This is a genomic window from Stenotrophomonas sp. TWI1151, from assembly GCF_039673135.1.
Classification (GTDB): domain Bacteria; phylum Pseudomonadota; class Gammaproteobacteria; order Xanthomonadales; family Xanthomonadaceae; genus Stenotrophomonas.
In genome coordinates, this window is sequence record NZ_JBDJLA010000004.1 from 113,934 (window position 1) to 170,873 (window position 56,940).

The window sequence follows — 56,940 nt, forward strand, 5'->3', positions numbered from 1 at the left end:
CCGCACCGTCGCCATGGTCGATCACCTCCACGTTGAACCCGGGCAGGTTCGCACGCAGGTAATCGAAGATGCCGCCGGTGGTGATCGCCCGCGGCGGATTGCGCGTGTCGAAGGACACGAGCTGCTGCAGATGATCGAGTGTCTGTTCCAACATGTGTCTGAGTATCCGTAGGGTTCAAAATCGGTAGTGCCGGCCGCTGGCCGGCTCTGCAATGATCCGGCCGTTCCAGGAGCCGGCCAGCGGCCGGCACTCCCCCTCCATCGGCTTTGCGAGGCGCCGGCCAGCGGCCGGCACCCCGGTGAATCGCCTTAGCGGTTGACCTGCGCGTACAAGGTCGAGCTCATACCAAACAGCTTGATGAAGCCTTCGGCCTCTTCCACGCCCCAGTCGGCCGACTGTGCATAGGTGGCGCCCTTGGCATTGAGCAGGTGCGGCGACTTCACGGCCACGGCATCGACACGGCCACCGCGGGTTTCCAGCACCACTTCACCGTTGACCTTGGCCTGCGAGGACTTCAGGAAGGCTTCGATGTCGGTCTTGAGCGGGTCGTGGTAGAAGCCTTCGTACACCAGCTCCACCCACTTGCGCGCCACGTCCGGCTTGAAGCGGTTCTGCTGCTTGGTCAGCACGGCGTCTTCCAGCGCGCGGTGCGCGGCCAGCAGCGAGACCAGGCCCGGCGCTTCGAACACGATGCGACCCTTCAGGCCGATCACGGTATCACCGGTGTAGACGCCACGGCCCACGCCGTACGGGGCGAACAGCTTGTTGAGCTTGGCCAGGATCTGCTCACCCGGCAGCGCCTTGCCGTCCAGCTCGACGGCTTCGCCCTCGACGAACTTCAAGGTAACCGTCAGTGCCTGTTCCGGCCATTCGCTGCGCGGTGCGCACCAGCCACGGGCACCCTCGCCCGGGGCTTCCCAACGGTCGATCTCGCCGCCGGACATGGTCAGGCCCAGCAGGTTCTCGTTGATGGTGTAGGCCTGCTGCTTGGCGCGCACGCCGAAGCCGCGCTCTTCCAGGTACTTCTGCTCGTAGGCGCGGGTCTGGGTGTGTTCCTTCTGGATTTCGCGGATCGGCGCGACGATCTGGTAGTCGCCCAGCGCCTTCACGGCCAGGTCGAAGCGGACCTGGTCATTGCCCATGCCGGTGCAGCCGTGGGCGATGATGTTGGTACCCAGCTCGGCGGCGCGCTTGAGCGCGGCATCCACGATCAGGTAACGGTCGGACACCAGCAGCGGGTACTGGCCCTGGTAGCCCTCACCGGCCCACACGAACGGCTTGACGAAGCCGCTCCAGATCGCCGGGCCACCATCGACGGTGACGTGGCTGGTGACGCCCAGTTCGGCCGCACGCTTCTCGATGAAATCGCGCTCTTCGTCATCCACGCCGCCGGTGTCGGCGAACACGGTATGCACGTTGTAGCCGCGCTCCTGCAGGTACGGCACGCAGAAGCTGGTGTCGAGTCCACCGGAGAAGGCCAGGACGATGTCTTTGTTGCTCATGGGGGTCAGGTCCAATAGGGAAAAAAGTTGGGTAGAGCCGACCGTTGGTCGGCTGCAATGTTCGATACCCGTTGATGGCGTTACCGGCCGATCAACGCCGACATGATCGCCTTCTGCACATGCAGGCGGTTTTCAGCTTCGTCGATCGCGATGCACTGCGCCGAGTCCATGACGCCGTCGGTGGCCTTCACGTTGCGGCGCAGCGGCAGGCAGTGGCTGAAGACGCCGTTGTTGGTCAGCGCCATCTTGGCTTCGTCCACGATGAAGTGCTTGTACTGGTCGCGGATCGGCTTTTCCGGTTCCCAGTTGCCGAAGAACGGCAGCGCGCCCCAGCTCTTGGCGTACACCACGTCCGCGCCGGCGTAGGCGCTGGCGATGTCATGGCTGACCTGCAGCGAACCGCCGCTCTCGGCCACGTTCTGCTCGGCCCAGCCCATGTAGCGCTCATCCAGGATGTAATCCGGGGTCGGGCACAGCAGGGTCACGTCCATGCCCATGCGGGTGGCGATGGTCAGCGCCGAGTTGGCCACCGCGGTGTTCAGCGGCTTGGGGTGATAGGTCCAGGTCAGCACGTACTTCTTGCCGCGCAGGTCCTGGGTACCGAAGTGTTCCTGCAGCGCCATCACGTGGGCCAGTTCCTGGCACGGGTGGGTGATGGTTTCCATGTTGATCACCGGCACCGGCGAGTACTTGGCGAAGCTCTTGAGCACTTCGTCTTCGCGATCCTTGGTCCAGTCGATGAACTTCGGGAAGGCACGCACGCCAATCAGGTCGACATAGCGGCCGAGCACTTTGGCCACTTCGGCGATGTGCTCCTCGGTGTCCCCGTCCATCACCGAGCCCAGGTTGAACTCGATCGGCCAGGCGTCCTTGCCCGGCTGCAGCACGATCGCGTGCCCGCCCAGCTGGAACGCACCCAGCTCGAAGCTGGTGCGGGTACGCATGGAGGGGTTGAAGAACACCAGGGCAATCGACTTGCCCTTGAGCTCGTCACCCAGTTTGTTGCGCTTGAACAACGCGGCCTGGGTCAACAGGGCATCCAGGTCGGTGCGGCTCCAATCCTGGGTGTTCAGGAAGTGCTTCAGGGACATCGATCGATCCTTTGCGGCTGGTTTTCCACCGTCACCGGCGGAGGTTGGGGGCGCCGGGGCGCGTTCATGGCTCAACAAAACGTATACAGATGAAACTTTTCAGATCGTAGAAACGAAAAAACCCAGCGCGGGGGCTGGGTTTTCCAAACAGGCAGCACGAAGCTCCGGTTACCCAGCGAAAATGTGGGGTTCCGGTCGGCGGGCACGCGACGTCATGCCCGTAGCCATACGGGCGGCGCTGGTGTCGTGCTGGAAGTCGGTGAGTTTCATGGCCGCCCATCTTTGCATGCACCCGGAGTGCGTGCAAGGCCTGAATGACAATTCAGGTTGAAGGCATCCACGCCCGGGGCGATGCCGGGGGTCACGGGTTGGCGCCACCGGCCTGATCGTTGCCCACCCAGGGGGTGATCGAGACCCGGATCTTGAGGCGGTTGCCCGGGTCTTCCGGCAGGCGGGAACGGTACTTGGTGCCCTTGTAGACGTAGTCCACGTCGTAGGCGATCGGGCGGCGGAACTCACGGCCGACCGGGATGATCTTGCAGTCCCGGGTCAACAACGGCCCGGTGTTGGCCGGCGTGGCCTCGACCACCACCGTCTCGGCGTAGCCGCTTTCGTCGGTGCTGCCGTCTTCCCGGCGGAAGATCGAGCGTACCGAATCCATGAAGCGGCCGAAGCGGCCTTTGTCTTCCTGCGGCTCCTCGCCGGTGACATTGACCGGCGCGAGCGTGCGGGTGGAGACCGGCTCGCAGTGCTCTTCGGTGCGGGTGGCGCGCAGGGTCTGGAAGACCGGCTCGACGTTGAGCACCTGGGCGTAGTCGAACTTGACGTTCTCCACGATCACCACCCGGTTGCGCACCTCACCCTCCTGGGCGCACGCCCCGAAGGCGGCACTTCCGAGCAGGCAGACCAGCGTCAACAACGAAGCGGATTTCATTGGCAACAGGGAAAAGGACAAGAGGGATAGTTTAGGCAGTGGCAAGCACAAGGGGCTGAACATTACCCTTCCGTGACGTTTCTGCCCATAGGCCGACCCCACCCGCGGGGCCGGAAGCCCGCCACGACGGGCCGGAACGCCTGAAGCCTTCAGCCACACCGCCAGCGGCCGAGGCCGCCGGCCTGCCGTGCCCCACATCCCCCCAAAGCCCCCGACACGTTCTAAAATCGACCGCTTACCCCCGCTCCCGACCCCCATGACCCTGCGCCTGCACAACAACCTGACACGCCAGCTCGAACCGTTCACCCCGCTCGATCCGACCTGTCCGACCCTGTATGTGTGTGGCCCCACGGTCTACAACTACGTCCACATCGGCAATGCCCGTGGGCCGGTGGTGTTCGGCGTACTGGCCGACCTGCTGCGTCGCCGCTTCGGCGGCCTGCGCTATGCGCGCAACATCACCGACGTGGATGACAAGATCAACACGGCCGCGCGCGAGCAGAACGTGCCGATCAGCACCATTACCGACCGTTTCGCCGCCGCCTACCGCGAGGACATGGCCGCACTGGGCGTGGTGCCGCCGGATATCGAGCCGGAAGCCACCGCGCATATCCCCCAGATCGTGACCATGATCGAGCAGCTGATCGCCAACGGGCATGCCTATGCGGCCGAAGGCCACGTGCTGTTCTCGGTGAGCTCCTACACCGACTACGGCAAGCTCTCGCGCCGCGACCCGGACGAGATGCTGGCCGGTGCCCGCGTGGATGTCGCCCCGTACAAGCGCGACCCGGGCGATTTCGTGCTGTGGAAGCCCTCCAGCGACGACCTGCCGGGCTGGGCATCGCCGTGGGGCCGTGGCCGCCCGGGCTGGCACATCGAGTGCTCGGCGATGGCCGCCGCGCACCTGGGGCCGACCATCGATATCCATGCCGGCGGCGTGGACCTGCAGTTCCCGCACCACGAGAACGAGATCGCCCAGAGCGAGTGCGCGCACGGCGGGCAGACCTTCGCCCGGTTCTGGCTGCACAACGGCATGCTCAACTTCGGCGGCGCCAAGATGAGCAAGTCGATCGGCAACATCGAGCGCGTGCACGATCTGGTCCGCCAGCATGCCCCCGAGGCGCTGCGCTATGCGCTGCTGTCGGCCCACTACCGGCAGCCGCTGGACTGGTCCGATGCGCTGATCGAGCAGTCGGTGCGCACCCTGGACCGCCTGTACGGCACGCTGCGCGATCTGGTCGAGGTGGACGCCGCTGCGGTGATTCCGACCGAGATCGAGGCCGCACTGGATGACGACCTCAATACGCCGCAGGCGCTGGCCGAGCTGGCCCGTATCGCCGGTGAGGCACGCAAGGCTGCCGACGCCGACAAGGCGCACTGGAAGTCCGCGCTGCTCGGTGCCGGCCTGGCGCTGGGCCTGCTGCAGCAGGATCCCGCGGCCTGGTTTGGCACCGCAGGCGGCAACGACGACGATGCGGCCATCCAGGCCCTGATCGATGAACGCGCCGCGGCCAAGCAGGCCCGCGACTTCGCCCGCGCCGATGCGATCCGCGACCAGTTGGCCGCCGAGGGCATCGTGCTGGAAGACACCGCCCAGGGCGTGCGCTGGTCGCGCAAGCGCTGAAAGACCGCCCGGCTGACCGTCGGGCGCTACCGGACACCGCCCGATCCACTGGGCACTGCCATGACATCGCCCCGGCCACGGACGGCCGGGCTGCCTCCCCCCGCAACTGCACGGTCACCCACGGACGGCGAACACCGACCCGGAGCCCCCATGACCCCCACCTCCCCGTTCCCGCTCGAACCCACCGCTGCTGAAGCCCAGGCCGCCATCGCCGAGGAATTCGCCTTCTTCGGCGACTGGTCCGAGCGTTACCAGTACCTGATCGACCTCGGCCGCAAACTGCCCACCTTCCCGGAAGCGTGGAAGACCGAGGAGCATCGTCTGCTTGGCTGCCAGTCCATGGTCTGGATCGTGCCGGAGGGCAATGCCGAGGCGCTGCGCTTCCACGCCATCAGTGATTCGGCGATCGTCTCCGGGCTGATCTACCTGGCCCTGCGCGTCTATTCGGGCCGTTCGGCGGCCGAGATTCTGGCCACCGAGCCGAGCTACATCCAGGACATCGGGCTGTCGCGCCACCTGTCCCCGACCCGTAGCAACGGCGTGGCGGCAATGCTGGCCTTCATCCGCGACACTGCCCAAGCGCAGTCGTGACGCTCTCCGCCGATCCGCAGGAGCCGGACAGCGCCCTGCAGCTGCTGGCCCGCCCGGGCTTTTCGCTGGTGCTGGCCTACCGCATCTTCGCGATGCTCTCCTACCAGATCGTCGCGGTGACGGTCGGCTGGCATATCTACGAAGTCACCCGCAATCCGTTCTCGCTGGGCCTGGTCGGCCTGGCCGAAGTGCTCCCGTTCTTCTGCGTGGCGCCGTTTGCCGGCTATCTGGTCGACCACCTTCCCCGCCGCCGACTGGGCATGGTCGCCTGCAGCGGGCTGGTGATGACCGCACTGGTGCTGACCGCGGTCGCCCAGGGCTGGCTGCCGTTCCACGGGGTGTGGCCGATCTATGCGGCGATCGCACTGACCGGCATGGTCCGCGCGTTCCTCTCGCCGATCTACAACGCACTGTTCGCCCGCGTGCTGGAGCGCACGCAGTACGCGCGTGGCGCGGGACTGGGCGCGGTGGTGTTCCAGACCGGCATGGTGGTCGGCCCGGCACTGGGCGGCGCCCTGGTGGCGTGGGGCGGCAAGGGCGTCGCCTATGGCGTGGCGGTCGGCGTGTCGCTGATCGCGCTGGGCTGCCTGGCGGCGCTGCGCGTCTCCGAGCCGGTGCATACGGGCCCGGCGGCGCCGATCTTCAAGAGCATCGCCGAGGGCGGCCGTTTCGTGCTCGGCAACAGGATCATGGTCGGGGCGATGGCGCTGGACATGTTCTCGGTGCTGCTCGGCGGCGTGGTGGCGATGCTGCCGGCGTTCCTGCACGAAATCCTGCACCACGGGCCGGAGGGGCTGGGCGTGCTGCGGGCGGCGCCGGCGCTGGGCTCGGTGTGCGTGGGGCTGTGGCTGGCGCGTCGGCCGTTGCAGCGCAATGCGGGGCGTGTGCTGTTGTTCGCGGTGGCCAGCTTTGGTCTGTGCGTGATCGGGTTCGGCCTGTCATCGAATTTCTGGCTGTCGGCGGCGATTCTGTTGTTCTACGGTGCGTTCGACGGTGTGTCGGTAGTGGTGCGTTCGACGATTCTGCAGTTGGCGACGCCGGAGGAGATGCGTGGTCGGGTGTCGTCGATCAATGGCATTTTCATCAGTTCGTCCAATGAGTTGGGCGCGTTCTATGCGGGCACGATGGCGAAGCTGTTGGGGCTGGTCCCGGCGGTGGTGCTGGGGGGCTTTGCGGTGTTGAGCGTGGCGGGCATTACGGCCTGGAAGAATCCGACGCTGCGGCGGTTGAATCTGCGCGATCTGCATTGAGGATTTGGCCGACTGGCCGCTTGGGGCTCCCCAGCTGGACACCGGGCCGGTTGGCTCGCGCTGCGCGGCTGGGGCTGCCGGGGCCGCGGGTTCGGCGCCTGCTTGTTCCTGCGGTTGGGCGGCCGGGCAGCGCAGTGCAGGACCCGGACCGGGCTGCCCGACCCACTCGAGCACCAGACAGCAAGGCGCCAACGCCCTTCGCGACCAACGCGAACCCACCCGAACCAAAAACAGCCAGCCAAAAAAAACCCGGCCGAAGCCGGGGTTTTTCGTAGAACAGCATAACCAACAGCGCGATCAGTCGCCCTGCTGCTTCTGCAGATGCTCCCAACGCTCCTGCGCATCGATCGTGCGCTCAGCAGTCAGGCGGGCTTCCAGACGATCCAGGCCAATCTCTTCGCCCGTATCCACACAGAAACCGTAATCGCCATCTTCCAGACGCTTCAGCGTGCTGTTGATCTTGCCGATCAGCTTGCGATAACGATCGCGGGTACGCAGTTCCAGCGAGTTCTCGGTCTCGCGGGTGGCGCGCTCGGCCTCATCGCCGATATCACGCACTTCTTCCTGCAGGTTCGCGATGGTCTGCTTGGATTCCTCCACCAGATCATTGCGCCAGTGCTGCAGGCGCTGGCGGAAGTACTCCAGCTGCAGCGGGCTCATGTATTCCTCTTCCGCGCTCGGCTTGTAACCGTCGGGCAGGATCGGACGACCGGTGGCTTCGTCAGTCTTGTATTCCACCACCTTCACCTTGGTGCGAGGGGCCGGGGCGGCCGAACGCGCTGCCACGGCAACGGCGACCTTGCCGACCGGACGGGACACGGGCTTGGGGGCGGACTCGGACTTGGCGGGGGTTTTTGCAGGCGATTTCGAAACGGGCACGGGATTCTTGTTTTGCGGGGCCTTGGAGGCGGCGACAGGGGCGACCGGCGCCGGCGTGGACGCCGGAGAAGGTGCCGCCTTGGCCGGGCTCTTGGCCGGGACAGACTTGGCCGGCGCCGGCGATGCCGGCTTCGGTGCGGACTTCACTACGGGTGCTGCAACCGGCTTGGTGGCCGGCTTGGATGCCACGGGCTTGCTGGCGGTCTTGCTGGCCTTCACCGGCGTGGCCGGTGCCTGCTTGACTGCGGTCTTCTTCGCCGGTGCCGGCTTGGACGCCGGTTTGGCGACAGCAGGCGTCACGGTCTTCTTGGCTGCCGTCTTGCTGGCAGCGGCTTTCTTGACGGGCGCCTTGCTCACCGGCTTGCCTGCCGCGCGCTTGGCGGGCTTGGCAACCGGCTTGGCGACCGTCGACTTCTTGGCAACGACCTTCTTGGCGACGGTCTTCTTGGCCACCACCGTCTTGGCAGCAGGCTTCTTGGCGACAGCCTTCTTGACGGTCTTGGCCGGCGACGTGCTGGTCGCCTTTTTAACGGGTGCCGTCCTGGCCGCCGGTTGTTTGGATGCAGGCTTGCCAGCCGGCTTGGCGGCCGGCTTCTTGGCAACGGACTTGGCCGCCAACTTCTTTACAACAGGCTTGGCGGTTTTCTTGGCGGCCTTGACGGCCTTCTTTGCAGTTTTTTTAGCAGCCACGAAACGCTCTTCCTTGGATTCCCCGGGGCCCGGGAAAGCGGGCCTTTATAGCCTACCCGACCAGCAGCAGCAACCACACCGCCTACTCCGTTCAGCCCCGGAGTCGCAAGGCGTGCGACCGGCCCGCCTGGCAGGCGGGCCAACGTGCGCAGTTCGGTACCTGACCCGGCAACACCGCCGGGGCGGCCCGTCGCGCGCGTGGGTGCGGACGGGTCCAACGCCCCATCCTGCGACAAATGCGCCCTTCATGCCAACTGGAATAAGATTGGGGGGTGATCTCACGCCTGCTCATCGCCCTGCTGCGCTTCTACAAGCGCTTCATCAGCCCGCTGCTGGGGCCGCGTTGCCGCTTCATGCCCAGCTGTTCTGAATACGCCATGCAAGCCATCGCCACCCATGGCCCCGCGCGCGGCAGCTGGCTGGCCGCGCGCCGGCTGGGCCGCTGCCATCCCTTCCATCCCGGTGGCATCGACGAGGTGCCCCCGCGCGCCGCGCACGACGCCACCTGCCGCTGCACAGGAAAACACTGAATGTCCTCCACGCTCATCGTCAACGCCCGCCTGGTCAACGAAGGCACCGTCACCCAGAGTGACCTGCGCATCGAAGATGGCCGCATCGCGCAGATCGGCCCCGGCCTGGACGCCCGTCCCGGCGAAACCGTGGTCGACGCCGCCGGCCGCTGGCTGCTGCCGGGCATGATCGACGACCAGGTCCATTTCCGTGAGCCCGGCCTGACCCACAAGGGCGACATCGCGACCGAATCGGCCGCGGCCGTCGCCGGGGGCCTGACCAGCTTCATGGACATGCCCAACACCAACCCGCCCACGCTCAACGCCGAGATCCTGCAGGCCAAGTACGATGCCGCCGCCGGCCGCGCGCGCGCCAACTACGGCTTCTACATGGGCGCCAGCAACGACAACCTGGCCCACATCCAGTCGCTGGATCCCAAGACCGCGCCGGGCATCAAGGTGTTCATGGGCGCGTCCACCGGCAACATGCTGGTGGACAACCCGGAAACGCTCGATGCGATCTTCCGCGACGCGCCCACACCGATCATCACGCACTGCGAAGACACGCCGATGATCGATGCCAAGGCCAAGGAGTACGCCGAGAAATATGGCGATGCACTGAGTGCCGAGCAGCACCCGGACATCCGTTCGCGCGAGGCCTGTTTGAAGTCCTCCGAGCTGGCCGTGTCGCTGGCCAAAAAGCATGGCACCCGCCTGCACGTGCTGCATATCTCCACCGCCGATGAGCTGGCCCTGTTCGAACGCGGCCCGCTGATCCGCGCCGATGGCAGCCGCAAGCAGATCACCGCCGAAACCTGCATCCACTTCCTGCGTTTCGACCGCAGCGATTACGCGCGGCTGGGCAACCTGATCAAGTGCAACCCGGCGATCAAGGAAGCCAGCGACCGCGAAGCGCTGACCCGCGCCGTGGCCGATGACGTGATCGACGTGCTCGCCACCGATCATGCGCCGCACACCTGGGAAGAAAAGCAGAAGCCCTATGCACAGGCGCCGTCCGGCCTGCCGCTGGTGCAGTACGCACTGGTCGCCGCGCTGGAACTGGTGCACGAAGGCAAGCTGGAGATCACCCAGGTCGTGCAGAAGTTCGCGCACGCACCGGCGCAGCTGTTCGACGTGAGCCAGCGCGGCTACCTGCGCGAAGGCTACTTCGCCGATCTGGTGCTGGTCGAAGATGTGCCCTTCACCGTCAAGCGCGAAGACGTGCTGTCCAAGTGCGGCTGGTCGCCGTTTGAGGGCACCACCTTCCGTTCGCGCATCGCCTCGACCTGGGTCAACGGGCAGCTGGCGTGGGATGGCGAGAAACTGGTGGGTTCGCCGAACGGCCAGCGCATGAGCTTCGACCGCTGATGCGGGCACGGGTGTTGAGCGCGGCCCTGGCGGCCGCAGGCGTCGTAGCGATGGGCAGTCTGCTGCCCTCGCCCGCCGTGGCCCAGGCCGATGCGCGTGTGGTGTTTCCGGCCAGCGCCTCGCAGGGCGCGATGGTGATCGGCAAGGTGCCGGCCGGCAGCGTCGTGCAATACGGCGGCCGCACCCTGCGCGTGAGCGGGTACGGCAGCGTGGTGTTCGGCATCGGCCGCGATGAGAAAGGTCCGCTGCAGGTGCAGGTGACGCGCCCGGACGGCGGCAGCGAAACGGCCAGCATCGCGGTCACCCCGCGTGACTGGCCGACCGAGCGCGTCAACGGCGTGCCCCCCAAGACGGTCAATCCGCCGCCGGCGATTGCCGAGCGGATCAAGCGTGAGCAGGCGCAGGTCACCGCCGCGCGTGCCCGCGATGACAATCGCGCCGACTTCGCACAGGCCTTCATCTGGCCGGTGCAGGGCCGCATCAGCGGCCGCTTCGGCAATGCGCGCGTCTATAACGGCCAACCCGGTTCGGGCCACTCCGGCATGGACATCGCGGTGCCGACCGGCACCCCGGTGAAGGCACCGGCCGCAGGCGTGGTCACCTTTGCTGGCCCGGACCTGTACCTGACCGGCGGCACGCTGCTGCTGGATCACGGCTTCGGGATCAGTTCGAATTTCCTGCACCTGTCGCGCATCGACGTGAACGTCGGCGACCGCGTCGAGCAGGGTCAGGTGATCGCCGCCGTCGGTGCGACCGGTCGCGCGACCGGCCCGCATCTGCATTGGGGCATGAACTGGTTCGATACCCGCATCGACCCGCTGCTGGTGCTGGAACGCGGGAAATAACGAAGTGCCGGCTGCTGGCCGGCACGCACGCTCAGCCGCGCGCCGCCCACCAGGTCAGCCACAGCGTCCGCATCGGCGTGGCCTGGTACTGGCGGTCCTGCGCCCAGGTCTGCTGGCGGGCACGGGCCAACGCGGCGTACAGCCGGCGGGGCCGCGGGCCGGCAACCCGCGCCGGCCACTTCGCGAGCAGCTGCTGCGCCCACTTGCGCGGTGCCGCGGTGTCATCCTCGGCCAGCAGCGAACGCGGAATGGCGGCGACGCCACTCTCGTGCAGCCGCTGGGCCAGGGTCTGCACCAGCACCGGGGTGGCGACATCGCCACGCGCCGGGGTATCGAACATCACCGCCTCGACCGCGGCCACAGCGGCCGCATACGCCTGCAGCGAGCGCAGCGCCTGCGCCGGATCGACCGGCACCGCACGCGCGTCGATCAGATCCGGCAGGGTCTCGGCCAGCTGCGCCCACGGCGCGCGCACCGGCTCGAGCACGCGGCCCAGCGGATGGCGCGAGCGCTGTGCGGACCAGCTGCGCAGCTCTTCGCCCCACCACGCCAGTTTGGCGTCGGACGGCATCGGGTCGCCGGCGGTATTGAGGATGTCGTCGAACTCCTGCAGCAGCGAGAACCACGCCACCACCAGGGTGCGCTGGTTCTCGGGCACGAAGCGTTCGGCCACCTGCCACTCGGGCCAGCGGGTCCGCCACTTGTCCAGGAAACTGTCCAGGGCGCTTGGAGTACTCACGGTGTATTCCTTGAAAGGCTAGAGCGTGCGCGGAAGCGGCCACGCCTTGGCATGTTGCAGGTGTTCGGGAAGTGCGATCAGCGTATCGGCGCCCCAGGCCACCGGATCGTCGGCGTCGAGCCGGTAACCCCACAGCGCGGCGACCGAGGCCATGCCGGCGGCGTTGGCGGCGACGATGTCGCGCTCGTCATCGCCCACGTAGATGCAGGTGCCCGGGGCGATGCCCATGCGCTCGGCGGCGGCCAACAGCGGCAGTGGATGCGGCTTGCGCTGGGCCAGGGTGTCGCCGCCGATCAGCACCTTGCAGCGCTGTTGCCAGCCCAGCTGCGGCACGATCAGCCGGGCCAGATACTCGGGCTTGTTGGTCACGATGCCCCACGCGCAGCCGGCCGCATCGAGCGCGTCGAGCATGCCGGCGATGCCATCGAACAGCACGGCATGCTGGCCGATCAGGCCTTCGTAGCGCGCCAGGAACTCCGGCACCAGCGCATCACGCTCGGCCTGCCCCAGCTCGGGAAAGGCCACCGATACCATCGCGCGCGAGCCCTTGGAGACCACCGGGCGCAACGCCCCCAGGGTGATCGGCGCGCGCCCGCGAGCGGCCAGCATCGCGTTGGCGGTGGCCAGCATGTCCGGTGCGCTGTCCAGCAGGGTGCCGTCCAGATCGAACAGCACCGCCGGCGGGAAACCGAACTCAGACACGTGCCGCGTCGTCCGGCTTGACCGCGTGGGCCAGGTAATTGATGTCGGTGCGCGTGCTCAGGCGGGCACGGTTGCGCCACGGCTCGTAGGCCATGCCACTGACATCGCGCAGGTTGAAATCGGCCTCACGCAGCCACTTGCCCAGCTCGGCCGGCTTGATGAAATCCTGGTAGTGGTGCGTGCCCTTGGGCAGCAGCCGTGCCACGTACTCGGCACCGACGATCGCCACGGCGAACGCGGCCGGCGTGCGGTTCACGGTGGACAGGAACAGCTGCCCGCCCGGCTTGAGCAGACGGTGGCAGGCGGCGATGATCGCGCCCGGGTCCGGCACGTGCTCGAGCATTTCCATGCAGGTGACCACATCGAAGCTGCCCGGCTGTTCGGCGGCCAGGTCTTCAGCGGCCTGCACGCGGTAGTCGACCGTGACGCCCGACTCCAGCCCGTGCAGGCGGGCGACCTTGACCAGTTCCGGGGCCAGATCGATCGCGGTGACGTCCGCGCCTTCCTTGGCCAGCGCTTCGCTGAGCAGGCCGCCACCGCAGCCGATATCGAGCACGCGGGCGCCGCGCAGGGTGACGCGCTGGGCGACGTACTGCAGGCGCACCGGGTTCAACGCGTGCAGCGGCTTCTGCGGGCCATCGACGTCCCACCAGCGGTTGGCGAGCGCGGCGAACTTGTCCAGTTCGGCCTGATCGAAATTGGTGGAAGCATGGGGGGTGTTCATGGGGATCCTTGATGCATCAAGCACGGATGTGTCGGATACGCTCGCGCCACTGGCGGGCGTTGGCGACGATCGCGGCGGTGTCCATGCCGACCAGTTCGCGCTGGACCAGCTTGGGCTGGCCGGCGATCCAGACATCGCTGACCTGGTGGCGGCCGGCGGCGTAGACAAGCTGCGAAAGCACATGGTGCAGCGGTTGGGTTTCCAGCGCAGAGAGATCCACGCAGACCAGGTCGGCCTGCTTGCCGACCTCGATCGAGCCGATGCGGTCGCCGAAGCCCAGCGCGCGTGCGCCGCCCAGGGTGGCCGCACGCAGCGTGGTGGCCGCGTCCAGCGCGGTGGCGTCATTGGCCACGGCCTTGGCCAGGATCGCCGCGGTGCGGTTCTCGCTGAACATGTCCAGGTCATTGTTGCTGGCGCAGCCGTCGGTGCCGATCGCCAGGTTCACACCGGCGCGCTGCAGCGCGCAGGCCGGGCAGAACCCGGAGGCCAGCTTGAGGTTGGATTCCGGGCAGTGCACCACGCTGACGCCGCGCTCGGCGCACAGGTGGATTTCGGCCTCGGTCAGCTGGGTCATGTGCACCGCGATCAGGCGGTCGTTGACCAGGCCGAGCCGGTCCAGACGCGCCAGCGGACGCTGGCCATGCAGCTTGATCGAGTCGCTGATCTCCTGCGCGGTTTCATGCGTGTGCAGGTGCACCTGCATGTCCAGCTGGTCGGACAGCATGCGCACGCGTTCGAAGTTCGCGTCGTTGACGGTGTACGGCGCGTGCGGGGCGAACGAGGTGCCGATCAGCGGATCGTTGCGCCACTGGTCGTGCAGCTCGCCGGCCTTGGCGAAGTACTCGTCGTCGGTCTTGGCCCAGGCGGTCGGGAAATCGATGATCACCGCACCGACCAGCGCACGGAACCCGTGCTGCTTGTAGACGGCGGCCTGGACGTCGGAGAAGAAGTAGTTTTCGTTGGCGCAGGTGGTACCGCCGCGCAGCATTTCGGCGATCGCCAGGGTGGTGCCGTCGGCCACGAACTCCGGGCCGATCACCGCCGCTTCCACCGGCCAGATGTGCTGCTGCAGCCAGACCATCAGCGGCAGGTCGTCGGCGACGCCCCGCAGCAGGGTCATGGGATTGTGGGTATGCGCATTGACCAGGCCCGGCATCAGCGCCGCCTCCGGGCGCGAGACGGTCTGCTTGGGTGCAAAGCGCTCGCGCGCTTCGGCACGCGGCAGGATCGCGACGATCTCGCCGCCACGCACGGCCACGGCATGGTCTTCCAGCACCACCGCATGCGGCTCGATCGGGACCACGTAACCGGCTTCGATCAACAGGTCACAGGCTTCGGGAATGCGGGCGGTGTCGGTCATGCGGGCTCACTTGTCTGGGCGGACGACCCGAGGGTGTGGGCGACCGGGACGCTTGGAGGTGGAGCCGACCGTTGGTCGGCTCTACCGGGTGCGGTGTCGGCCGGTGCTGCAGCCGACCAACGGTCGGCTCTACCGGGTGCGGTGTCGGCCGGTGCTGCAGCCGACCAACGGTCGGCTCTACCGGGTGCGGTGTCGGCCGGTGCCGCAGCCGACCAACGGTCGGCTCTACCGTAATCCGGCTTTGCCGGATTACTTGCCTGCGCGTGCGGAGTATTCGCCCGAGCGGGTGTCGACCTTGATGATTTCATCCTGGTTGACGAACAGCGGCACGCGGACCACGGCGCCGGTTTCCAGGGTGGCCGGCTTGCCGCCGCCGCCCGAGGTGTCGCCACGGACGCCCGGATCGGTTTCGGTGATCTTCAGTTCCACGAAGTTCGGCGGCTGGACGAAGATCGGCTCGCCGTTCCACAGGGTGACGATGCAGGACTCTTCGCCCTTCAGCCACTTCTCGGCGCCGCCCATGCCGGCCTTGGTGGCCTGGACCTGCTCGAAGGATTCGGGGTCCATGAAGTGCCAGAACTCGCCGTCGCTGTACATGAAGTCCATGTTGGTATCCACAACGTCGGCCTTCTCCACGTCATCGGTGGCCTTCATGGTCATTTCGACCACGCGGCCCGACTTGATGAAGCGGTACTTCATGCGGGTGAAGGCCTGGCCCTTGCCCGGCTTGACGTATTCGGTCTCGGTGATGACCGCTGGTTCATTGTTGACCAGGATCTTCATCCCGTTCTTGACGTCGTTCATGCCAACAGTGGCCATGCTGAAACTCCTGAATGGGCAAACGCCGCGCAGGCGCGGCGAGCCGGATAGAATGGGAAATCCCACCGACACCGGTGGGGTGACTCGATATTTCTGACCCACATGATAACCGCAGGCCCCCATTCCATGCAGCTTTCCGCCACGCCCCTGGCCGCCCCCGTCCGCTGGCAGCAACGGTGGCGCGAGGCGATCCGCGACCCGCGCGAGCTGCTGCGCCAGTTGGGGCTGGATCCGGCGGAACTGGGCGTTTCGGACGAGGCGGCCGGCCAGTTCGCGGTGCGTGTGCCGCAAGGCTTTGCAGCCCGGATGCGTCATGGCGACCGGCATGACCCCCTGCTCCGCCAGGTCCTGCCGATCACCGACGAACTGAAGGTCGTGCCCGGCTTCAGCCTGGATGCGGTGGGCGACGGGGCGGCCAAGAAGGCCACCGGGGTCATCCAGAAGTACCGCGGCCGCGCCCTGCTGGTCACCACCGGCAGCTGCGCGATCAACTGCCGGTACTGTTTCCGCCGCCATTTCGACTACGGCACCGAGAACGCGGCCCGCGAGGGCTGGCGCGATGCCGTGGATGCGATCGCGCAGGACCCGGACATCGACGAGGTGATCCTGTCCGGCGGCGACCCGCTCTCGCTGGCCACCCACAAGCTGGTGGAGCTGACCCAGGCCCTGACGCAGATTCCGCACCTGCGCCGCCTGCGCATCCACAGCCGCCTGCCGGTGGTGCTGCCCGAGCGCGTGGACGACGCGCTGGTGCAGTGGATCGGCTCGCTGCCGTGGCCGGTGGCGTTCGTGATCCATGCCAACCACGCCAATGAATTCGACGCATCGGTGGACGCCGCGATGGCGCGCCTGCGTGAGGCCGGTGCCACCCTGCTCAACCAGGCGGTGCTCCTGCGCGGGGTCAACGATTCGATCGAGGCGCTGCAGGCGCTGAGCGAGCGCAGTTTCGCGGCGGGCGTGCTGCCCTATTACCTGTATCAGGTGGACCGGGTCGAAGGCGTGGCCCATTTCGAAGTGGCCGACGACACCGCCAAGGACCTGCATGCGCAGCTGACCGCGCGCCTGTCCGGCTACCTGGTTCCCAAGCTGGTCCGCGAGATCTCCGGCGACAGCAGCAAGCGCCCGGTCTGATCAGCTGCCGGCCTCGAGCAGCTGCACCACGTCCGTGGCACTGACCGGGTGGCTCAACCAGTAGCCCTGGGCCAGGTCGCAGCCGCGCTGGGCCAGCAGATCGAACTGCACTTCCTGCTCGATGCCTTCGGCCACCACGGTGATCCCCAGTGCATGGGCCATGGCGATGATCGCCGTGGTCAACGCCAGATCGTCCGGGTCACGCTGCATGTCGGCCACGAAGCTCTTGTCGATCTTGACCCCGTCCACCGGCACCTGGCGCAGGTGGCTCAGGCCGGAGAAGCCGGTGCCGAAGTCGTCCAGCCAGACTTTGACGCCCGTCCGGTGCAGCTTGTCCAGCAGCGCGGCAGCCAGCATTTCATCGCCGATCACGGCGGTTTCGGTCAGCTCCAGGTGCAGGCGCGAGGCCGGAAGGCCGGTGTCGCGCAGGCAGTCGGCGACCAGCGTCGGCAGCTCGCCACCGCGCAGCTGGCGCGGTGACACGTTGACCGAGACGAACAGGCCTTCGCCATCGGCACCCGGCGGCCACTGCACCGCCTCGGTACAGGCCGCGCGCAGCACCTTGGGGCCGATCACTTCGATCAGGCCACTCTGCTCGGCCACTTCGATGAACACCGAGGGCGGAATCGTGCCCAGGGTGGGGTGTTGCCAGCGCAGCAGCACCTCCACGCCGACCATGCGGCGGTCGCGGGTCCGGTAGATCGGCTGATAGGCCAGCCGCAGCTCGCCGCGCTCCCAGGCGCCGCGCAGCTCCTGTTCCATGTGCACGCGGCGCTCGACCGCGTGATCCATGGCCCGGCTGTAGTACCGGTAGCAGTTCTTGCCCGCCATCTTGGCCTGGTACATGGCGATGTCGCCGTTCTTGAGCAGCGTGGTGGCATCGGCGGCATCATCGGGAAACAGGGTCACGCCGATCGAGGTGCCCAGGAACAGCTCGCGGCCCTGCACCACCAGCGGCTTGCCCAGCTCACGCACGAGAATCTCGGCCAGCTCACGGGCGCCGGCAGGAACATCGCCGTCACCGATCAGGATCACGAACTCATCGCCACCGAAGCGCGCCAGCAGCGCTTCATCCCCACCGGCCTGGGCCACCGCCGCGCTGATCCGCTGCGCGAACTGCAGCAAGGCCTCGTCACCGGCCTCGTGGCCCAGCGTGTCGTTGACGCGCTTGAAATCGTCCATGTCAGCGAACAACAGCCCCAGCCGATGCCCGGAGGCCCGTGCCGCCATCAAGCGATGATCCAGCGCCTCGCGGAAGGCCAGCCGGTTGGTCAGCCCGGTCAGGGCGTCGGTATAGGCCATGTGCCGCACCTCACGGTCGTGCCGGGCAATCGCCTGGCTCATGCGACCGAACGCGCGCATCAGCTCCCCCACCTCATCCTGGCGCCGGATCTCCGGCATCTGCAGGGTGTAATCGCCGGCCTCGATCTGGCGGGCGGCGCCGGCCAGCCAGCGGATCGGCGTGACCAGGGTGCGCTGCACGTAGATGATCACCACGGAGCCGATTCCGACCAGCAGGCCGAGCATCAGCAGCAGCCAGCCCAGGTGCCGCTTGCCGACCTGCTGCAGGCGGTCGCCCAGGGTCTGGTTGGCCTGCTGCTCCATGGCCTGCACATCGTCCAGCGCCATGCCCACGCGCACGCCGCCGATCCGCTGGTTGCCGATCATGATCGGCATCGCGTTGTCGAGCACCTTGGGCGACTGCTGCACCACCAGCCCGCGCGCGCCGGCCGCGCCCGCCGCGAGCGGATCGGTCATCGGCTGGCCAAACTCGAGCACGTCCAGCGTGCCGTCGTGGATCAGCCTGCCGTTGTCATCGAACACCAGCACATAGCGCACCACCTGCTGCCGCGAGGTATTGCGCACCAGCGCACCGACCTGCTCCAGGTCGTTGTAATAGAGCGGATTGGCCAGCGCATCGGACAGCTCCCGCGCCAGCGCTTCGCCCCGGCTGCGCACACTGCGGTCGAACAGGTCATGGATGACCGTCCCGCTGAGGTGCTGCACCTCCCCCTGCATCGTCGCCTGGCGCCCCAGCACCACGGCCACGATCGCCACCACGACCAGCATCGCGCCGCCCATCGCCAGCACGAAGCGGGCCTGCATTCCCGAACCCAAGCGACTCATTCCACTTCCATCCGCACGCGCGTCAAGCCTTGTTTCAATTCATCCAGCCGGTGCTGCATCTGCGCATCCACCCGGTGGAACCCGGACGTACCAAAAAATGTTTTCAATGCCGGCTGCGCCTGCGGATCCGATGCGGCATCCAGCAGAACCTGCTGCAACCGGTCGCGCACCTTCGGATCCAGGTCGTCACGCACCATTTCGACCGCACGCGGATACGGTTCGGTGCGATGGATGATGCGGAAATCGCGCAGGAAATTGGCCGGAATGCGTTTGGCATCGGACCAGTCCACGCTGCTCACCGCACCGGCATCGACCAGCCCCTTGTGGACGAACGTGGCGATGTTCGATTCCGACCGCGCGAACACGTAACCCACCGTATCCGGTGCGGCGACATCGCCGATCGAGGCCAGGATTTCCGGCGTCTCGCCGTGCTGCAGCAGGGTCATCACCGGCACCAGATACGCGCTGGTGGAGGCTACGTTCTGCAACGCCAGGGTATGCCCACGCAGGTCTTCCAGCGTCTGGATGGGGCTGTCGCGGCGCACGAAAAACACGGTGTGGTAGTCGCGAACGCCGCTGCGCTCGGTCAGCAGCAGCGGCCTGGCGCCGCTGCGCAACCCCAGCGCGACGGCAGTACCGGAGGTCTCGGTAACCCAGTCGACACGGCCGCGGCGCAGGTAACTGCCCATCTGCTGGGTGTCGCGCGCCATCAGGATGCGGCCTTCGGTGATACCAACATCGTGCATGCGCGGAATCACGTAATCGAGCAGGGGCTGCAGTTGCGCATAGTGTGACCTGGGGTCGTCGCTGATCCGGCCCAGCACCAGCACCTGCGCCGGGCCGGCCCACACCGGGCCGGTCATCGCGGCGATGGCCAGACACAGCACTACGCTCTGCAGCAGCCTTCGCAGTCCCGACAAGCCCATCACTCCCCCCAAGGAATCGAGACAGACTACCCGAAAAAATGAGAACTGCGTCAGCTTACAGGGGCTTATTCGTCGCCAATCGCGCCATGCGCTGTGCGTCGGAGAGGATGCCGCGCAGCAGGCGCACTTCCTGTTCGCTCAATTCGGTGCGCAGGAACAGACGGCGCAGCTTGCGCATCGCCGATTCGGGGGCACGGCCCTTGTGGAAATCGATCTCATCCAAGGTGTCACCCAGCTGGCCGAACAGGCCTTCCACCTGGGCATGACTGGCCGGCGCTTCGCCGAAGCCGGGGTCGGCCGGGACGGCGACCGGGGCATCGGCCGCGCCGAGAATGGCCATGCGCACTTCATAGGCCAGCACCTGGACAGCGGCGGCCAGGTTCAATGAACTGAAGTCCGGGTTGGACGGAATATGCACGGCGGCGTGGCAGAGCTGCAGCTCTTCGTTGGTCAGGCCGGTGCGTTCACGGCCGAACACGAAGGCCACTTCGGCCGGCTCGGCGGCCTTGGCCAGGACGCGCTGGGCAGCCACGGCCGGCAGCAGCTCTTCCAGCTGGACCCGGCGCGAGCGGGCGGTACAGCCCAGCACGAAGCGGCAGTCGGCCACGGCCTCGGCCAGGGTCGCCACCACCGGCGCGTCGCCCAGGACGTCTTCGGCACCGGCCGAGCGGCGGAAGGCCTCTTCATCCAGCGGTTTTTCAGGGGCGACCAGGACCAGGCGGCCCAGGCCCATGGTTTTCATGGCGCGTGCGGCCGCCCCCATGTTTCCGGGGTGCTGGGTGCCGACCAGGACGAAGCGGATGCGGGCGGGAGCGGTTTCTACGGACATGAACAGGCCAAATGCGAGCAGGACAGCGACAAATGGTAAACTGTGCGACCGGCCTCTGCGCCGGGACCGCTCTTTTCCCCCGCCAAACCCCTACTCTGCCTTTACGGGAGCTTTTCGCCATGCAGAAACCCGCCGTCACCGTCATGGTCAAGGCCGCCCGCCTCGCCGGCAACGTCCTGTTGCGCAACATCAACAAGCTCGAGGCGTTGAACGTCGTGCAGAAGGGCCGCATGGACTATGCCAGTGAAGTCGATGCAGATGCGGAAAAGGTCATCGTCAAGGAACTCAAGCGCGCCTATCCCGAGTACGGGATCATGGGTGAAGAAGGTGGCGTGCAGTCGGTCAACCGTTACATGTGGGTCATCGATCCGCTGGACGGCACCAGCAACTACCTGCGCGGCTTCCCCCATTACTGCGTGTCCATCGCCCTGGTCGAGAACGGTGAGCCGATCGACGCGGTGATCTTCGATCCGCTTCGCAATGAGCTGTTCACCGCCAGCCGTGGTGCGGGCGCGGTGTTCAATGACCGCCGTATCCGGATTGCCGAGCGCAAGGATCTGGGCGGCGCGATGATCCATACCGGTTTTGCCCCGCGTGAGCGTCAGCGCACGAGCGCGCAGCTGAAGGCGGTGGACGCGCTGCTGGTGCAGGCCGAAGACGTGCGCCGCACCGGTTCGGCGGCACTGGACCTGGCCTATGTGGCCTGTGGCCGTGCCGATGCGTACTTCGAGGCCGGTGTGAAGGCCTGGGACATCGCCGCCGGTGTGCTGCTGGTCCGCGAGGCCGGTGGCCGCGTCTGCGATTTCAAGGGCGCGACCCCGGCCCGTATGGACAGCCGTGGTCCGGAGACGCAGCAGATCGTGGCTGGCAATGTGAAGATCAGCGATGCGCTGCAGAAGGTGCTGGTCAATACGGGCTACGCGGCGGAGTTCGACGCGAAGTTCTGATCGGGCTGGATCTGATCTGCATGATGACGGCGCCTTCGGGCGCCGTTGTTGTTTGTGGGCGGTCATCGTGCGCCCTGCTTGACACGTCGTCGTGCACCCTGCTCGGAGTGCCACGGTAGTGCCGACCGCTGGTCGGCTGCTGTTGAATTGCTGCCAACGGCAATGGCAGCGGCAACGGCAGCGGCAGCGGCAGCGCTTCCATTGCTGAGGGCGAGAGGCCGGTGGGTAGCCTGGGCCAAGACGCGCCGTAAACCCATCCCTGGGGGCTCGTGGGCGCCCTCCATGGCGCCCTGACGGTCTTGGCCCAGGCTACCCACCGGCCTCTCGACAGATCTTGATGTGGCGGATGGAAGCGCTCGTGCTGCTGAGTCCACTCGGGGCACCTGCTCGCCCAACAAAAACGCCCGGCGGAAGCCGGGCGTTCTGGTCAGCGCACTGCGGTGGGTTACACCACGGTGTTGTTGGCGGCGCGCAGGGCGGCGATGCGCTCGTCCAGCGGGGGGTGGCTCATGAACAGCTTCTTGGCAGCGCCGCCGGCGATGCCGAAGGCGGCGATCTGGGTCGGCAGGGTGCTCTGGCCGTGGTTGACCTTGAGGCGTTCCAGGGCGGCGATCATTTTCTGGCGGCCAGCCAGGTGGGCGCCACCGGCGTCGGCGCGGAATTCGCGGTGACGGGAGAACCACATGGAGATCATGGTGGCGAACAGGCCGAACACCATTTCCAGGACGAACACGATGATGTAGTACGCAAAGCCGCGGCCGCCGCCTTCGCGGTTGCCGGACAGGGCGCTGTCGATGAAGCCGCCGACGATGCGGGCCAGGACGATCACGAAGGTGTTGAGTACGCCCTGCAGTAGGGCCATGGTGATCATGTCACCGTTGGCGACGTGGGCGATTTCATGGCCGAGCACGGCTTCGGCTTCGTCTTCGCTCATGTTGTGCAGCAGGCCGGTGGACACCGCGACCAGGGCCTTGTTGCGGTTGGCGCCGGTGGCGAAGGCGTTGATCTCCGGGCCTTCGTACACGGCCACTTCGGGCATGCCGATGCCGGCTTCACGGGCCTGGCGCTCCACGGTGGCCAGCAGCCAGCGCTCGGTCGGGTTGCGCGGCTCGGTGATCACGACGGCGCCGGTGGAGCGCTTGGCCATGAACTTGGAGAGCAGCAGGGAAATGAACGAGCCGCCGAAACCAAAGATGGCCGCGAAGACCAGCAGGCCGCTCATCTTGTTGGGATCGACGCCCACTACCGACATCACGATGCCGGCCAGGATCAGCACCGCAAAGTTGGTCAGCAGGAAGAGAGCAATGCGACTGAACATGGGAAAAGGACGCTCATGGGAGGTTGATGAGTGCAAATCTGCGGGGACTTCAGCTTGAATTCAAGTCGCAAACTGACCGACGATTCATAGTCCATGTCTGATTCCTCCTATTACGGGCGCTTTGCGCCCTCCCCTACCGGCCCCCTGCACCCCGGCTCGCTGCTGGCGGCGCTCGGCAGCTGGCTGCTCGCCCGCCACGCCGGCGGCCAGTGGCTGGTGCGGGTGGAGGACGTCGATCCTCCTCGAACGGTGCCTGGCGCGGTGAGCGGCCAACTGGCCGCACTGGCCGCCTTCGGGTTGCGCAGTGACGGGCCGATCGTCCATCAGAGCCAGCGCGATGCGCTGTACCAGGGCGCGCTGGACCGCCTGCTGCGCGAGGGCAAGGCATTTGCCTGCCATTGCAGCCGCAGCGAGCTGGCTGCGCAGGGAGGCATCCATCACCACTGCGTGGCCCGCGCCGCGCGTGCGCAACCGGCGGTGCGGCTGCGGGTAGCGCCGGGCAGCGTGGTGCGATTCGACGACGGCTTGCAGGGCCGGATCGTGCAGGACGTGCACGCCGAGGTCGGCGACTTCGTGCTGCGCCGGGCCGACGGTTACTGGGCGTATCAGCTGGCAGTGGTGGTCGACGATGGCGCGCAGCATGTGACCGACGTAGTGCGCGGGGCGGACCTGCTCGATTCCACGCCGCGCCAGATCCTGCTGCAGCAGGCCCTGGATTTGCCGACACCGCGCTACCTGCATCTGCCGCTGCTGCTCGGTCCGGAGGGGCGCAAGCTCTCCAAGTCCGAGGCGGCGCTGCCGGTGGATCCCGCCCAGCCGCTGCCAGCGCTGCGGCGGGCATGGGCGCAGCTGGGCCAGGATCCGGCGATCGGTGCAGGGGCCGATGAGGTGGGCGGGTGGCTTCAGCAGGCGGCCGATGGCTTCGATCCGGCGCGATTGCCACCGGGCGACATTCCGCTGCCGCACGGTGCCGGCGCGGGCGCCCCTTTTGCCCGCTGATGTTGCAGAATCCTGTTCCCCCTTGTTCGCCCTGCCTTTCGGAGTAGCTGCTCATGACATCTCGCGTCGCACTGGTCACCGGTGGTACCGGCGGTATCGGTACTGCCATCTGCCAACGCCTGGCCGACCAGGGCCATCGGGTCGCCACCAACTACCGTGACGAAGCCAAAGCCAAGGCCTGGCGCGAGAAGATGCTGGCGCGCGGCTGCGATGTGGCGATCTTCCCGGGCGATGTGTCCGACCCCGGCACCGCCGAAAGCATGGTGCAGGCTGTCGAAGCGGCGCTGGGCCCGGTCGAGATCCTGATCAACAACGCCGGCATCACCCGCGACACCACCTTCCACCGCATGCGTGCGGACCAGTGGCACGACGTGATCAACACCAACCTCAATTCGGTGTTCAACGTCACCCGCCCGGTCATCGAGGGCATGCGCCGCCGCGGCTGGGGGCGGGTCATCCAGATCAGCTCGATCAACGGCCTGAAGGGCCAGTACGGCCAGGCCAACTACGCCGCCGCCAAGGCCGGCATGCACGGCTTCACCATTTCGCTGGCCCGTGAGAATGCCGGCTTCGGCATCACCGTGAACACGATTTCGCCGGGCTATGTGGCCACCGACATGGTGATGGCCGTGCCGGACGAAGTGCGCGCCAAGATCATCGCCGACATCCCCACCGGCCGCCTCGGCAAGCCGGAAGAGATCGCCTACGCAGTGGCCTTCCTGGTCAACGAGGAAGCGTCCTGGATCACCGGCTCCAACCTGGACATCAACGGCGGCCACCACATGGGGTGGTAAGCGCCGAAAATGCTGCACTCCATGTTGCGCAACATAAATGCGGCCCCTTGCTACCTATGGCGGTTGCATAGGCTGCTGCACTGCGCCATGCTGCGCGCCTACTGTGATGAGTGACTGCTTCATGGCTGCGACCCGCATTATCAAGAAGTACCCGAACCGCCGGCTCTACGACACGGAAATCTCCAGCTACATCACCATAGAGGATGTCCGCCAGCTGATCCTGGACGGTGAGGACTTCGAGGTGCGTGACGCCAAGAGCGGCGATGACCTGACCCGCTCGGTGCTGCTGCAGATCATCGCCGACCAGGAGCAGGACGGCGAACCGATGCTGTCCACCCAGCTGCTCAGCCAGCTGATCCGCTTCTATGGCGACTCGCTGCAGGGCTTCATGGGCAACTATCTGGAGCGCAGCATGCAGGTCTTCCTGGACCAGCAGCAGCAGTTCCGCCAGCAGATGGGCAATCTGCTCGGCCAGACCCCCTGGGCGATGATGAACCAGCTGACCGAGCGCAACATGGAGATGTGGCAGGACTTCCAGCGCAACATGGGCGCCGGCTTCGGCGGCCGCCCGGGTGGCACCGGGACGGGTACCGGCACGGGCACGGGTACCGGCAAGAAGCCGGAAACGCCGCCACCGGGCGCAGGCAAGACCCGCCGCTGAGCCCACGCTCGGCGCAATAAAGAAAAAGGCGCTGCCCTCGGGCCGCGCCTTTTCTCGTTCCAGGGTCCGGCGACGTCATCGACGCCATGCGGTCGGCCCTATCGCCGTCCAGCCGCGCGCGTCAGCGCTTGGGCTTGGCGCAGCCGGTGCAGACGCGCTCCACCTTGTAGCCCTTGGCGCGCAGCTTTTCGACCACACCGTCGTTGCCGAGCAGGTGCAACGTGCCCACCACCACCATCGTGCCGCCCTGCCCGGCCTGCAGATGCTGCTGCAGCTTGGGCACCCAGGCATCGTTGCGGTCGGTGTTGATGCGCTTGTACAGCTGCGGGTACTGGCCGCGCATTTCGGTGGCCATCGAGGTCCACAGCAGCTTGTCGTCGCCGCGGCGCCAGGCGTCATGCAGCTTGCGCCCCATCTCGTCGCCCTTGCCGGCCTGCTCCAGCGCTTCGGCCACCATCTGCTGCTGCTCCTTGGCCGACATCCCCGACAGCACCGCGATCTGGGTATCGATGTCTTCCAGCCCGGCGGTCGCCTTGCCGGCACTCGCGGCGCGGGTCATGAAATGTCGATCCAGGCCGAGCGCGGGGTCCAGCCCCATTTTGGTGAACTGACTCAGGGTGATCGTCAGGCCGACGAACCACGGCTTCATGCCCTGCAGCTGGGCCAGCGGCAGCTTGTTCTCCTGCGCATAGGCCTGCAGCCTGGTCCAGGTCGCGGCGTCCAGATCGCGTTTCAGCTCCGAGCCATCGGTGCGCATCGCGGCCTGCACCATTTTCTGTGCCAGCTGCGGCGATTCCATGTCCTGCGGCGACAGCTCGAACACCACCCGCTGGGACGCCGTGAACGCCTGATCGACATCGGCAGAGAGCGGGTAATCGCTCGGCTGCAGCAGATGGAACGACCCCAGCAGATACAGGCGGCTGTCGCCCGGGCCGGTCACCTTCCACAGCAGCGGGACCGGCGGGGTGGCTTTCGCCGCTGCCGGCGCGCTCGGCGGCGCGGGGCGCGCTTCGGCGCCGCCCGTACCGACCAACAGGCTCGCCGCGATCAGCAACGGGGACACGACACGCGACAACATCAAGATCATCAAGCCTCTCCTTCAGGGGCGTGGTACGCCTGCTCACCGGCGTCCACACGCAGGTCCAGGCGGTTTTCAGGGGGGGTCAGCGGACAGGTCGCGAACGGGGTGAACGCGCACGGCGGGTTGTAGGCGTGATTGAAATCGATCACCACCCGGCCCTGCGCGTCGGGCGCGGGCAGATCCAGATAGCGGCCGGCCGGATAGCTGCCGTGGCCGCTGGTGCGATCGCCAAAGATCACGAACAACTCGCGGCCAGGCTCGCCGATCGCCTCCAGCCGCCAGGTGCGGCCAGCGCGCTCGAATTCCAGCGTGCCGGCATTGGGCAGGTTCGTGGTCAGTCCGGTGATGTCCACGATCGGCAGCGTCTTGCCGGCCGGATGTGGCACGAAGCGCGCAGTGATGCGCCAGGACGGCCCCCCCGGCCAGTACGTCAGGCCGGTGAAGTTCGTTCGCGAGGGGGCATCGGCGTGCTTGACCCGCAGCGCGAAGCGCTCACCGCGATGGATCAGGCTGAGCCGGCCCTTGTCGTCATCGAAGGCGATGACTGTCGGCGTTGGATCGCGATCACTGAAGAAGCGGATGCGGCCGGTGACCGGCTTGCCCTCCACGCGCATCGGCACGCCACGCTCCGGCGTGAACCAGACGGTGCTGCCCTCGCGCGCGACCATGCCGAGCTTGTCGGGGCCGACCGCCAAACGGATGCCGCTGCCCGGCCCACGCCCGATGTAGTGCGCCTTGTACTCCAGCCAGTGCAGGCCAACCAGGCTGGTCCAGCCATCGGCGGCGTGCAGCGCTTCATAGCGCTGTTGGCGCCACTGCTGCTGTTCGGCCTCGAAGGCCGGATCGACCGCCACGTTCGCCGGTGCCGCCTCATTCTTTTCGCCGCATCCCGACACGCTCACTGCCAGCAGCAACGCGGCGGCCCACACTCCCCAGTGCTTCATGACCTTCCTCTCAACGTCCGCGCAGGAACCAGCGGTCGATTTCCGCCAGCGAAAAACGCGCCCAGGTCGGTCGGCCGTGATTGCACTGACCCGAGCGTTCGGTAATTTCCATGTCGCGCAGCAGGCCGTTCATTTCCGGCACGGTCAGCCGCCGGTTGGCGCGCACCGCGCCGTGGCAGGCCATGGTGGACAGCAGTTCGTCGCGGGCACTGGCAATGCGTCGGCTCTGCCCATGCTCGCGCAGGTCGGTGAGCACGTCGCGCAGCAGCGCTTCGGGTTCGGCATTGGCCAGCAACGCCGGAATGCTGCGTACGTGCAGTGAACCGGGGCCGGCGCGGGTGATCTCAAAGCCCAGCGAGGTCAAGGTTTCGGCCTCGCGCTCGGCAGTATCGGCATCGCGTTCGCCCACCGCCAGGGTGATCGGCACCAGCAGCGGCTGCGCATGCAGGCCCATGCCGTCGTGTGCGGTTTTCAGGCGTTCGTAGCCGATGCGTTCGTGCGCCGCGTGCATGTCCACCACGATCAGGCCTTCGGCGTTCTCGGCCAGGATGTAGATGCCATGCAACTGCGCGATCGCATAACCCAGCGGCGGCACGCCACTGTCGGCTGCGGTCATCGGCAGGCCGTTTTCGGTCGGCATGGGCGGCAGGCTGCCGGTCGCTGCGGTACCGCCCGGCGCGCCATACAGCGCTGCATAGGCGGACGGCGCATCGGCCACGCGCAGCCCCAAGGGGGATTGCTGCGGGCGCCAGTCGCCGCCCATGCCGCCGCCTGCTCCGTTGCCGGCGAGCGCATAGCCGGTGCTGCCGGCGGACGGCAGGCCGTAGGCCGGCGCCGCGGTAGCGACACTCTCGGTGGCGTGCACCTGGGGACCGGCCGCGGTCATGCCGGCACGGGTGTCGGCCAGCGCTTCCTTGAGCGTGCGGTAGACGAAATCGTGGATCAGGCGCGAGTCGCGGAAGCGAACCTCATGCTTGGCCGGGTGCACATTGACGTCCACGCGGGTCGGATCGAGTTCCAGGAACAGCACGTACGCCGGCTGACGGCCATGGAACAGCACGTCGCCGTAGGCCATCTTCACCGCATGGGCGACACTGCGATCGCGCACCGAACGGCCGTTGACGTACAGGTACTGCTGATCGGTGCTGGCCCGCGAATAGTGCGGCTGCGCGATCCAGCCGTGCAGGCGCAGACCGGCCCCGCTGTGATCCACCCGCAGCGCCTGGTTGGCGAAGTCTTCGCCCAGTGTTTCGCCCAGGCGCGCATCCGAGTACAGGTCGCCGGGCTTGTAGCGGCGCGAGGGTTTGCCGTTGTGCGACACGCGCAGCTCGACATCCGGGCGCGCCAGCGCGAGCGAGCGCAGCCACTCTTCGATATGGCCCAGCTCGGTGCGCTCGGCGCGCAGGAACTTGCGGCGCGCCGGTACGTTGTAGAACAGCTCGCGCACTTCCACCGTGGTGCCGGGCGCATGCGCACGCGGCGTGACTTCGCCCAGCCGACCGCCTTCGATCTGCAGGGCCGAACCGTGCTCGTCGATGGCGCGGCGCGAGCTCAGGGTGAAGCGGCTGACCGAGGCGATCGACGGCAGCGCTTCGCCGCGGAAGCCGAGCGTCGCCACCGATTCCAGATCATCCAGGCTGGCGATCTTGCTGGTTGCATGCCGCGACACTGCCAGCGGCAGCTCTTCCGGGGCGATGCCGCCGCCGTCGTCGCGGATACGGATCAGCCGCACACCGCCCTCTTCCAGGTCGATATCCACGCGGGTGGCGCCGGCGTCCAACGCGTTTTCGACCAGTTCCTTGACCACCGACGCCGGGCGTTCGACCACCTCGCCGGCGGCGATCTGGTTGATCAGGATCTCAGGGAGTTGGCGGATGCTCATGCGCACCTCCGGGCAGTGGAGGTGGCGGGCGTGGTGGCGCTGGGAATTCGGGAAACGGACGTCATCCCGTGATGATAGCGTGCGCCGGGCAGTGCAGCCCGGAGGGGTTACTTGCTGCCGCCCGCCACGGTGCCGGCGGCGTCGATTTCCGCCTGGGCGCGCGCGGCGTACAGCGTGCCCGGCGGCGGCTGACGGCTGAAGAAGGTGTGCACACCGTCCAGCACCGCGCCGGCGATCTGGCGCTGGTACGCCGGATCGATCAGGCGGCGCTCTTCATCCGGGTTGGAGATGAAGGCGGTTTCGACCAGCATCGCCGGCATGTCCGAGGTGCGCAGTACCGCGAAGTTCGCACGCTCGATATTGGGCTTGTGGTTCTTGCCGATCCGCTTCAGGCCGCCCAGCACATGCCCGGCCGCGTCTTCGGAGGCCTTCATGTAACCGCTCTGGGCCAGATCCAGCAGCACGTTGGCCAGGGTGCCTTCGGTCTGCTGCAGGCGCACGCCACCGACCAGATCGGCGGCGTTTTCCTTGTCGGCCAGCCAGCGCGCACGCTGCGAGGAGGCGCCCTTGGTGGAGAGCACGTACACCGAGGAGCCGGTCGCGGCCCGGTTCTCGGCGGCATCGGCGTGGATCGAGATGAACATGTCGGCCTTGGCCGCACGCGCCTTCTGCGCGCGCATCGGCAGCGGAATGAACACGTCGCTGTCGCGGGTCAGGTAGGCCTTCAGCCCGGGCGTCGCATTGACCTGGCGGGCCAGTTCACGTGCCACCGCCAGGGTAATGTCTTTTTCGCGCTTGCCGGTCGGGCCGACGGCGCCGGGATCCTGGCCGCCATGGCCGGGATCGATCGCGATCACCAGTGGGCGCATACCGGCGCGCATCTTCACGCGCGAAGCGTCGCTGGGCATGGCCGGACGCGGGTTGTCCTGCAGCGCCGGGGTCGGCGCGGGCGCGGGAACCGGCGCACTGGCCACGACCGCCGGGGTCGACTGACCAGCCAGGATCGCGGCCGGCGACGCGCTGTTGCTGGCCGCGTTGGCGGTCCCAGCCGCAGCGACGTTGACGGTGGTGGCCGTCGCGGCAGCCGGGCCCGGCGCCGAGGTGGCGACCGTGGCGCTGGCCTGCTGGCGTACCGACGCGGTCAGCAAGGCGGTGGCGCGCGCGGCATCGCTGCGTGCCTGTGCAGTCTGGGCGGCGGTCGGTGCGGGGGTCGGTGCCGGCGCGGCGGCCGGCATCGACGCCGCTGGCGTGGGCGAAGGCGCTGCGGCCGGGGTGGGCGCGGGCGCACTGGCAACGGTGGGCGCGGCCGGCGCATCGCCCGGCCACTCGATCACCAAGCGCGACTCATTGCCCTGCTTGATCATCTGCGGGCGGAACGGCGCGACCGACTCGGCCAGATCGAACACCACGCGGAACGTACCTGGCACCGGCTGCCCGGTGCGGACAGCGGTGACCACGCCCTTGGGCGCAGGCAGTTTGAGGTTGCGGATCGCGCTGGAGTCCGGGAAATCCACCACCAGGCGGTTCGGACCGGCCAGCGACAGGGTCTTGTAGCCCCCGCTGCCGGCCAGCGAAATCTCCGCACGGGTACCGGTCGCACCGGTCTCCACGGCCACCTGGCGGACTTCGCCCGCCCACGACAGCGCGCTCGCCAGACAGAGTCCGACGGCAGTGCAGAGGGCGGCGAGTGATTTCCCCATTGGCATGGGTCTGGATTCAATCACCGCGCTGAATGAAATGCAACTCCTTTTCCCTTAATAATCCGTAACCTGCCGGTGTTTCCTAGTGTCAGCCGACAGAAAGGGCCTGCAAGTCACCCCCTTGGGGCAGCCGAGCGAGCCATTCACGACCGGCCGGACTGGTGGCGGCGAGCCGGGCGCGACGCCCCTGTCCCTGGATATCCAGGGCCACTTCGAGGTCGGTCGGCGGCAAGGCACCGGCACCGCGCTCGGGCCACTCGACCAGCCACAGCGAGGCGCTGCCCTCGTCCAGCCCGAGGAAATCCAGCTCCTGTGCGTTGCCGATCCGGTACAGATCCAGGTGCCAGGCCTCGTGGCCGTCGGCCAGCGGGTAGCGCTCCACCAGGGTGTACGTCGGGCTGCGGATCGCCCCCTGCACGCCCAGCGCGCGCAGCAGTGCGCGGGCCAGGGTGGATTTACCGGCCCCCAGGTCGCCCTGCAGCTGCATCACCGCCTGCGGCGGCCGGGTCGCGGCCAGCCATTGCCCGAGCAGGTCGGTGTCTTCGGTCTGCGCGAGGAAAAACTCGATCATGTTCAAACGTCCGGATTGACCAGCCGGCGCAGCGGCGCCAGCAGATCGGTGGGAAGCAGGCCCCGCTGGCCGTCACTGGCGGCGGCATCGCCGGCCAGGCTGTGCAGCAATGCGCCGGTGCTGGCGGCATCGAAGGCGCCCAGCCCCTGCGCGCGCAGGGCGGCAATGATGCCGGTGAGCAGGTCGCCCATGCCACCCACGGCCATGCCGGGATTGCCGGCGGCCATCACCCGCGGCGGCGCATCGGGCGCGGCGACCACGGTGCCGGCGCCCTTGAGCACCACCACCGCGTGGAAACGCTCGGCCAGCGCTTTGGCCGCCGTGAAGCGGTCGGCCTGCACCTGCGCGGTGCTCAGCCCGAGCAGGCGCGCGGCCTCGCCCGGGTGCGGGGTCAGGATCGCGTCATGGAGCGGCTGCGGCGCCTTGGCCAGCAGGTTCAGGGCGTCGGCATCGACCACCAGCGGCTTGCCGCTGGCCAGCACCTGGCGCCAGAGTTCGTGCGCCCAGTCGTCCTGGCCCAGGCCAGGCCCGATCGCGATCACCCCCGCGCGGGGCAGCAGGGCCTGCAGTTCCTGCGCGTCCTGGACGGCATGCACCATCGCTTCGGGCAGGCGCGCCAGCAGCGGTGCCACATGCGGTGGCTGCGTCGCCACACTCACCAGCCCTGCGCCCGCGCGCAACGCCGATTCACTGGCCAGCATCACCGCGCCGCCGCTGCCGAGGTTGCCGCCCACGCACAGCACGTGGCCGGATTCGCCCTTGTGGGTGTTGGCGCGTCGCGCCGGCAGCTGCGCGCGCAGGCGCGGTTGCTGCCAGCACTCGGCGCTGTACTGCACGCCTTCGCCAGCGTCCGCGGGCAGATCCAGCGCGGCCAGGCGGCGACCGCCGACATGCTCCAGCGCTGCGCCGGTATACAGCCCCTGGTGGCGCACGATGAACTGCAGGGTGACCGTGGCGCGGATGGCAATGCCCGGCACGTGACCGGTGCGCGCATCCACGCCGCTGGGCACGTCCAGCGACAGCACCGGCACGCCAGCGCCGTTGATGGCCGTGATCAGATCCACCGCGGCACCGGCCGGCGCGCGGTTCAGGCCGATGCCGAACAGCGCGTCCACCAGCAGGTCTACCGGCGGGAGCGCCCCATCGAAGCGCGCCACCGCACCGCCGGTGGCGATGAACGCCTGCTCGGCCCGCTGCGCCAACGTCGTGGCTGGCGCATCGGCGTCCAGCCGCAGCGCCGTTACCAGGCGGCCGGCTTCACGGGCCAGACGGGCCAGCACGTAGCCATCGCCGCCGTTGTTGCCGGCCCCCACCACCACACCAATGCGCTGCGCCTGCGGCCAGCGCTCCAGCAGGCAGTGCCAGGCGGCCTGGCCGGCCTGCTCCATCAGCGAGGCACCCCCATCGCCCAGCAAGGCACTGGCCTGCGCATCCAGGCGGCGCGCAGCGGCGATATCGAACAGTTCAGCAAGCTCGGGCATGCCGGGATTCTATACTTGTCGCCCAGGCGCAGCCTTGTCGCGCCCTCCCCAGGCTCCGTTTCCGCCCAGGCAATGTCCGCCGTTCCCCTGCCCGCCCCCGTCCATCTGGCCCGTGCCGCCGAACGCATCCGTGCGATCGCGGGCGTGCACGGCTTCCAGCGCTGCGGGGTATCCGGCATCGATCTGCGCGAAGACGAGGCGCACCTGGCCGATTGGCTGGGCAAGGGCCTGTACGGCACGATGGAGTGGATGGCGCGCCACGGCACGCTGCGCGCCCGGCCGGACGAACTGCTGCCGGGCACGGTGCGGGTGATCTCGGTCGGCATGGATTACGGCCACAAGGACGACGCTGAAGCCTGGGCCACCCTGCACGATGGTGACCGCGCCTACGTGGCGCGCTACGCGCTGGGCCGCGATTACCACAAGCTGATGCGCAACCGGCTGCAGAAGTTCGCCGACAGCATCGCCGCCGAGATCGGGCCGTTCGGCTACCGCGTGTTCGTTGATTCGGCCCCGGTGCTGGAGCGCGCGCTCGCCCGCAATGCCGGGCTGGGCTGGATCGGCAAGCACACCTGCCTGATCGACAAACAGGGCGGCTCGTGGTTCTTCATCGGCGAGATCTACGTCGACCTGCCGCTGCCGGTGGATACACCGGCCACCGCACACTGCGGCACCTGCACGCGCTGCATCGATGTCTGCCCGACCCAGGCGATCATCGCCCCGCACCGCCTGGATGCACGCCGCTGCATCTCCTACCTCACCATCGAACACGACGGCGCGATTCCCGAGGAAATGCGCACGGCGATGGGCAACCGCATCTACGGCTGCGACGACTGCCAGCTGGTCTGCCCCTGGAACAAGTTCGCCAAGCGCACCGACGAGCCGGATTTCCGCGCGCGCAACGATCTGGACACCGCCTCGCTCGCCCAGCTGTTCGCCTGGGAAGAAGACGAGTTCCTGCGCCGCACCGAGGGCAGCCCGATCCGCCGCAGCGGGCATGAACGCTGGCTGCGCAACATCGCCGTGGCGCTGGGCAATGCACCTGCCCATGCCGAGACGCTGGCCGCGCTGCAGGCACGACGCGAGCATCCTTCGGCGATCGTGCGCGAGCATGTGGCCTGGGCGCTGCAGCAGCACGCCGACCGCGCCGCCGCGGGATGAAGCATTGCCGCCGACGTGCGACCATGGCCCCCCGTTCGTACCGTTTGGCCTGATTCCTCCATGGACCGCAGCGCGCAGATTCTCACGCCCAGCCAGCTCAACATCCTGGCCCGCGACCTGCTGGAGGGCGCATTCCCGTTGATCTGGGTGGAGGCCGAGCTGGGCAGCGTGACGCGCCCGGCCTCGGGCCATATGTACTTCACGCTGAAGGACGCGCGGTCGCAGATCCGCGCGGCGTTGTTCAAGCCCAAGAGCCAGTGGCTGAAGTTCGTGCCGCGCGAAGGCATGCGCGTGCTCGCGCGTGGCCGGCTGACCCTGTACGAAGCCCGCGGCGAGTACCAGATGGTGCTCGACCACATGGAAGAAGCCGGCGAAGGCGCCCTGCGCCGCGCCTTCGAGCAGCTCAAGGCGCGCCTGGAGGCCGAGGGCCTGTTCGCGCCGGAGCGCAAACGCCCGCTGCCGGCGCATGTGCGTCGCCTGGCGGTGATCACCTCGCCCACCGGCGCGGCGGTACGCGACGTGCTGAGCGTCCTTGAACGGCGTTTCCCGATGCTCGAGGTCGATCTGCTGCCCAGCCTGGTGCAGGGCGACAGCGCTGCCGCGCAGATCACCTCGCTGCTGCGTGGCGCCGATGCCAGCGGCCGCTATGACGTGATCCTGCTGACCCGCGGTGGCGGCTCGATGGAAGATCTCTGGGCCTTCAACGATGAGCAGCTGACCCGCGCGATCGCGGCCAGCCAGACCCCGGTGGTGTCTGCCGTGGGTCACGAAACCGACTTCAGCCTGGCCGACTTCGCCGCCGATCTGCGCGCGCCGACGCCGTCGGTCGCGGCCGAACTGCTGGTGCCTGATCAGCGTGACCTGCTGCTGCGTGTGCGTCGCCTCGACGCGCGTCTGGCGCAGCTGCAGCGGCACAGCCTGGGACAGGCCATGCAGCGCGCGGACCGTGCCCTGCTCCGCCTCAACGCGCAGAGCCCGCAATCACGCCTGCAGCTGTTGCAGCGCCGCCAGCAGGACGTCGCGCGCCGTCTGCACGCGGCGTGGACGACACAGCATCAGGGCCGTCTGGCCCAGCTGCGCCACGCAGCGGCCGTGCTGCGCAGCGGTCATCCGCAGCGCCGGCTGGATGCCCTGCGTGAGCGCCTGCAACGCCTGCAGCCGCGTGCGGACAGTGCGATCGGCCGCCAGCTGCAGCGCGACGCCCTGCGCCTGCGTGCGCTCGCCCGTTCGATGGAGGCGGTCAGCCCGCTGGCCACCGTCGCGCGTGGCTACGCGATCCTGACCCGCGAGGACGATGGCAGTCTGGTGCGTTCGCCGTTGCAGGTGCGCCCGGGCGACACGCTCAAGGCACGCGTGCAGGACGGCGTGATCGACGTAACGGTCAACGAACCGGCGCGCTGATCCAGCGCATCGCCGATAAGGCGTTGACGGTCAGCGCCCCGCGCTCTCGCAGAACTTCTGCCGGTACTCCATCGCCTTGGGCATCAACGCCTGCAGGTTCTGGATGCGCGTGCCGGGATTGGGATGCGTGGACGCGAATTCCGAGGTCGACTGCCCGCCGCTGGCCTGCCCCATCCGTTCCCACAACGGGATCGCCTCCTGCGGATCGAAACAGGCCGCCGCGGCCAGCATCAGGCCCACTTCATCGGCCTGGGTTTCGTGGCTGCGCGCGTACGGCAGCAGGTAGCCGTAGCCCATCGCCGACATCATCATCTGCTGCTGTTGCGGGTCCATGCCGCTGGCGGCCCCGGCCATCTGCCCGATCTGGGTCATCTTCTGCTGGGCCATGCGCTGGGCACCATGGCGCAGCAACGCATGCGCGATCTCATGGCCCATCACCACGGCCATCGCATCCACCGTGCGCGCCACCGGGATCAGCCCCGTGTACACCGCCATCTTGCCGCCCGGCAGGCAGAACGCATTGGCCTGCTCGGACGGGATCACGTTGACCTCCCACTCGAAATCACGCGCGAAATGCGCCGGCTTCAGCCCATGTTCGTCGGCGAGGGCGGTTTCCACCACGTCCACCTTGGCGATCAGGCGCTGGGCGATCGCCTGGATTTCGCGCGACTGCGGCGCGTTGGGATCCAGCGGCCGCTCCTGCGCCAGGATCTCCTGGTAGGCCTGCAGGCCCAGCGCCTTTTCCTGGGTGGCATCCAGCGAGCTGTCGATCAGCACGCTCTCGCCGGTATACGGATCCACGGCGCGGTTGGAGAACCAATAGAATGCCGCATAGCCGGCAAACGCCAGCAGCACCCACCAGCGGATGTTGCCGAACAGGCCCGGCCGCCGGGCGCGGCCCTGCTGCTGACCGCCGAATGGATCGTTGCGCATGCGCGTGGTTCCTGAGATGGCCGCGGCACCCTGCCCGACACTGTGCCAATCCTAGAGCGCGCGCCGGGGGGCCGGGTGAAATCCCGTCACCTCACGTCGGGGACGTCCTCAGATGCCACGGACCAGCCGGAAGCCGATCCGTGCGCTGGTGGTGTCCGAATCCTGCGATTGCCGCCACGCCGCGCGGGTCTGTGCCGGCGCATTGGCCCAGTTGCCACCGCGGATCACGCGCTGCCGACAGCCCGGGTTGAACCACGCGACGCCATCGGACGGCGCCCGCCGGTAGCTGGCATGCCAGCAGTCGGCCACCCATTCGCTGAGGTTGCCGGCAATGTCGTGCAGACCCCACGGATTGGGATCGAAACTGGCCACCGGGGCCGGCCCCCAATACCCATCGCCATAGCCGACGAAGGCGTTGTACCAGTGCCGTCCGGAGGGCGAGACATCCTCGGCCCCGGTGAAATTGCCCGCGCGCGCGGGCGGCGTGCCCGCATCACCCCATGGATATCGGCCGCTGCTGCCGGCGCGCAGCGCGTACTCGAATTCGGCCTCGCTGGGCAACCGGTAGGAGCGCCCGGTCTGTTCGGACAGCCAGGTCGCGTAATTCTCGGCATCGCGCACGCTGACGTGCATCACCGGCAGGTTGGCGATCGCCTCGGCCCCGTTGTAATCGGACTGCCAGTCCACCCCGCTGCGCCGGACGAAGTTGCCGCTGCGCTCGTCATACACGATCGAATGGCCGCGCCGGGTGGCCCGGGGGCGGGCCTTGGTAGCCTGCACATAGCGGCGGAAATCGGCGACCGTCACTTCGGTGATCGACATCGCGAAGCCGCGCTCGAAGCGCACGTAGTGCGCGGGCTTCTCTGCATCGGTCGCGCCGAGCTCGTTCTCGGCCGCGCCCATCTGGAACCCGCCGTGCGGCACCACGATCATCTGCGGCCCGCGGCCGCCATCGCGCAGCGCATCGCTGAACACCTGCCGCGGCCGGAAGCTGCCGTAATGGGTGACCAGTTCGATGCGCTCGCGCAGCTGCCCCACGACAGGATCACCGGGCAGCGCGATGCGCAGGGCATCTTCCAGCTTCTGCCGGGCCGGCTTGAGTCCCTGTGGCGTGGCCAGATCGCGCAGACCCTCGTTACGCAGCCGCACCAGGGTGTCGGAGCGGATCTTTTCGATACGTTCGAAGGCGTCGGCAATGGTGATGGAGGAGTCCCGGACCTTGGCCGCTTCGGCCAGCCAGGTACCGGCCGTCGCGAAATCGGCCGCCAGCGCCGCCGTCTCGGCACGCCGGATCAGCGCGCTCTCGGCCGCTGCCAGTCCTTGCCGGGCGCGGGGGTTGTCCGCGTCCAGTGCGAGTGCTTCGCGGAAATTGGGAATGGCGCCATCGCCGTCTTCGCCGATGCGGTCCGCGCGCAGATCGTCTTCGCCGGCGCGGTTGTACGCCACCACGCGCTGGGCAATTTCCACCCGCGACTGCAGCTCGCGCACCTTGGGATCGTCCGGCGCCAGGGTCAGCAGTACCAGGGCCATCTCGCTGGCCTGGGCCAAGGCCTCGCGCTGCTTGAGCGGCCGCTGCAACAAGGCGGACGCCTCCTGCAGCAGGCGTTGCCGCGCGCGTTTCAGCCCGGCCTCGGCCACGCGGTCCTTGGGGTCGTGCTGCAGCAGGGCAAGCCAGATCGGGATCGCGTCCTCGGCGGTGCGGTACAGCCGGTCCTCCTCGAAGGCGCGTGCGGCGTCGCGGCGAGCCTGGACAACGTCGTCGTCAACGAGGGTGACGGCAGGTGGCTGCCAGCGCTCCACCGTCTCGGCAGCGTCCTCGCCTCCGATGGTGACCTGCGCCACCGGCGCGCTCGCTTTGGCCGGTGCGGCAGCCGGCTTGGCCGCCGGCGCTGCCGACGGTGCCGGCGCGGGCGCGGGAGAACATGCGGCCAGCATGCCCAACAGAGCAGTGAACAGCAGCGGCAATGGGCCTGACGGTCGCAAATGGGGGTCCTTGGGGCGTGTCATCGTCTTGCTGGTGCCCACGCCACGTCGCAAGCCGCCGCCCGGGGCGCGATGGCGATCCAGGGGGCATGCCGCAGGCGCAGGCAGGGGATCATCATAATCGCCACCGTCGCGGGGGGCGACCGTCCCCGGCCCGGGCGTTCATCACCGCACGGCGGGATGCCGGACATGGCATGGCATCGCATGGCGTTAGGCTATCCTCCCCGACCTGAGCACCCCTTTGCAGTACATGGAATCCCACGTGGCTTACTGGATCAAAACCCCGGCGGAACTGGACGAGCGCTACCGCCAGCGCCCCACCCGCATCGGCCTGGACACCGAGTTCATCCGCGAACGCACCTACTGGCCGCAACTGGCGCTGGTGCAGATGGCGGTCGGTGATGAAATCCTGCTGATCGACCCGCTGATCCCCGGCATGAACGCGGCGCTGGCCCCGTGGCTGGCCGACACCTCGATCCTCAAGATCATGCATAGCGCCAGCGAAGACCTGGTCACCTTCAAGGTCGCCTGCGGCGTGCTGCCGCGGCCGCTGTTCGATACCCAGATCGGTGCGTCGCTGGCCGGCATCGGCGGCGGCATGGGCTACCAGAAACTGGTCACGGCAGTCACCGGCGTCACCTTGGCCAAGGGCGAAACCCGCTCGGACTGGATGCGCCGCCCGCTCTCGGAGGCGCAGCTGGAGTACGCCGCCGACGACGTGGAATACCTGTTCCAGATCCACGACACCATCGAGGCCCGCCTGGAAGAACTGGGCCGCCGCCAATGGCTGCAGGACGACGCCGAGCGGCTGCTCGCCAGTGTCGAACACGATGAAGAGCGCTGGCCGCACGTGGCGATGCGCTCGGCACAGTTCATGGATACCCCCGCGCAGCTGCGCCTGCTGCGGCTGCTGCGCTGGCGCGACGTGCAGGCGCGCGCCAGTGACAAGCCGCGCAGCTGGGTACTCGACAACGAACTGGCTGCCGTGCTCGCGCGCACCCCGCCGGCCGATGTGGAGGCGTTGTCCAAGCTGATGGAAGGCTTCCCCAAGGCTCCGCGCAAACTGGCCGCCCAGGTGTGGCAGGCGCTGTCCACCCCGCTGGCCGACGAAGCCGAGGCACCGCTGGCGCTGCCGGCCAACGATGCCAACAAGCAGGCGCTCAAGCGGCTGCAGGATGCCGTCAGCGCGCGCAGCGCCGAACTCGGCCTGCCTGATGGGGTGCTCGCCTCGCGCAAGCATCTGGAAAGCTATCTGGAAAACCGCCAATGGCCGGCCGCGCTCGCGGGCTGGCGCCAGGCGCAGCTGGAGCCGATCCTCTCGCCGCTGTTGCCGCCGGCGGCCTGACCTTCGTGCTGCGGGGGGGATCTCACCGCCCCGTAGCACCGCCTCGCCCAGCGTTTCAGTGCACTGACGACGGCGCAACGCCGTCGACTCCTGAACGGATCGCGTCACCCTTTTGACCTGCCGCCATCGGCATGACTGCAGACACATACGCGGGTCTGAAACGCATGCAAGAGTGAATCGCACGCACCGTTCCCCGCCTGCTCCAGGCGCGGTCCGGACACGGCATCCCGCAGGACCGTGCCGCCGGCGCAGGTTCTGCCCACGCGGCTGCGCAAAGGACTCCCATGCATCTGATCGCGACTCGAAGGAACGCCCCCACCCCTCGCCGCACCACGCGCCGCCTGCACCGCTGGCTCGGCATGACCCTGCTGCTGGCGGCCACCACGGCCAGCGCTGCCGATGATCTGAACGCACGGCTCGCGCAGGCCCTGCAGGGCACCGCCACACCGGCCATGGGCGTGCTGGTCATCCGCGATGGCAAGGTCGCTGAACATGCCGTGCGGGGCGTCCGCCGCAACGATGCGTCCACGCCGGTCACCACGGAGGATCAATGGATGATCGGCTCCACCGGCAAACCGATCACCGTGGCCATGATCGCGCGATTGGTCGAACAGGGCGTGTTGGGCTGGGATGCGCCGCTGTCGACATTGTTGCCCGACCTCGCCGCACAGATGCAGCCGGCCTACCGCAGCGTCACCCTCGTGCAGTTGCTCTCGCACCGCGCCGGCCTGCCGGAAAACCTCACCGACGCCGCCGCGCTGGACGCGTTCTTCGTCGATAGCCGGGCCCTGCCCGTGCAGCGCGAGGCTTACGTCAAGGCAGCCCTGGCCGAAGCGCCGGTGCATCCGCCCGGCACCGAATTCGCCTACAGCAACAGCGGCTTCCTGATCGCGGCGGTGATCGCCGAACGTGCCACGGGCAAGGACGTGGAAACGCTGATGCAGCGCGAAGTGTTCCAGCCGCTGGGCATGACCGGTGCCGGGTTCGGCCCCACTCCGGCCGGGCAACCGGTGGGCCATCGCGGCGGCAAGCCGGTGACCACCGCGCCGCAGAAGGCCGATGACGGGGTGCCGCCGCTCTACACTGCCGCCGGCAACCTGCATATGCGACTGCACGATCTGGCGCTGTTCGCCATCGATCAGCTCGCGGGCAGCCAGGGCAAAGGCAGGTTGCTGACAGCGGCGTCCTACGCGCTGATGCAGACCGTTCAGCCGGGCAGTGGCTCCGGGCTGGACTGGGGCGTGCAGCCGTCGATCGCCGGTCGCCAGGGGCCGGTGCTGGTGCACGGCGGCTCGGACGGCAACTGGCTGGCCTGGGTGGTGCTGTTCCCTGGCCAGAACAACGGCGTTATCGCCATCGCAAATGCCGCCGAAGACATGGGCGCCGACCAGGCCACCATGGGCGTGCTGGGCGGACTGTTCGCCGAGCTGGCGCCCGCTGCAGCCGGGGCGCCCGCCAAGTAACAGAAACGACAACGCCCCGCAGGTGCGGGGCGTTGTCGGAACACGCATCACGCTCACCGGTGCCCTGCGGCACCGGCGATCGCGTGTCTTACCAGTTCATGTTGAGCGACACACCCACGGTGCGCGGTTCGTTGTAGACCGCGGCCATGTAGTTCTCGATCACACCCTTGAGGTTCTTCTCATTGGTGATGTTGCGCGCGAACAGCGCCACTTCCCAGGCACCGTAGTTGGCAGAGTAGCCCAGCTTCAGGCCGCCTTCGAAGCTACCCTTGGAGTTGAACTCGGCCGAGTCGTACAGCACGAAGCTGGTATAGCCCTGCTTGTTCCAATCGGTGGAGACGAAGAACACATCGCTGTCATTGACCGGCATGTCGTAACGCGCGGCCAGGTTGATGTTGTACTTCGGTGCGTTCGGCAACGGGTTGCCGTTGATCTGCGCGAAGGTGTTGGCACCGACCTTGATGGTCGGGTCATTCACGGTGCACACCACGGCGCCGTTCAGGGCACAGACCTGCGCGTACACGCGGTCGTCCTGGATCTTGCTGTGCAGCAGGCTGACACCGGCGCTCAGGGCCAGGTTCGGGATCGGGCGCAGCTCCATGTCCGCTTCCAGACCGTAGGCCTTGGCCTTGTCGGCGTTGAACAGCACGCCGTTGCCGTCCGAATCGTTGCCGTTGAGCTGGATGTCATTGACCACGTAGGTGAACGCGGCGGCGTTCACGCGCAGGCGGTTGTCCCACAGGCTGCTCTTGATGCCGGCTTCCCAGGACAGGATGGTTTCCGAGTTCGCCGTGGTGAAATCGGCATTGAACACAGCCGAACGGCCCTGGATGGTCGGGCCACGGAAGCCGCGGGCCACGCGCGCATACACGCTCAGCTGCGGGTTGAACGCGTACATCGCGCTCAGGTCCCAGCTCGGCGTGGTGTCGGACATCTCCACGTAGGTGCGGCCCTTGTAGGTCACGGCACCAGCGGCGGTATCGGCGGTCTTGAGCAGACGGGTCTTCTTCTCGTCCTTGGTCTGGCGCAGGCCGGCGGTCAGGGTGAACTTGTCGGTCACGTCATAGCTGACCTGGCCGAAACCAGCCCAGGAGGTGTTGACGTTGCGCAGGCGCACCCAGTTGTTCGGATTGCGGGCATTGCCCTGCAGGAACCAGGCGCGCTGGTAGAAATCGGTGGTGTCGCGGCCGTCGAAGTAGAACGCGCCGACCTGCCACTTCAGGCGGTTGTCATCGGCGTTGGCCAGACGGAACTCCTGGGTCCACTGGTCCAGATCGCGGATCTGGCCCATCGACTGGCCGTAGCCGTTCGGCACGCCGTTGACCGGATAGTTCACGGCGGCGCCGCCGTCGGTGTCACCGCGGCTGTAGCCGGAGGTGGTTTCGTAGGCGGTGATCGAGGTCAGCGAGACGTTGCCGAAGTCGTAGATCGCCTTCACCGAGCCGCCGTAGGTCTTGTAGGCCTGCGGGTTGTTGTCGGCTTCGTCGTAGGCGACCTGGTCGCGCGGCACGTCGGTCTTGTTGGAGCCCTTGGTCAGCGCGCTGCGCAGGAACAGGGTCGAGGTGCCGTCGTAATCGCGTGCGTGGGCCGAGGCCAGCAGCGAGAAGTTGTCGCTCGGCTGCAGCAGCAGCTGGGCGCGCACGTTGCGGTCGTCGAAGCCGCCCATCGCGTTCTTCTTCGGCGAGACCGTGCCATCGGCGCTCGGGCCGCGGTAGGTGTTGTCGACGTAATCATCGCGGTGCTGGTACAGCGCCGACACGCGGAACGAGGCGATGTCGTTGATCGGGCCGCCGAAGCCGCCATCGATGGCCACGCTGCCGTACGAGCCATAGCTGGCCTGCACGCGGCCGCTGTAGTCCTGGCTCGGCTTGATCGTGTCGAACTTGACGATGCCGGCGGTGGTGTTGCGACCGAACAGCGTGCCCTGCGGGCCGCGCAGCACTTCGATCTGGTCCACGTCGTAGACCGGGTTGGACTTCAGCACCACGTGCTCAAGCACCACGTCGTCCTGGATGATCGACACCGGCTGCGAGGCACCCAGGTAGAAATCGATGTTGCCCAGGCCACGGATGTAGAAGCGCGGGAAGATGCGGCCGGTGGTGGTTTCAGCGTAGAAGCTGGGCACCTTGCCCGACAGCGCCAGCAGGGTGTCATCGCCGCCAGCGGTGTAGTCGCGGATCTTCTCGCCCTGCACCACGCCGACCGAGACCGGCACGTCCTGCAGGTTGCGCTCGCGGTGGTCGGCGGTGACGGTGATGGTGTCCAGCGAGGTGGCGCTGGCGGACTGCGCGTCCTGCGCCGAGGCGGCAGCGGACAGCATCAGCGCAGCGGACGCGCAGGCCAGCGCCAGCGCGCGGCGGCGCGGCAGCACGGCGGTGGTGGAGAGGGAACGGGAGAGAAGACGCGTCGACACAGGGGCGTGGCGTAGAGCGGGCATGCAGAGGTCTCGGGTAGTACAGATCGGGGCAGCCGGCGCGATGGCCGGGCACCATAGGAAATCGACATCGCTGTGGAGACAGCGATGCGGCACGGTATTGGCTGGATGTTGCAGATTGGTGTCAGGGCGTTGTGGGCGACGGCTGTCCGGCCCCCCTGGTCCACTGGCTATGCGGCCGCGTTTTCTGGCGCGGATTATGCCCGGCCAAGGCGCGCGCCGGAAGGGCGGGATTCGCGTGTGACGCTTTCCGGGCCATCGGGCACGTGTCGCCCGGCACTTGTCGCCCTGGCAGCGGCGGCGAACACTGAACCGGTCATCCACGAGATCTCTGCATGTCCTCTCGCCACCTGGCCTGCCTGCTCCTGTTGTTGTCCGCCTCGGCCGCCCAGGCCGCCGAACCGCCCGCACAGTGGCTGGTCACCACCGACCTGTGGGGAAACCCGGCCTACCAGCTGCTCAGCCTGCCCGACCAGCAGGGTCCGGTGGAGGGGCGCTTCGATGGGGACACCCTGCAGGGCAGCCGCCAGGGCAACGCGCTGGCGTTTGTCGTCACCGGCGGCGATGGCGCGACCTACCGCTTCCGCGGCGAGCAGACCGGCACGACCCTGCGCGGTACGGCCGATTATCCCGACACCAACGCCAGCGAGCGACGCGCGATGCATCCCTTCAGCGCGCGCCGTCTGCCCGAGCGGCCGGCCGGCGGCCCCCGCCAGCATGACTTCGTGCCCACCTCCTATTCGAACGAGTTCTCACCCCACCGCGCACCCGTGCTGACGATCTGGCCGGGCGACAGCGTGCGCACCACGACGCTGGATTCCGGCGGCGTGGACGCCAAGGGCCAGACCCGGGCGCTGTTCGGCAATCCGCAGACGGGGCCGTTCTATGTGATGGAGGCCGAGCCCGGCGATGTGCTGGCGATCCACATCAAACGCCTGCGCTTGAACCGTGACTACGCCGACAGCCTGGACAGCATCGTGGGACGCGCGCTGACACCGGCCCTGGCGGCGAAGGCCACCGCGCTGGACAAACCGGTGCGCTGGACCCTGGACCGCGAACGCGGCCGTGCCCGTCCAGAGGCGGCCACCGGCAAGCTCAAGGACTTCTGGGTGCCGGTCAGGCCGATGCTCGGCGGGCTGGCGGTGGCACCTGGGTTCGGCAACGCGCCGATCTCCACCGGCGACACCGGCCGCTTCGGCGGCAACATGGACTTCAACGAAATCCGCGAGGGCGCGACCGTGTATCTGCCGGTATCCCAGCCCGGCGCCCTGCTCTACCTGGGTGATGCGCACGCACTGCAGGGCGATGGCGAAACCTCGCAGTACGCGCTGGAGACCTCGATGGACGTGGACTTCAGCGTGGAGGTGATCAAGTCCCGGGCGCAGTCAGCGCCGCGGGTGGAATCGGCCACGCAGTTGATGGTCCTGGGCCAGGCCGGCTCGCTGGATGAGGCCCTGCGCGCGGCGACCGCCGGGATGGCGCAGTGGCTGGAACAGGACTACGGGTTGAGCCTGTCCGAGACGGCCCAGGTGCTGGGGAGTTCGGTCAGCTTCGTGGTGGCCAACCTGGCCGGGCGCAGCGTCGGCGTGGCCGCCAAACTGGACAAATCCCTGCTGCAGCAGGTGGAACGCGCGCCCGCCGCGGCGCGCGGCAGGCACTGAGCCGAACGCAGGCCCCACTTGGCAGGCGCCGCCGGTCGGCGCTAGACTAGGCGCATTGCGGGGTACGGCCGAGGCCGGTGACGCCACGCAGCAGCAGCATCCGTGGGGCCATAGCTCAGCTGGGAGAGCGCGTCGTTCGCATCGACGAGGTCAGGAGTTCGATCCTCCTTGGCTCCACCACTATTCAACAGAACGCCCCGGGAATCAGCTTCCCGGGGCGCTCTTGTTTTCACAGCCTTCGCGCAGTTGCTCACGCGCCCTCGGGAGTGTCCTTGCGCTCCGGCCGGCGCGTGCCTGCATCGTGGATCGCTTGATCGGTCTGCCCCGGCCGCTGCTTGGCGGTTTCATCCTGCTTGCGGTCCTGCTGGCTCTCTTCGATGCCTTCCTGCTTGCCGTGTTCGCTGGGCTTGGTGTCTGCCATGGGTCTACTCACTTGTGCGGTTCCCGGTACGGGGCCTTCATCCGCAGGCTAACCGGCCGATCGTGATGCACGAATCACGATCGGCACGGCCTTGCACACGTCGCACTCACACGCCCCGCGCCGCTCAATCCAGCTTGACCACCAGCTTGCCGAAGTTGTGGCCCTTGAGCAGTCCGAAGAAGGCCTCCGGCGCGCGTTCCAGTCCCTGCACGATGTCCTCGCGATACTGCACGCGGCCGTCCTTCAGCCACTGCCCCATGTCGCGCAGGAACGCAGGGAAGAAGGCGTGCAGATCCGACTGGATGAAGCCGCGCACGGTCAGGCGCTGGCGCAGCACCTGGCTCATGAAACCCGGCAGCCGGTCCGGCCCGGGCAACACCGCACCGCGCGCGTTGTAGGTGGCGATCGTGCCGCAGACCGGAATGCGCGCGAAGTCGTTGAGCAATGGCGCGACCGCATCGAAGACGTGTCCCCCGACGTTCTCGAAGTAGACATCGATGCCGTCGGGCACCGCCGCACGCAACTGCGCGGCGAAATCGTCGGCGCGGTGATCCAGCGCTACATCGAAGCCCAGTGTTTCCAGATACGCGCGCTTCTGCTCGCCACCGGCAATGCCCACCGTGCGCGCACCCTGCAGCTTGGCGATCTGACCCACCGTCGCGCCCACCGGGCCGCTGGCAGCCGCCACCACGAGCGTTTCGCCCGGCTGCGGCTTGCCGATTTCCTGCAGGCCCACGTACGCCGTGAATCCGGGCATGCCGTACACGCCCAGTGCAGTGCTGATCGGCAGGCCGTTGTCTTCCAGCTTGCGGCTGAGCTGATCGCCGTCGATGACGGCATGCGTCTGCCAGTTGCCCGGAGCCAGCACATGCTCGCCGATGGCGAAACCGGGATGGTTGGAGGCGAGCACTTCAGCAACGGTGCGCCCTTCCATCACCGCATCCAGCGCAACCGGTGCGGCGTAGGACGGCCCCTCCTCCATGCGACCGCGCATGTAGGGATCCAGCGACAGATAGCGATTGCGCAGCAGCACCTCGCCCGGGCCAGGCGCGGGAACCGGCACGTGTTCGATACGGAAGTTGGACGAGACGGGAGCACCGTTCGGGCGCGAGGCGAGGACGATGCGGGTGTTGGTGAGCGCGGTCATCAGAGGATCGCTCCGGGGAGACGAAAAAGGAATCCCGACAGTACGCCGTCCAGGCACGTCCGGGCGGGGGGTAAAACAGCGTTCCATCGGTGCAGGACGACGCGGCTGTGCAATCACCTTGTGCGACAGGGACGGATCATCCCGATGCCGTCACAGCATTCCATCCGTACGCTGCACCGCGCATGCGTTGCCCGCGCCGCCGGCCAGGGCGCATGATCGCGTCATGAACGTTCCCTCCTCCAGCCGACGCCGCTACCTGCTGCCCGTGTTGATGTCCGCCACCACGGTGTTCGGCCTGACATGCTGGGCGATTCTGGCGACCGAGCCCGGTTGCCTGGCCGCGCAAGGCCATTGGTCGTCCGGTGCAGGCAAGTGCCACACGCGCCTGTGCCTGCTGCAGGGCGACTGCGGCGAGATGGCGTCACCTATCGTGGCATGCAACAAAGTGCAGGTCGGCGACAGCCGTGGCCGCGTGTACTTCCACCTGGGCAATCCCCTGCCTGGTGCGGGCGCCGAAGCGGAGTGGCCCGCAGGCAAGGCCGACAACGGCTCGATCCGTGCACGCTTCGAGGATGAGCGGCTGGTCAGCCTGGCCTGCCCGGTCACGCCGTAGGGCGTGCGCGCTTCCATTGCAGCGGGCTCATGCCCATCTCGATCCGGAACATGTAGTTGAACGCCGACGCCGAGGCATAGCCCAGCTCGTGCGCGATTACCGTGGGCGAACGCCCCTGCGCCAGCCACTCGATGGCGCGCAGCAGGCGCAGCCGCAACCGCCACTCGCGCAACCGCATGCCGGTCTCGCGTTCAAAGTGGCGCGCCAGGGTACGCGGCGATGCCCCCAGCAAGGGCGCCCAGTCCTCCACGCTGCGGGTATCGGCAGGTTGCTCGTACAGTGCCTGGCACCAGCGCTGCAGGCGCGCATCCTGCGGCCACGGCAGGTGCCGGGTGTGCTGCCGCTGGCGCGGCAACTGCGCAGTGATCAGGGTGCACAAGGTGGCGTAGTAGGTGCGGTCGTGATCGGGCACGGTGCGATCGAGTTCAATGATCAGTTCGCGCAGCAGCGGTGACACATCGAGTACCACGCAATGCGTGGGCATACCCAGTGCCGGCCCATCCGCCACGTAAAGATTGCGGAACGCCGAGGTATTCAACGCGCCCGTGTGATGGGACGTGCCCGTCGGCACCCACAGCGCCTGCTGCGGGGTGATCACGTGACGTGCCTGCCCGGCGCTGGCCTGCAGCACACCCGTGCTGGCGTGGACCAGCTGGTTCCAGCCGTGCACGTGCGGCGGGAAGCGCTCGCCCGCCTCCAGTCGCTGGCTGCGCGCCACCACCGGCCAGGGCAGACGCCGCAGCGGCGGCACCGGGACTTCGCGCCAACCCGGCGCAGTGGGTTCCGCCGTGGCCATGTGACGCCTCATCGACAGGATGGGTCATTCTATCGAAAGACGCGGTCACCTCTGTCCACGGACCATGGGCCCTCCCCGCTGCCCTCCCCACCCATGTCACTCTCGATCCCGCCTCCCCGCCGCGCCTGGCAGGTCATCACGGCCGGCATCTGCGCGCTGGTACTCACGGTCGGCCTGGCGCGCTTTGCCTACACCCCGCTGCTGCCGGTGATGCGGCTCGACGCCGGGCTCACGGCAGCCGGCGGCGGCTGGCTGGCAACGTTCAACTATCTGGGCTACCTGGCCGGCACTGTGCTGGTCGCCCGGGTCGGCGACATGCAGCTGAAATTCCGCTTCTACCGCATCGGACTGGTCCTGGCAGTGGTATCCACCGGCCTGATGGGCACCACCACGGACATGGCCACCTGGGGCGTGCTGCGCTTCGTGGCCGGCCTGTCCAGCACCGCCGGCCTGCTGCTCGCCTCCGGGCTGGTGCTCAACTGGCTGCTCGCCCATCAGCGCCGCCCACAGCTCGGCCTGCACTTCGCCGGCCTCGGGGTAGGGATCGCGGTCTCGGGCCTGGCGGCTGCGGCGATGGCCGATCAACTGGCGTCCTCCCGGCAGTGGATCGCGCTGGGCACCCTCGCGGTGGTGTTCCTGATCCCGGCCTGGGCATGGATGCCGCCGCCGGCAGCGATCTCCAGTGCCACAGGGGCCAACGCTCCCCCGCCACCCGGGCGGCGCTGGCGCTGGCTGCTGATCGCCTCGTACTTCTGCGCGGGGGTCGGCTTCGTGGTCAGCGCGACCTTCATCGTCGCCATCCTGGTGCAGACCCCTGCCTTCGCCGGCCACGGCAGTTGGGTGTGGGTCCTGGTCGGCCTCACCGCCATCCCCTCGACGTTTGCCTGGGATCGGCTCTCGAACCGGCTTGGACTGATCCGTGCATTGATGCTCGCCTATGCGTTGCAGGCTACGTCCTTCGTATTGCCTTTGCTGGATGGCGGGCTGTGGGCCGGCGCAGCCAGCGCCGTGCTGTTCGGCCTGACCTTCGCCGGCATCGTCAGCCTGACCCTGACCGTGGTCGGTCGCCACTACCCGCACAATCCTGCCAAGGCGATGGCGACGCTGACGCTGAGTTATGGCGTCGCCCAGATCATCGCCCCCGCGATCGCCGGCACGCTGGCGCGCGACAGCGGCAGCTACCAGGGCGCATTGGTGCTGGCGGCGATCATGATGGTGATCGGCATCGTGCTGTTGTGGTGCATGCCCGACGACGCCCGATCCACCACGGGCTGATCAACTGCACCGGCGGAAAGCATCCGCCTGAACCGACGTTCATGCGCTTGGGTGATGTGCTCGGGCCCGCTGGATCAAGCACTTGGATGTGGGCGGACACGGGTTTGGAAACAAATGTGAAATTTTTTTCCCGAAACGCTTGCCGAACCCCTCATACCTCCGTATTATTCGCGTCCTCGCCAGCGGCAACGCAGCGATGAAGTGGCCGGGTAGCTCAGTTGGTAGAGCAGGGGATTGAAAATCCCCGTGTCGGCGGTTCGATTCCGTCCCCGGCCACCACAATTTCAGATGACCTGCAGAAATGCAGGTCATTTTTTTTGTCTGTTGTTCGGCGTCGCTACATCACGCAGCGTTCAAGGAAGGAGCTTCCGCACATGGTTCGTGCTTTGTTCGCCGCGCTGTTCGGCAAACGTCCTGTTGCCTTCCACAGCACATCCCCGATCGATGTGACCGTGCTGCGCCTCAAGCAGTCGATCCAGCATGGCCCGCGCCTCTCTGTCGCCGGAATGCGCGGGACGGCCTCCGCTCAACGGATCCGCCTGTGCTGGACGCGCCCGTTCGTGTCCAACTCTTTCAAGCCGTATTTCATCGGCCAGTGCATCCCCACCGAACGCGGCACGCGGCTTGAAGGTGCGTTCCAGATGCATCCCTTCATCCGCACCTTGATGATCGGCATGTTCGTCTGCCTGCTCATCGTTCCGCTGGTGGCGGTGGTGAAGCACTGGCAACACACATACGACCTCGCGCCTGCCCTGTTGGCCAGTCTGGCGGTGGTGCCTGCTGCCTACTTCATGGCCGGCGCGGTGCTGGTGATCGTCACGATCAGCCGCTGGGCCGCACGCGACGATGAAGCGATGATCGAGGCGGAGATCCATCGCGCGCTGCAAAGCGGGCACACCGCTCAGGGATGATTTCCGCGGGCGGGCCGTTGCGCGCCTTGCCGTCCATCGCCACGCGCTGGCATGCTCACCCGGCGGACAGGATCGTCTGCGGCCGCGCTTGTTCGTCCCCATGGCCGCACACACAGGGAGAGGTGATGTCCGAAAGCATCGAAGTGCTGCAGGCGCAGATCGCGCATCTGGAGCGAAACCAACGGCGACTGACGCTGGGCTGCGCAGCGGCCGGCCTGCTCACCATGGCCGCCTTGATGATGGGTGCAACGTCACAGCGCAGCGCCAGCTTTGATGTCATTGATGCGCAACGCATCAACATCAAGGAGCCTGACGGAACGTTGCGGCTGGCGATCTCCAATCGCACGCTGTTTCCTGGGGTGGTCATTCACAACAAGGAGCAAGCTCATCCGCGCCCGATGGCAGGCATGCTGTTCTTCAACGATGAAGGAACGGAAAACGGCGGGCTGATCTACAACGGTTCGCTCGACAAGAGCGGCAAACCCTCCAGCGGCATGAGCCTGACCTTTGATCGCTATCAGCAGGATCAGCAGATGCAACTGCTGGGCGTGGATGATGCGGGGACACACTACGCAGGGCTGACCTTCAATGACGTTGCCGATGGCCTGTCCCGCCCGTTCTTCTCCGAGCGGGACGAAGCACTTCATCGGAAGGGCATTCCTGCGATCACCGAGCGCGTGTTCCTTGGCAAGTCTGATGCGCGCGATGCCATGCTGACCCTGCGCGATGGTCAAGGAAAGCCGCGGCTTGAGTTGGTGGTGACGCCCTCGGGAGATGCCAAGGTGCGCTTCCTGGACGAGAGCGGCAACGCCACGCGGGAACTCTCCGCTGACAGTCGGTAGCGCGGGTGCCGCACGCTGCCACGCGCACGTCAGCGACGTGGGACGGCCACTGCATGACGGAATATTCACAATTTCCGCTCAGCCTATGCCTAAGCTCGCTGCGTCTTGTGTGGAGTGTCGACAATGCGCAGCCGCTATCTGATCAGTGCCCTGCTCGCCCTTGCCGCCACCGGGTCGGCCTGGGCGGCCGCGCCGGTGACCTCGGTGGAGGCGCTGGACATGGGCCGCTATGCCGGCCAGTGGCATGAGATCGCGCACCTGCCGGTGTCGTTCCAGAAGAAATGCGTGGGCGACATCACCGCCACCTACAGCCTGCGTGCCGATGGACGGATCAGCGTGCACAACGCCTGCCGCGAGGCTGACGGGGATCGCGTGGCAGCAGATGGCGTGGCGCGCCCGGTCGAGGGCCATCCCGGCCGCCTGCAGGTACGTTTCGTGCCGGACTGGCTGTCCTGGGTGCCGCTGGTGTGGGCCGATTACTGGGTGATCGCGCTGGACCCCGGCTACCAGTGGGCAGTGGTCGGCGAGCCGGACCGCAAGTACCTGTGGATCCTGTCGCGCTCACCGAGCATGGATACCGCCCTGTTCGAGCAGCTCAAAGCCCGTGCCGAAGCAATGGGCTATGACCTCGCCCCGCTGCGGGTGATGGCGCCGCTGGACTGACCCGGCCCGGCCTCACCCCGCGCGCCGGGCCGGCCTGCCCCACGACTAAAAGCACGTGGCCCCGTCATCCCGGTGCCCTACCCTTGCATCTCGCTGCCGCAGGCAGCGCGAACACCATACGCCGTAGTATGCTCACACCCATGCAACACCCGCCTGAGGATTGCGCCATGTCCCACCGCTTCCGTCCCCGCCTCGCCTTTGCCCTGATCGTCATCGCCTCGCTGGCCCTGACCGCCTGCAACAAGACGGTCAAACGCGTTTCCGAGCCGGCCGCCAGCGTGCAGGAGTTGACGGTGCGTGCCGATGGCAGCTGGACGGTTGCGCTGCGCCTGCAGAACTTCAGCTCCATGCCCATGACCTTCGACAACGTCGCGCTGCAGTTGAAGGTGAGCGATGAGGATGCCGGCCAGCTGCAGCTGAAGCCCGCACTGTCCATTGGCGGGGTCTCGGCCGATGTGGTCAACGTGGACATCAAGCCGAGCTCGGGCGCCCGCCTGGTGATGGCCGATGCACTGGCCGGCAACCGCACCCTGGGCTATTCGCTCAAGGGCACGGTAAGCGCCACCCCGCAGGAAAAGAAGCAACGCACCTTCGAGATTGAAAGCCGCAGCACGCTCAACCAGGCCCCTGGCCTGCCCGGCGTCCTGCGCTGACCGGCGGGCTTTCCGCCACCCTTCGCCACTGATCGAGACTGTCCCCGATGAGCAGCTACACCGCCCCGCTTTCCGATATCCGTTTCGCCCTGCATGACGTGCTCAAGGTCGAGCCGCTGTTCGCGCGCCTTGGCCTGACCGATGCCACCGCCGATGTGGTGGATGCCGTGCTGGAAGAAGCCGGCCGTTTCAGTGCCAGCGTGCTGGCGCCGTTGAACAGCGTGGGCGATGAGATCGGCTGCGTCCTCGACCAGGCGACCGGCGAGGTCACCACCCCGCCGGGCTTCAAGCAGGCCTACGCCCAGTTCGTGGACGGCGGCTGGACCGGTCTGACCGCTGCACCGGAACTGGGTGGCCAAGGCCTGCCGCATACGTTGGGCGTGCCGCTCAATGAAATGATCAATGCCGCCAACCTGGCGTGGGGCAACTTCCCGCTGCTCTCGCACGGTGCGATCGAAGCGCTCAAGCAGCATGGCGAGGCCTGGCAGCAGGACGCCTTCCTCAAGCCGCTGATCGACGGCCGCTGGACCGGCACCATGTGCCTGACCGAACCGCATTGCGGCACCGATCTTGGCCTGCTCAAGACCAAGGCCGAGCCGAACGCGGATGGCAGCTATGCGATCACCGGCACCAAGATCTTCATCACCGCCGGCGAGCACGACCTTACCGACAACATCGTGCACCTGGTGCTGGCCAAGCTGCCCGACGCACCGGCCGGGGCCAAGGGCATTTCGCTGTTCGTCACCCCGAAGTTCAAGGTCGATCGCGAGGGCAAGGTGGGCGAGCGCAATGCGCTGCGCTGCGGCTCGATCGAACACAAGATGGGCATCAAGGGCTCGGTCACCTGCGTGATGAACTTCGACGGTGCCGAAGGCTACCTGGTGGGTCAGCCGCACAAGGGCCTGCAGGCAATGTTCACCATGATGAACACCGCGCGCCTGGGCGTCGGCCTGCAGGGCATCGGCCTGTCCGAGCGGGCCTACCAGAACGCACTGAAGTACGCCCGCGAGCGCCTGCAGTCGCGTTCGCTGAGCGGTGCGAAAAACCCGGAAAAGCCGGCCGACCCGATCCTGGTCCACCCGGATGTGCGGCGCATGCTGCTGACCATCAAATCGCTGGTCGAAGGCAGCCGCCTGCTGGCCCTGCACGCGGCCACCCTGATCGACGTCGCCCACCACGCCGAGGATGCCGGCGAGCGCGAACGCGCGGACACGCTGGTGAGCTTCCTGACCCCGATCTCCAAGGCCTGCCAGACCGAATGGGGTATCGAGAACACCTACAACGCGCTGCAGTGCTTCGGTGGCCACGGCTACATCCGCGAGCACGGCATGGAGCAGCTGGCCCGCGATGCGCGCATCACCACGCTGTATGAAGGCACCACCGGCATCCAGGCGCTGGACCTGATCGGCCGCAAGACCGCCTCCAGCCAAGGCGCGGGGCTGAAGCTGATGCTGGCCGAGATCGAGGCCTTCGCCAAGGCCAATGAAGGCAACGAAGCGCTGGCCGAATTCATTGCCCCGCTGCGCGCCAAGGCCGACGAGTGGGCCAAGCTGACCATGGCGACCCTGCAGCGCGCGGCCACCAACCCCAATGAACTCGGCGCAGCCAGCTTCGATTACCTGTTCTACTCGGGCTATGTGGTGCTGGCCTACTGGTGGGCCCGCAGCGTCGCTGCCGCCGAGGCCTCCGCGCGGAGCGACGCGTTCAAGCAGGCCAAGCGCGAGACGGCCCGCTTCTACTTCGCCCGCGTGCTGCCGCGCACCCTCAGCCACGCCGCCGCGATCCAGTCCGGCGCCGAACCGTTGATGGCGATGACCGACGCGCATTTCGGCGAAGGCTGATCGGCTGCCAGACCACCGACCAACGGTCGGTGGCTACCTGATTGCCGCGCAGGTGCCGACCGCGCGCCGGAATACCGACGCCTGATCGTCGGTAGGTGCCGACCGTTGGTCGGCACCCCGATACACCTTATGGAGAAAAGCCCCCTTGATGTTCAAGGGGGCGCGCCAACGGCGCGGGGTTAAGGTGGAATGCCTGTCCGAATCGTTACGAATCGGGTAGGGGCGCAAGCCCCTATACCCAATTCGTAACGATTCGGGTATAAGCTGTTTTCCCGATGGAGACAGACACTACACGCTTGGGTCTGATCGATACCGGAGCCTCGTCCGCCCCGGTCGCCGAGGTGTCGCCGATCGTTACGCTGCATCGGCCCGGCTCGGTGAGGTTATTGGCCCTGGACGCCCACGGGCGCGTACTCGACTGGATCAATTGGCAGGACGCCTCCTGCCTCTACGCGCGTGGCGCGGTGGCCTGGACCCTGGGCGACCCCTGCCTGCACATCCACGGCGGCATCTGCCGCACCACCGGCCTGCAAAGCGGCTTGGACCTGCACCCGATCATCGCCGCCCGCGGGCATGCGCGCTCCCGCGCGATCGACCCCACCCCGAATCTGTCCAATCCCGCGCTGTTCGCGCGCGATTCGCACCTGTGCCTGTACTGCGGGCAACAGTTCAACCGCCCGCAACTGACCCGCGACCACGTCATGCCGCTCTCCAAGGGCGGCCTGGACGTGTGGGAGAACGTGGTCAGCGCCTGCTTCCACTGCAACTCGCGCAAGAGCAACCGGACCCCGCAGCAGGCCAGCATGCCGCTGCTCGCCGTGCCCTATCGGCCGAGCTGGATCGAGCACATGATCCTGTCCAACCGCAACATCCTGGCCGATCAGATGGCATTCCTGAAGGCGCAGTTGCCCAAGCGTTCCAAGCTCTGCGCCTGAGCGCGCTGCGACGTTCTGTCGCAGCCTCCGTCACCGTTTACTCACTGAAAAGGCGGTTTGCTTGCCCCACCCTCATTTGGGGGGGAAAATAGGCGCTCAGAAGAAGCGCGATAAACATGATCGATTCCGCCCGCTATCCCCGCCTTGCGCGCATCCAGTCACCGGATGACCTGCGCAGGTTCGAAGAATCCGAACTGCCCGCGATCGCGGATGAACTGCGTGCCTACCTGATTGAGTCGGTCGGCAAGAGCGGCGGCCATTTCGGCGCCGGCCTGGGCGTGATCGAACTGACCGTCGCCCTGCACTACCTGTATCAGACGCCCGTCGATCAGCTGGTGTGGGATGTGGGTCATCAGACCTACCCGCACAAGATCCTGACCGGCCGCCGCGACGAGATCCACACGGTCAAGCAGAAGGACGGCGTCGCGCCGTTCCCCAAGCGCGAGGAGAGCGAGTACGACACCTTCGGTGTCGGCCATTCCTCCACCTCCATCTCGGCGGCGCTGGGCATGGCGATCGCACGCCAGGCCGAAGGCGATGACCGCAAGGTCGTGGCCGTGATCGGCGATGGCGCGATGACCGCCGGCATGGCTTACGAGGCGCTCAACCACGCCGGCGGCATGGAGCAGGAACCGAACCTGCTGGTGATCCTCAACGACAACAACATGTCGATCTCCGAGGCCGTGGGCGGGCTGACCAAGATGCTCGGCCGCGCCACCGGCAGCCGCACGCTCAATGCGCTGCGCGAAGGTGGCAAGAAGATCCTCGGCGACAAGAAGCACAACCCGACCGCGCGCTTCGTCAAGCGCTGGGAAGAGCACTGGAAGGGCATGTTCGTGCCGTCCACGTTCTTCGAGGAAATGGGCTTCCATTACACCGGGCCGATCGACGGCCATGACGTGCCGGCGCTGGTCGCCACGCTGAAGACGCTCAAGAGCCTGAAGGGCCTGAAGCTGCTGCACGTGATGACCACCAAGGGCAAGGGCTACGAGCGCGCCGAGGGTGACCAGATCGGGTATCACGCGGTCGGCCCGTTCGATCCGGACAAGGGCCTGGTCTCCAAGGGCGGGGCCAAGAAGCCGACCTATACCGACGTCTTCAGTGACTGGCTGTGCGATGCCGCCGCGGCCGAGCCGAAGCTGATGGGCATCACCCCGGCGATGCGCGAAGGTTCGGGCCTGGTGCGCTTCAGCAAGGAATACCCGGAGCGCTACTTCGATGTGGCCATCGCCGAGCAGCACGCGGTGACCCTGGCGGCCGGCATGGCCACCCAGGGCGCCAAGCCGGTGGTGGCGATCTACTCGACCTTCCTGCAGCGCGCGTATGACCAGTTGGTGCACGACGTGGCCGTGCAGGAACTGGACGTGCTGTTCGCCATCGACCGCGCCGGCGTGGTCGGCCCGGACGGGGCGACCCATGCCGGCAACCTGGACCTGAGCTTCC

Annotated in this window: 50 protein-coding genes, 2 tRNA genes and 1 pseudogene (2 of these 53 running past the window's edge); 27 read left to right on the top strand and 26 right to left on the bottom strand. The window is 67.4% G+C overall.

The annotated features are described in order from the left end of the window. The 4 genes from ABE422_RS07440 to ABE422_RS07455 form a co-directional block, all read right to left on the bottom strand. Nucleotides 1–154: the 5' end (the start) of an acetylornithine deacetylase gene (locus ABE422_RS07440; protein ID WP_346482742.1), read on the bottom strand. Its footprint begins 935 nt before the window's first position; 154 of the gene's 1,089 nt are visible here — the first part of the coding sequence; its start codon is at nt 152–154; the stop codon falls past the left edge of the window. Nucleotides 155–309: 155 nt separating this feature from the next. Beyond that, entirely contained in the window at nt 310–1,503 is a 1,194-nt protein-coding gene (locus tag ABE422_RS07445) for an argininosuccinate synthase (protein WP_313212353.1), read from the bottom strand. Between the two features lie 80 nt (nt 1,504–1,583). Next, nucleotides 1,584–2,594: an N-acetylornithine carbamoyltransferase gene (locus tag ABE422_RS07450; RefSeq protein WP_123730719.1), complete on the bottom strand. Its 1,011-nt coding sequence runs from the start codon at nt 2,592–2,594 to the stop codon at nt 1,584–1,586. 361 nt (nt 2,595–2,955) lie between these two features. Then, nucleotides 2,956–3,528, bottom strand: a complete 573-nt coding sequence (locus tag ABE422_RS07455; RefSeq protein ID WP_313212372.1) for a hypothetical protein — start codon at nt 3,526–3,528, stop codon at nt 2,956–2,958. A gap of 256 nt (nt 3,529–3,784) precedes the next feature. Between ABE422_RS07455 and cysS the strand changes: the two genes are divergently transcribed. The 3 genes from cysS to ABE422_RS07470 all read left to right on the top strand — a co-directional run bounded on the left by cysS (nt 3,785) and on the right by ABE422_RS07470 (nt 6,993). After that, nucleotides 3,785–5,152 (top strand): cysteine--tRNA ligase, encoded by a 1,368-nt coding sequence (gene cysS / locus ABE422_RS07460; protein ID WP_313212354.1) that lies wholly within the window; start codon nt 3,785–3,787, stop codon nt 5,150–5,152. 150 nt (nt 5,153–5,302) lie between these two features. Continuing rightward, a complete protein-coding gene (locus ABE422_RS07465) occupies nt 5,303–5,743 on the top strand; it encodes a SufE family protein (RefSeq protein ID WP_313212355.1) in 441 nt (146 codons plus the stop codon). Beyond that, the gene (locus tag ABE422_RS07470; protein WP_346482743.1) at nt 5,740–6,993 is read left to right on the top strand and encodes an MFS transporter; all 1,254 of its coding nucleotides are present in this window, start codon (nt 5,740–5,742) and stop codon (nt 6,991–6,993) included. Before ABE422_RS07465 ends, ABE422_RS07470 begins: the two co-directional genes overlap by 4 nt. 297 nt (nt 6,994–7,290) lie before the next feature. Here ABE422_RS07470 and dksA read toward each other — a convergent pair whose 3' ends face one another. Further along, nucleotides 7,291–8,562 carry an RNA polymerase-binding protein DksA gene (dksA, locus tag ABE422_RS07475; protein WP_313218906.1) on the bottom strand — a complete coding sequence of 424 codons (1,272 nt, stop codon included), beginning with the start codon at nt 8,560–8,562 and terminating at the stop codon, nt 7,291–7,293. A gap of 272 nt (nt 8,563–8,834) precedes the next feature. Between dksA and yidD the strand changes: the two genes are divergently transcribed. From yidD to ABE422_RS07490, 3 genes are read left to right on the top strand one after another with little or no spacing between them, the layout of a single operon-like run. Beyond that, a complete protein-coding gene (yidD, locus tag ABE422_RS07480; protein ID WP_121038212.1) occupies nt 8,835–9,092 on the top strand; it encodes a membrane protein insertion efficiency factor YidD in 258 nt (85 codons plus the stop codon). Next, nucleotides 9,093–10,439 (top strand): dihydroorotase, encoded by a 1,347-nt coding sequence (locus tag ABE422_RS07485; protein ID WP_346482744.1) that lies wholly within the window; start codon nt 9,093–9,095, stop codon nt 10,437–10,439. It begins immediately after the preceding gene. Further along, the gene (locus ABE422_RS07490) at nt 10,439–11,284 is read left to right on the top strand and encodes a M23 family metallopeptidase (protein ID WP_313218910.1); all 846 of its coding nucleotides are present in this window, start codon (nt 10,439–10,441) and stop codon (nt 11,282–11,284) included. Before ABE422_RS07485 ends, ABE422_RS07490 begins: the two co-directional genes overlap by 1 nt. Before the next feature lie 31 nt (nt 11,285–11,315). On the opposite strand, the gene ABE422_RS07495 is transcribed toward ABE422_RS07490, so the two are convergent. The 5 genes from ABE422_RS07495 to efp all read right to left on the bottom strand — a co-directional run bounded on the left by ABE422_RS07495 (nt 11,316) and on the right by efp (nt 15,628). Continuing rightward, nucleotides 11,316–12,023: a squalene/phytoene synthase family protein gene (locus tag ABE422_RS07495; protein WP_346463770.1), complete on the bottom strand. Its 708-nt coding sequence runs from the start codon at nt 12,021–12,023 to the stop codon at nt 11,316–11,318. Nucleotides 12,024–12,041: 18 nt separating this feature from the next. Then, nucleotides 12,042–12,725, bottom strand: a complete 684-nt coding sequence (locus tag ABE422_RS07500) for a phosphoglycolate phosphatase (RefSeq protein WP_346463772.1) — start codon at nt 12,723–12,725, stop codon at nt 12,042–12,044. Next, nucleotides 12,718–13,449, bottom strand: coding sequence for a bifunctional 2-polyprenyl-6-hydroxyphenol methylase/3-demethylubiquinol 3-O-methyltransferase UbiG (gene ubiG, locus ABE422_RS07505; RefSeq protein ID WP_121038225.1), 732 nt, complete (start codon nt 13,447–13,449; stop codon nt 12,718–12,720). Before ubiG ends, ABE422_RS07500 begins: the two co-directional genes overlap by 8 nt. Before the next feature lie 16 nt (nt 13,450–13,465). Next, on the bottom strand, nt 13,466–14,809 hold the full coding sequence (locus tag ABE422_RS07510) for a TRZ/ATZ family hydrolase (protein ID WP_346482745.1): 1,344 nt from the start codon (nt 14,807–14,809) through the stop codon (nt 13,466–13,468). A 249-nt stretch (nt 14,810–15,058) separates the two neighbouring features. Continuing rightward, a complete protein-coding gene (gene efp / locus ABE422_RS07515; RefSeq protein ID WP_019182820.1) occupies nt 15,059–15,628 on the bottom strand; it encodes an elongation factor P in 570 nt (189 codons plus the stop codon). Between the two features lie 126 nt (nt 15,629–15,754). On the opposite strand from efp, the gene epmB reads away from it, so the two are divergent. Continuing rightward, entirely contained in the window at nt 15,755–16,759 is a 1,005-nt protein-coding gene (gene epmB / locus ABE422_RS07520) for an EF-P beta-lysylation protein EpmB (RefSeq protein WP_313212364.1), read from the top strand. Here epmB and ABE422_RS07525 read toward each other — a convergent pair whose 3' ends face one another. The 3 genes from ABE422_RS07525 to ABE422_RS07535 are packed head-to-tail and all read right to left on the bottom strand — an operon-like array spanning nt 16,760 to nt 20,641. Then, nucleotides 16,760–18,886 (bottom strand): EAL domain-containing protein, encoded by a 2,127-nt coding sequence (locus ABE422_RS07525; RefSeq protein ID WP_346482746.1) that lies wholly within the window; start codon nt 18,884–18,886, stop codon nt 16,760–16,762. It abuts the gene before it with no gap. Further along, on the bottom strand, nt 18,883–19,815 hold the full coding sequence (locus tag ABE422_RS07530) for a phosphate/phosphite/phosphonate ABC transporter substrate-binding protein (RefSeq protein WP_313212366.1): 933 nt from the start codon (nt 19,813–19,815) through the stop codon (nt 18,883–18,885). The genes ABE422_RS07525 and ABE422_RS07530 overlap by 4 nt, the downstream gene beginning before the upstream one ends. Nucleotides 19,816–19,867: 52 nt before the next feature. Then, nucleotides 19,868–20,641, bottom strand: a complete 774-nt coding sequence (locus ABE422_RS07535; RefSeq protein WP_313212367.1) for an RNA methyltransferase — start codon at nt 20,639–20,641, stop codon at nt 19,868–19,870. Between the two features lie 119 nt (nt 20,642–20,760). Between ABE422_RS07535 and ABE422_RS07540 the strand changes: the two genes are divergently transcribed. Continuing rightward, nucleotides 20,761–21,588, top strand: a complete 828-nt coding sequence (locus tag ABE422_RS07540; RefSeq protein ID WP_019182815.1) for an inositol monophosphatase family protein — start codon at nt 20,761–20,763, stop codon at nt 21,586–21,588. A 445-nt stretch (nt 21,589–22,033) separates the two neighbouring features. On the opposite strand, the gene htpX is transcribed toward ABE422_RS07540, so the two are convergent. After that, a complete protein-coding gene (htpX, locus tag ABE422_RS07545) occupies nt 22,034–22,906 on the bottom strand; it encodes a protease HtpX (RefSeq protein WP_313212368.1) in 873 nt (290 codons plus the stop codon). 93 nt (nt 22,907–22,999) lie between these two features. Between htpX and gluQRS the strand changes: the two are divergent. From gluQRS to phaR, 3 genes and pseudogenes are all read left to right on the top strand, one after another. Further along, a pseudogene (gene gluQRS, locus ABE422_RS07550) lies at nt 23,000–23,919 on the top strand (tRNA glutamyl-Q(34) synthetase GluQRS); the annotation flags it as partial. Between the two features lie 39 nt (nt 23,920–23,958). Then, on the top strand, nt 23,959–24,699 hold the full coding sequence (gene phbB, locus ABE422_RS07555) for an acetoacetyl-CoA reductase (protein WP_121038246.1): 741 nt from the start codon (nt 23,959–23,961) through the stop codon (nt 24,697–24,699). Between the two features lie 121 nt (nt 24,700–24,820). Next, a complete protein-coding gene (gene phaR, locus ABE422_RS07560; RefSeq protein ID WP_070470221.1) occupies nt 24,821–25,360 on the top strand; it encodes a polyhydroxyalkanoate synthesis repressor PhaR in 540 nt (179 codons plus the stop codon). Nucleotides 25,361–25,481: 121 nt separating this feature from the next. Here phaR and ABE422_RS07565 read toward each other — a convergent pair whose 3' ends face one another. From ABE422_RS07565 to ABE422_RS07590, 6 genes are all read right to left on the bottom strand, one after another. Further along, nucleotides 25,482–26,444: a TraB/GumN family protein gene (locus ABE422_RS07565; protein WP_346481771.1), complete on the bottom strand. Its 963-nt coding sequence runs from the start codon at nt 26,442–26,444 to the stop codon at nt 25,482–25,484. 2 nt (nt 26,445–26,446) lie between these two features. Beyond that, complete coding sequence (locus ABE422_RS07570; protein ID WP_346481742.1) at nt 26,447–27,385, bottom strand: DUF1684 domain-containing protein; 939 nt, start codon at nt 27,383–27,385, stop codon at nt 26,447–26,449. A gap of 10 nt (nt 27,386–27,395) precedes the next feature. Next, nucleotides 27,396–29,267, bottom strand: a complete 1,872-nt coding sequence (gene mutL / locus ABE422_RS07575; RefSeq protein ID WP_313209010.1) for a DNA mismatch repair endonuclease MutL — start codon at nt 29,265–29,267, stop codon at nt 27,396–27,398. Between the two features lie 107 nt (nt 29,268–29,374). After that, nucleotides 29,375–30,967, bottom strand: a complete 1,593-nt coding sequence (locus ABE422_RS07580; RefSeq protein WP_346482780.1) for an N-acetylmuramoyl-L-alanine amidase — start codon at nt 30,965–30,967, stop codon at nt 29,375–29,377. 88 nt (nt 30,968–31,055) lie between these two features. Beyond that, the gene (tsaE, locus tag ABE422_RS07585) at nt 31,056–31,538 is read right to left on the bottom strand and encodes a tRNA (adenosine(37)-N6)-threonylcarbamoyltransferase complex ATPase subunit type 1 TsaE (RefSeq protein ID WP_346482747.1); all 483 of its coding nucleotides are present in this window, start codon (nt 31,536–31,538) and stop codon (nt 31,056–31,058) included. Between the two features lie 2 nt (nt 31,539–31,540). Beyond that, nucleotides 31,541–33,019, bottom strand: a complete 1,479-nt coding sequence (locus tag ABE422_RS07590) for an NAD(P)H-hydrate dehydratase (protein ID WP_346482748.1) — start codon at nt 33,017–33,019, stop codon at nt 31,541–31,543. A gap of 72 nt (nt 33,020–33,091) precedes the next feature. On the opposite strand from ABE422_RS07590, the gene queG reads away from it, so the two are divergent. Further along, complete coding sequence (gene queG / locus ABE422_RS07595; RefSeq protein WP_346465986.1) at nt 33,092–34,180, top strand: tRNA epoxyqueuosine(34) reductase QueG; 1,089 nt, start codon at nt 33,092–33,094, stop codon at nt 34,178–34,180. A 60-nt stretch (nt 34,181–34,240) separates the two neighbouring features. Continuing rightward, nucleotides 34,241–35,581: an exodeoxyribonuclease VII large subunit gene (gene xseA / locus ABE422_RS07600; protein WP_313209007.1), complete on the top strand. Its 1,341-nt coding sequence runs from the start codon at nt 34,241–34,243 to the stop codon at nt 35,579–35,581. Between the two features lie 30 nt (nt 35,582–35,611). On the opposite strand, the gene ABE422_RS07605 is transcribed toward xseA, so the two are convergent. Continuing rightward, a complete protein-coding gene (locus tag ABE422_RS07605) occupies nt 35,612–36,514 on the bottom strand; it encodes a M48 family metallopeptidase (RefSeq protein ID WP_313209006.1) in 903 nt (300 codons plus the stop codon). A 108-nt stretch (nt 36,515–36,622) separates the two neighbouring features. After that, the gene (locus ABE422_RS07610; RefSeq protein ID WP_313209018.1) at nt 36,623–38,449 is read right to left on the bottom strand and encodes a formylglycine-generating enzyme family protein; all 1,827 of its coding nucleotides are present in this window, start codon (nt 38,447–38,449) and stop codon (nt 36,623–36,625) included. A gap of 310 nt (nt 38,450–38,759) precedes the next feature. Here ABE422_RS07610 and rnd point away from each other — a divergent pair, with 310 nt between their 5' ends. Both rnd and ABE422_RS07620 read left to right on the top strand, forming a co-directional pair. Then, nucleotides 38,760–39,842 carry a ribonuclease D gene (gene rnd / locus ABE422_RS07615; protein WP_313209005.1) on the top strand — a complete coding sequence of 361 codons (1,083 nt, stop codon included), beginning with the start codon at nt 38,760–38,762 and terminating at the stop codon, nt 39,840–39,842. Nucleotides 39,843–40,126: 284 nt separating this feature from the next. Beyond that, nucleotides 40,127–41,305, top strand: a complete 1,179-nt coding sequence (locus ABE422_RS07620; protein ID WP_346482749.1) for a serine hydrolase domain-containing protein — start codon at nt 40,127–40,129, stop codon at nt 41,303–41,305. An 88-nt stretch (nt 41,306–41,393) separates the two neighbouring features. On the opposite strand, the gene ABE422_RS07625 is transcribed toward ABE422_RS07620, so the two are convergent. After that, nucleotides 41,394–43,742 (bottom strand): TonB-dependent receptor, encoded by a 2,349-nt coding sequence (locus tag ABE422_RS07625; protein ID WP_313209003.1) that lies wholly within the window; start codon nt 43,740–43,742, stop codon nt 41,394–41,396. Nucleotides 43,743–44,074: 332 nt separating this feature from the next. Between ABE422_RS07625 and ABE422_RS07630 the strand changes: the two genes are divergently transcribed. Together ABE422_RS07630 and ABE422_RS07635 are read left to right on the top strand one after the other, a co-directional pair. After that, nucleotides 44,075–45,400, top strand: a complete 1,326-nt coding sequence (locus ABE422_RS07630; RefSeq protein ID WP_313209002.1) for an acetamidase/formamidase family protein — start codon at nt 44,075–44,077, stop codon at nt 45,398–45,400. A gap of 104 nt (nt 45,401–45,504) precedes the next feature. Further along, nucleotides 45,505–45,580 (top strand) — tRNA-Ala (locus tag ABE422_RS07635). Nucleotides 45,581–45,650: 70 nt separating this feature from the next. Here ABE422_RS07635 and ABE422_RS07640 read toward each other — a convergent pair. Further along, nucleotides 45,651–45,821, bottom strand: coding sequence for a hypothetical protein (locus ABE422_RS07640; RefSeq protein ID WP_176989378.1), 171 nt, complete (start codon nt 45,819–45,821; stop codon nt 45,651–45,653). Between the two features lie 124 nt (nt 45,822–45,945). Further along, nucleotides 45,946–46,968, bottom strand: a complete 1,023-nt coding sequence (locus ABE422_RS07645) for an NADP-dependent oxidoreductase (RefSeq protein WP_313218928.1) — start codon at nt 46,966–46,968, stop codon at nt 45,946–45,948. Between the two features lie 223 nt (nt 46,969–47,191). Here ABE422_RS07645 and ABE422_RS07650 point away from each other — a divergent pair, with 223 nt between their 5' ends. Continuing rightward, entirely contained in the window at nt 47,192–47,581 is a 390-nt protein-coding gene (locus ABE422_RS07650; protein ID WP_123730690.1) for a hypothetical protein, read from the top strand. Here the strand turns inward: ABE422_RS07650 and ABE422_RS07655 are convergent. Further along, nucleotides 47,571–48,377 (bottom strand): helix-turn-helix transcriptional regulator, encoded by an 807-nt coding sequence (locus ABE422_RS07655; protein ID WP_123730689.1) that lies wholly within the window; start codon nt 48,375–48,377, stop codon nt 47,571–47,573. The genes ABE422_RS07650 and ABE422_RS07655 overlap by 11 nt on opposite strands. A gap of 93 nt (nt 48,378–48,470) precedes the next feature. On the opposite strand from ABE422_RS07655, the gene ABE422_RS07660 reads away from it, so the two are divergent. The 9 genes from ABE422_RS07660 to dxs form a co-directional block, all read left to right on the top strand. Continuing rightward, nucleotides 48,471–49,652: a YbfB/YjiJ family MFS transporter gene (locus ABE422_RS07660; RefSeq protein ID WP_313208999.1), complete on the top strand. Its 1,182-nt coding sequence runs from the start codon at nt 48,471–48,473 to the stop codon at nt 49,650–49,652. Between the two features lie 203 nt (nt 49,653–49,855). Continuing rightward, nucleotides 49,856–49,931: transfer RNA gene (locus ABE422_RS07665), tRNA-Phe, on the top strand. 107 nt (nt 49,932–50,038) lie between these two features. After that, nucleotides 50,039–50,563 (top strand): hypothetical protein, encoded by a 525-nt coding sequence (locus ABE422_RS07670; protein ID WP_346482750.1) that lies wholly within the window; start codon nt 50,039–50,041, stop codon nt 50,561–50,563. A gap of 125 nt (nt 50,564–50,688) precedes the next feature. Then, nucleotides 50,689–51,405: a hypothetical protein gene (locus ABE422_RS07675; RefSeq protein ID WP_346482751.1), complete on the top strand. Its 717-nt coding sequence runs from the start codon at nt 50,689–50,691 to the stop codon at nt 51,403–51,405. Between the two features lie 123 nt (nt 51,406–51,528). Further along, nucleotides 51,529–52,068 (top strand): lipocalin family protein, encoded by a 540-nt coding sequence (locus ABE422_RS07680; RefSeq protein ID WP_313208997.1) that lies wholly within the window; start codon nt 51,529–51,531, stop codon nt 52,066–52,068. A gap of 167 nt (nt 52,069–52,235) precedes the next feature. Continuing rightward, complete coding sequence (locus ABE422_RS07685) at nt 52,236–52,721, top strand: LEA type 2 family protein (protein ID WP_123730685.1); 486 nt, start codon at nt 52,236–52,238, stop codon at nt 52,719–52,721. Nucleotides 52,722–52,768: 47 nt separating this feature from the next. Then, nucleotides 52,769–54,562, top strand: coding sequence for an acyl-CoA dehydrogenase C-terminal domain-containing protein (locus tag ABE422_RS07690; protein WP_346482752.1), 1,794 nt, complete (start codon nt 52,769–52,771; stop codon nt 54,560–54,562). A gap of 275 nt (nt 54,563–54,837) precedes the next feature. After that, on the top strand, nt 54,838–55,497 hold the full coding sequence (locus ABE422_RS07695) for an HNH endonuclease (protein WP_088432555.1): 660 nt from the start codon (nt 54,838–54,840) through the stop codon (nt 55,495–55,497). 116 nt (nt 55,498–55,613) lie between these two features. After that, nucleotides 55,614–56,940, top strand: the 5' portion of a protein-coding gene (gene dxs, locus ABE422_RS07700; RefSeq protein ID WP_346463794.1) for a 1-deoxy-D-xylulose-5-phosphate synthase. The gene runs 584 nt beyond the window's last position; only the first 1,327 of its 1,911 coding nucleotides appear in the window; it begins with the start codon at nt 55,614–55,616; its stop codon lies off the right edge, out of view.

What these genes read in the sequence shown, in the direction of transcription:
- ABE422_RS07445 (WP_313212353.1), bottom strand. Translation starts at nt 1,503, where the DNA reads ATGAGCAACAAAGACATCGTCCTGGCCTTCTCCGGTGGACTCGACACC.
- ABE422_RS07450 (WP_123730719.1), bottom strand. Translation starts at nt 2,594, where the DNA reads ATGTCCCTGAAGCACTTCCTGAACACCCAGGATTGGAGCCGCACCGAC.
- ABE422_RS07455 (WP_313212372.1), bottom strand. Translation starts at nt 3,528, where the DNA reads ATGAAATCCGCTTCGTTGTTGACGCTGGTCTGCCTGCTCGGAAGTGCC.
- cysS (WP_313212354.1), top strand. Translation starts at nt 3,785, where the DNA reads ATGACCCTGCGCCTGCACAACAACCTGACACGCCAGCTCGAACCGTTC.
- ABE422_RS07465 (WP_313212355.1), top strand. Translation starts at nt 5,303, where the DNA reads ATGACCCCCACCTCCCCGTTCCCGCTCGAACCCACCGCTGCTGAAGCC.
- ABE422_RS07485 (WP_346482744.1), top strand. Translation starts at nt 9,093, where the DNA reads ATGTCCTCCACGCTCATCGTCAACGCCCGCCTGGTCAACGAAGGCACC.
- ABE422_RS07490 (WP_313218910.1), top strand. Translation starts at nt 10,439, where the DNA reads ATGCGGGCACGGGTGTTGAGCGCGGCCCTGGCGGCCGCAGGCGTCGTA.
- ubiG (WP_121038225.1), bottom strand. Translation starts at nt 13,449, where the DNA reads ATGAACACCCCCCATGCTTCCACCAATTTCGATCAGGCCGAACTGGAC.
- ABE422_RS07510 (WP_346482745.1), bottom strand. Translation starts at nt 14,809, where the DNA reads ATGACCGACACCGCCCGCATTCCCGAAGCCTGTGACCTGTTGATCGAA.
- efp (WP_019182820.1), bottom strand. Translation starts at nt 15,628, where the DNA reads ATGGCCACTGTTGGCATGAACGACGTCAAGAACGGGATGAAGATCCTG.
- epmB (WP_313212364.1), top strand. Translation starts at nt 15,755, where the DNA reads ATGCAGCTTTCCGCCACGCCCCTGGCCGCCCCCGTCCGCTGGCAGCAA.
- ABE422_RS07525 (WP_346482746.1), bottom strand. Translation starts at nt 18,886, where the DNA reads ATGAGTCGCTTGGGTTCGGGAATGCAGGCCCGCTTCGTGCTGGCGATG.
- ABE422_RS07535 (WP_313212367.1), bottom strand. Translation starts at nt 20,641, where the DNA reads ATGTCCGTAGAAACCGCTCCCGCCCGCATCCGCTTCGTCCTGGTCGGC.
- ABE422_RS07540 (WP_019182815.1), top strand. Translation starts at nt 20,761, where the DNA reads ATGCAGAAACCCGCCGTCACCGTCATGGTCAAGGCCGCCCGCCTCGCC.
- htpX (WP_313212368.1), bottom strand. Translation starts at nt 22,906, where the DNA reads ATGTTCAGTCGCATTGCTCTCTTCCTGCTGACCAACTTTGCGGTGCTG.
- phbB (WP_121038246.1), top strand. Translation starts at nt 23,959, where the DNA reads ATGACATCTCGCGTCGCACTGGTCACCGGTGGTACCGGCGGTATCGGT.
- phaR (WP_070470221.1), top strand. Translation starts at nt 24,821, where the DNA reads ATGGCTGCGACCCGCATTATCAAGAAGTACCCGAACCGCCGGCTCTAC.
- ABE422_RS07570 (WP_346481742.1), bottom strand. Translation starts at nt 27,385, where the DNA reads ATGAAGCACTGGGGAGTGTGGGCCGCCGCGTTGCTGCTGGCAGTGAGC.
- mutL (WP_313209010.1), bottom strand. Translation starts at nt 29,267, where the DNA reads ATGAGCATCCGCCAACTCCCTGAGATCCTGATCAACCAGATCGCCGCC.
- ABE422_RS07580 (WP_346482780.1), bottom strand. Translation starts at nt 30,967, where the DNA reads ATGGGGAAATCACTCGCCGCCCTCTGCACTGCCGTCGGACTCTGTCTG.
- tsaE (WP_346482747.1), bottom strand. Translation starts at nt 31,538, where the DNA reads ATGATCGAGTTTTTCCTCGCGCAGACCGAAGACACCGACCTGCTCGGG.
- ABE422_RS07590 (WP_346482748.1), bottom strand. Translation starts at nt 33,019, where the DNA reads ATGCCCGAGCTTGCTGAACTGTTCGATATCGCCGCTGCGCGCCGCCTG.
- queG (WP_346465986.1), top strand. Translation starts at nt 33,092, where the DNA reads ATGTCCGCCGTTCCCCTGCCCGCCCCCGTCCATCTGGCCCGTGCCGCC.
- xseA (WP_313209007.1), top strand. Translation starts at nt 34,241, where the DNA reads ATGGACCGCAGCGCGCAGATTCTCACGCCCAGCCAGCTCAACATCCTG.
- ABE422_RS07605 (WP_313209006.1), bottom strand. Translation starts at nt 36,514, where the DNA reads ATGCGCAACGATCCATTCGGCGGTCAGCAGCAGGGCCGCGCCCGGCGG.
- ABE422_RS07610 (WP_313209018.1), bottom strand. Translation starts at nt 38,449, where the DNA reads ATGCTGGCCGCATGTTCTCCCGCGCCCGCGCCGGCACCGTCGGCAGCG.
- ABE422_RS07620 (WP_346482749.1), top strand. Translation starts at nt 40,127, where the DNA reads ATGCATCTGATCGCGACTCGAAGGAACGCCCCCACCCCTCGCCGCACC.
- ABE422_RS07625 (WP_313209003.1), bottom strand. Translation starts at nt 43,742, where the DNA reads ATGCCCGCTCTACGCCACGCCCCTGTGTCGACGCGTCTTCTCTCCCGT.
- ABE422_RS07630 (WP_313209002.1), top strand. Translation starts at nt 44,075, where the DNA reads ATGTCCTCTCGCCACCTGGCCTGCCTGCTCCTGTTGTTGTCCGCCTCG.
- ABE422_RS07640 (WP_176989378.1), bottom strand. Translation starts at nt 45,821, where the DNA reads ATGGCAGACACCAAGCCCAGCGAACACGGCAAGCAGGAAGGCATCGAA.
- ABE422_RS07645 (WP_313218928.1), bottom strand. Translation starts at nt 46,968, where the DNA reads ATGACCGCGCTCACCAACACCCGCATCGTCCTCGCCTCGCGCCCGAAC.
- ABE422_RS07650 (WP_123730690.1), top strand. Translation starts at nt 47,192, where the DNA reads ATGAACGTTCCCTCCTCCAGCCGACGCCGCTACCTGCTGCCCGTGTTG.
- ABE422_RS07655 (WP_123730689.1), bottom strand. Translation starts at nt 48,377, where the DNA reads ATGGCCACGGCGGAACCCACTGCGCCGGGTTGGCGCGAAGTCCCGGTG.
- ABE422_RS07660 (WP_313208999.1), top strand. Translation starts at nt 48,471, where the DNA reads ATGTCACTCTCGATCCCGCCTCCCCGCCGCGCCTGGCAGGTCATCACG.
- ABE422_RS07675 (WP_346482751.1), top strand. Translation starts at nt 50,689, where the DNA reads ATGTCCGAAAGCATCGAAGTGCTGCAGGCGCAGATCGCGCATCTGGAG.
- ABE422_RS07680 (WP_313208997.1), top strand. Translation starts at nt 51,529, where the DNA reads ATGCGCAGCCGCTATCTGATCAGTGCCCTGCTCGCCCTTGCCGCCACC.
- ABE422_RS07685 (WP_123730685.1), top strand. Translation starts at nt 52,236, where the DNA reads ATGTCCCACCGCTTCCGTCCCCGCCTCGCCTTTGCCCTGATCGTCATC.
- ABE422_RS07690 (WP_346482752.1), top strand. Translation starts at nt 52,769, where the DNA reads ATGAGCAGCTACACCGCCCCGCTTTCCGATATCCGTTTCGCCCTGCAT.
- ABE422_RS07695 (WP_088432555.1), top strand. Translation starts at nt 54,838, where the DNA reads ATGGAGACAGACACTACACGCTTGGGTCTGATCGATACCGGAGCCTCG.